Source organism: Meridianimarinicoccus roseus (genome assembly GCF_003172915.1).
In the GTDB taxonomy this organism is placed as follows: Bacteria; Pseudomonadota; Alphaproteobacteria; order Rhodobacterales; family Rhodobacteraceae; genus Meridianimarinicoccus; species Meridianimarinicoccus roseus.
In genome coordinates this window covers 54554-111645 of the sequence record NZ_QGKU01000060.1, presented here as the reverse complement: position 1 = coordinate 111645, position 57092 = coordinate 54554, and the positions used below count along the sequence as shown (strand labels likewise).

The 57092-nt window shown below is 65.4% G+C and carries 54 protein-coding genes (2 of these 54 running past the window's edge); 24 read left to right on the top strand and 30 right to left on the bottom strand.

Features of this window, described 5'->3' with window-relative positions:
* On the top strand, window positions 1-1468 hold the 3' portion of the coding sequence (locus DKT77_RS18695) for a serine/threonine protein kinase (RefSeq protein ID WP_109813169.1). Its footprint begins 680 nt before the window's first position; only the last 1468 of its 2148 coding nucleotides appear in the window; its start codon lies beyond the left edge, outside the window; it ends in the stop codon at window positions 1466-1468.
* 30 nt (window positions 1469-1498) lie between these two features.
* Here the strand turns inward: DKT77_RS18695 and DKT77_RS18690 are convergent, their stop codons facing one another.
* The 18 genes from DKT77_RS18690 to tssA form a co-directional block, all read right to left on the bottom strand.
* Complete coding sequence (locus DKT77_RS18690) at window positions 1499-2212, bottom strand: PP2C family protein-serine/threonine phosphatase (protein ID WP_109813168.1); 714 nt, start codon at window positions 2210-2212, stop codon at window positions 1499-1501.
* Window positions 2209-2901, bottom strand: a complete 693-nt coding sequence (gene tagF, locus DKT77_RS18685; protein WP_109813167.1) for a type VI secretion system-associated protein TagF — start codon at window positions 2899-2901, stop codon at window positions 2209-2211. Before tagF ends, DKT77_RS18690 begins: the two co-directional genes overlap by 4 nt.
* 2 nt (window positions 2902-2903) lie before the next feature.
* Window positions 2904-6494, bottom strand: coding sequence for a type VI secretion system membrane subunit TssM (tssM, locus tag DKT77_RS18680; protein WP_109813166.1), 3591 nt, complete (start codon window positions 6492-6494; stop codon window positions 2904-2906).
* Entirely contained in the window at window positions 6494-7912 is a 1419-nt protein-coding gene (gene icmH, locus DKT77_RS18675) for a type IVB secretion system protein IcmH/DotU (RefSeq protein WP_109813165.1), read from the bottom strand. The genes tssM and icmH overlap by 1 nt, the downstream gene beginning before the upstream one ends.
* A 19-nt stretch (window positions 7913-7931) precedes the next feature.
* Window positions 7932-9272: a type VI secretion system baseplate subunit TssK gene (tssK, locus tag DKT77_RS18670; RefSeq protein ID WP_109813164.1), complete on the bottom strand. Its 1341-nt coding sequence runs from the start codon at window positions 9270-9272 to the stop codon at window positions 7932-7934.
* Window positions 9273-9300: 28 nt separating this feature from the next.
* Window positions 9301-10788, bottom strand: a complete 1488-nt coding sequence (gene tagH, locus DKT77_RS18665; RefSeq protein ID WP_338016096.1) for a type VI secretion system-associated FHA domain protein TagH — start codon at window positions 10786-10788, stop codon at window positions 9301-9303.
* Entirely contained in the window at window positions 10785-11075 is a 291-nt protein-coding gene (locus DKT77_RS18660; RefSeq protein ID WP_109813163.1) for a PAAR domain-containing protein, read from the bottom strand. Before DKT77_RS18660 ends, tagH begins: the two co-directional genes overlap by 4 nt.
* Complete coding sequence (locus DKT77_RS18655) at window positions 11072-11689, bottom strand: DUF6931 family protein (protein WP_109813162.1); 618 nt, start codon at window positions 11687-11689, stop codon at window positions 11072-11074. The genes DKT77_RS18660 and DKT77_RS18655 overlap by 4 nt, the downstream gene beginning before the upstream one ends.
* Before the next feature lie 9 nt (window positions 11690-11698).
* A complete protein-coding gene (locus tag DKT77_RS18650; RefSeq protein WP_109813161.1) occupies window positions 11699-13897 on the bottom strand; it encodes a type VI secretion system Vgr family protein in 2199 nt (732 codons plus the stop codon).
* Window positions 13898-14006: 109 nt separating this feature from the next.
* On the bottom strand, window positions 14007-16712 hold the full coding sequence (tssH, locus tag DKT77_RS18645; RefSeq protein WP_109813160.1) for a type VI secretion system ATPase TssH: 2706 nt from the start codon (window positions 16710-16712) through the stop codon (window positions 14007-14009).
* Entirely contained in the window at window positions 16709-17782 is a 1074-nt protein-coding gene (gene tssG / locus DKT77_RS18640; protein ID WP_109813159.1) for a type VI secretion system baseplate subunit TssG, read from the bottom strand. The genes tssH and tssG overlap by 4 nt, the downstream gene beginning before the upstream one ends.
* Entirely contained in the window at window positions 17746-19620 is a 1875-nt protein-coding gene (tssF, locus tag DKT77_RS18635; protein ID WP_109813158.1) for a type VI secretion system baseplate subunit TssF, read from the bottom strand. The genes tssG and tssF overlap by 37 nt, the downstream gene beginning before the upstream one ends.
* Window positions 19621-19627: 7 nt before the next feature.
* Entirely contained in the window at window positions 19628-20125 is a 498-nt protein-coding gene (tssE, locus tag DKT77_RS18630; protein ID WP_109813157.1) for a type VI secretion system baseplate subunit TssE, read from the bottom strand.
* Entirely contained in the window at window positions 20118-20945 is an 828-nt protein-coding gene (locus tag DKT77_RS18625; protein WP_109813156.1) for a type VI secretion system accessory protein TagJ, read from the bottom strand. The genes tssE and DKT77_RS18625 overlap by 8 nt, the downstream gene beginning before the upstream one ends.
* A gap of 89 nt (window positions 20946-21034) precedes the next feature.
* Window positions 21035-21526, bottom strand: a complete 492-nt coding sequence (locus DKT77_RS18620) for an Hcp family type VI secretion system effector (RefSeq protein WP_109813155.1) — start codon at window positions 21524-21526, stop codon at window positions 21035-21037.
* Between the two features lie 84 nt (window positions 21527-21610).
* Entirely contained in the window at window positions 21611-23104 is a 1494-nt protein-coding gene (tssC, locus tag DKT77_RS18615; RefSeq protein WP_109813154.1) for a type VI secretion system contractile sheath large subunit, read from the bottom strand.
* 2 nt (window positions 23105-23106) lie between these two features.
* A complete protein-coding gene (gene tssB / locus DKT77_RS18610; protein ID WP_109813153.1) occupies window positions 23107-23622 on the bottom strand; it encodes a type VI secretion system contractile sheath small subunit in 516 nt (171 codons plus the stop codon).
* 72 nt (window positions 23623-23694) lie between these two features.
* Complete coding sequence (tssA, locus tag DKT77_RS18605; protein WP_238548014.1) at window positions 23695-24708, bottom strand: type VI secretion system protein TssA; 1014 nt, start codon at window positions 24706-24708, stop codon at window positions 23695-23697.
* Between the two features lie 378 nt (window positions 24709-25086).
* On the opposite strand from tssA, the gene DKT77_RS18600 reads away from it, so the two are divergent.
* From DKT77_RS18600 to DKT77_RS18555, 10 genes are all read left to right on the top strand, one after another.
* The gene (locus tag DKT77_RS18600) at window positions 25087-25362 is read left to right on the top strand and encodes a hypothetical protein (protein WP_109813151.1); all 276 of its coding nucleotides are present in this window, start codon (window positions 25087-25089) and stop codon (window positions 25360-25362) included.
* A gap of 357 nt (window positions 25363-25719) precedes the next feature.
* Window positions 25720-27342 carry a methyl-accepting chemotaxis protein gene (locus DKT77_RS18595; protein WP_109813150.1) on the top strand — a complete coding sequence of 541 codons (1623 nt, stop codon included), beginning with the start codon at window positions 25720-25722 and terminating at the stop codon, window positions 27340-27342.
* Window positions 27343-27466: 124 nt separating this feature from the next.
* Window positions 27467-27751, top strand: a complete 285-nt coding sequence (locus tag DKT77_RS18590; protein WP_109813149.1) for a hypothetical protein — start codon at window positions 27467-27469, stop codon at window positions 27749-27751.
* Between the two features lie 17 nt (window positions 27752-27768).
* The gene (locus DKT77_RS18585) at window positions 27769-28137 is read left to right on the top strand and encodes a response regulator (protein ID WP_109813148.1); all 369 of its coding nucleotides are present in this window, start codon (window positions 27769-27771) and stop codon (window positions 28135-28137) included.
* Window positions 28134-30200 carry a chemotaxis protein CheA gene (locus DKT77_RS18580; protein ID WP_109813147.1) on the top strand — a complete coding sequence of 689 codons (2067 nt, stop codon included), beginning with the start codon at window positions 28134-28136 and terminating at the stop codon, window positions 30198-30200. Before DKT77_RS18585 ends, DKT77_RS18580 begins: the two co-directional genes overlap by 4 nt.
* Window positions 30197-30700: a chemotaxis protein CheW gene (locus DKT77_RS18575; protein ID WP_109813146.1), complete on the top strand. Its 504-nt coding sequence runs from the start codon at window positions 30197-30199 to the stop codon at window positions 30698-30700. Before DKT77_RS18580 ends, DKT77_RS18575 begins: the two co-directional genes overlap by 4 nt.
* 45 nt (window positions 30701-30745) lie before the next feature.
* On the top strand, window positions 30746-31294 hold the full coding sequence (locus tag DKT77_RS18570) for a chemotaxis protein CheW (protein ID WP_109813145.1): 549 nt from the start codon (window positions 30746-30748) through the stop codon (window positions 31292-31294).
* Complete coding sequence (locus DKT77_RS18565) at window positions 31288-32115, top strand: CheR family methyltransferase (protein WP_109813144.1); 828 nt, start codon at window positions 31288-31290, stop codon at window positions 32113-32115. Before DKT77_RS18570 ends, DKT77_RS18565 begins: the two co-directional genes overlap by 7 nt.
* A gap of 4 nt (window positions 32116-32119) precedes the next feature.
* Window positions 32120-33265: a protein-glutamate methylesterase/protein-glutamine glutaminase gene (locus tag DKT77_RS18560; RefSeq protein WP_109813143.1), complete on the top strand. Its 1146-nt coding sequence runs from the start codon at window positions 32120-32122 to the stop codon at window positions 33263-33265.
* A 2-nt stretch (window positions 33266-33267) separates the two neighbouring features.
* Complete coding sequence (locus DKT77_RS18555; protein WP_109813142.1) at window positions 33268-35010, top strand: hypothetical protein; 1743 nt, start codon at window positions 33268-33270, stop codon at window positions 35008-35010.
* Between the two features lie 52 nt (window positions 35011-35062).
* Here DKT77_RS18555 and DKT77_RS18550 read toward each other — a convergent pair whose 3' ends face one another.
* Window positions 35063-35374, bottom strand: a complete 312-nt coding sequence (locus tag DKT77_RS18550; protein ID WP_109813141.1) for a helix-turn-helix domain-containing protein — start codon at window positions 35372-35374, stop codon at window positions 35063-35065.
* Complete coding sequence (locus tag DKT77_RS18545; RefSeq protein ID WP_109813140.1) at window positions 35371-35871, bottom strand: Lrp/AsnC family transcriptional regulator; 501 nt, start codon at window positions 35869-35871, stop codon at window positions 35371-35373. The genes DKT77_RS18550 and DKT77_RS18545 overlap by 4 nt, the downstream gene beginning before the upstream one ends.
* A gap of 136 nt (window positions 35872-36007) precedes the next feature.
* On the opposite strand from DKT77_RS18545, the gene DKT77_RS18540 reads away from it, so the two are divergent.
* From DKT77_RS18540 to arsJ, 7 genes are all read left to right on the top strand, one after another.
* Window positions 36008-36763, top strand: coding sequence for a YqcI/YcgG family protein (locus DKT77_RS18540; RefSeq protein ID WP_109813139.1), 756 nt, complete (start codon window positions 36008-36010; stop codon window positions 36761-36763).
* Window positions 36760-37122: a cupin domain-containing protein gene (locus DKT77_RS18535; RefSeq protein ID WP_238548013.1), complete on the top strand. Its 363-nt coding sequence runs from the start codon at window positions 36760-36762 to the stop codon at window positions 37120-37122. Before DKT77_RS18540 ends, DKT77_RS18535 begins: the two co-directional genes overlap by 4 nt.
* Complete coding sequence (locus DKT77_RS18530) at window positions 37115-38356, top strand: APC family permease (RefSeq protein ID WP_109813138.1); 1242 nt, start codon at window positions 37115-37117, stop codon at window positions 38354-38356. The genes DKT77_RS18535 and DKT77_RS18530 overlap by 8 nt, the downstream gene beginning before the upstream one ends.
* A gap of 70 nt (window positions 38357-38426) precedes the next feature.
* Window positions 38427-38702 (top strand): hypothetical protein, encoded by a 276-nt coding sequence (locus DKT77_RS18525; protein ID WP_109813137.1) that lies wholly within the window; start codon window positions 38427-38429, stop codon window positions 38700-38702.
* A gap of 121 nt (window positions 38703-38823) precedes the next feature.
* Window positions 38824-39675, top strand: a complete 852-nt coding sequence (locus DKT77_RS18520; RefSeq protein ID WP_109813136.1) for an arsenate reductase/protein-tyrosine-phosphatase family protein — start codon at window positions 38824-38826, stop codon at window positions 39673-39675.
* The gene (locus DKT77_RS18515) at window positions 39672-40670 is read left to right on the top strand and encodes an ArsJ-associated glyceraldehyde-3-phosphate dehydrogenase (protein ID WP_109813135.1); all 999 of its coding nucleotides are present in this window, start codon (window positions 39672-39674) and stop codon (window positions 40668-40670) included. The genes DKT77_RS18520 and DKT77_RS18515 overlap by 4 nt, the downstream gene beginning before the upstream one ends.
* Complete coding sequence (arsJ, locus tag DKT77_RS18510; protein ID WP_109813134.1) at window positions 40667-41938, top strand: organoarsenical effux MFS transporter ArsJ; 1272 nt, start codon at window positions 40667-40669, stop codon at window positions 41936-41938. Before DKT77_RS18515 ends, arsJ begins: the two co-directional genes overlap by 4 nt.
* 58 nt (window positions 41939-41996) lie before the next feature.
* Here the strand turns inward: arsJ and DKT77_RS18505 are convergent, their stop codons facing one another.
* From DKT77_RS18505 to DKT77_RS18480, 6 genes are all read right to left on the bottom strand, one after another.
* Complete coding sequence (locus DKT77_RS18505; RefSeq protein WP_109813133.1) at window positions 41997-42230, bottom strand: hypothetical protein; 234 nt, start codon at window positions 42228-42230, stop codon at window positions 41997-41999.
* A gap of 231 nt (window positions 42231-42461) precedes the next feature.
* On the bottom strand, window positions 42462-43259 hold the full coding sequence (locus tag DKT77_RS18500; RefSeq protein ID WP_109813132.1) for a transglutaminase-like domain-containing protein: 798 nt from the start codon (window positions 43257-43259) through the stop codon (window positions 42462-42464).
* Window positions 43260-43642: 383 nt separating this feature from the next.
* Window positions 43643-44467 (bottom strand): sulfite exporter TauE/SafE family protein, encoded by an 825-nt coding sequence (locus tag DKT77_RS18495; protein WP_238548012.1) that lies wholly within the window; start codon window positions 44465-44467, stop codon window positions 43643-43645.
* Between the two features lie 71 nt (window positions 44468-44538).
* A complete protein-coding gene (locus DKT77_RS18490) occupies window positions 44539-45429 on the bottom strand; it encodes an NAD(P)-dependent oxidoreductase (RefSeq protein ID WP_109813131.1) in 891 nt (296 codons plus the stop codon).
* Window position 45430: 1 nt separating this feature from the next.
* Window positions 45431-46060: an RraA family protein gene (locus DKT77_RS18485; protein ID WP_238548011.1), complete on the bottom strand. Its 630-nt coding sequence runs from the start codon at window positions 46058-46060 to the stop codon at window positions 45431-45433.
* Complete coding sequence (locus DKT77_RS18480; protein ID WP_109813129.1) at window positions 46057-46752, bottom strand: fumarylacetoacetate hydrolase family protein; 696 nt, start codon at window positions 46750-46752, stop codon at window positions 46057-46059. Before DKT77_RS18480 ends, DKT77_RS18485 begins: the two co-directional genes overlap by 4 nt.
* Window positions 46753-46967: 215 nt before the next feature.
* Between DKT77_RS18480 and DKT77_RS18475 the strand changes: the two genes are divergently transcribed.
* The 5 genes from DKT77_RS18475 to DKT77_RS18455 all read left to right on the top strand — a co-directional run bounded on the left by DKT77_RS18475 (window position 46968) and on the right by DKT77_RS18455 (window position 51400).
* Window positions 46968-47990 (top strand): ABC transporter substrate-binding protein, encoded by a 1023-nt coding sequence (locus DKT77_RS18475; protein ID WP_109813128.1) that lies wholly within the window; start codon window positions 46968-46970, stop codon window positions 47988-47990.
* Window positions 47987-48802: an ABC transporter ATP-binding protein gene (locus tag DKT77_RS18470; protein WP_109813197.1), complete on the top strand. Its 816-nt coding sequence runs from the start codon at window positions 47987-47989 to the stop codon at window positions 48800-48802. The genes DKT77_RS18475 and DKT77_RS18470 overlap by 4 nt, the downstream gene beginning before the upstream one ends.
* Window positions 48803-48816: 14 nt before the next feature.
* Window positions 48817-49683, top strand: coding sequence for an ABC transporter permease (locus DKT77_RS18465; RefSeq protein WP_109813196.1), 867 nt, complete (start codon window positions 48817-48819; stop codon window positions 49681-49683).
* Window positions 49670-50401 (top strand): GntR family transcriptional regulator, encoded by a 732-nt coding sequence (locus DKT77_RS18460; protein ID WP_238548010.1) that lies wholly within the window; start codon window positions 49670-49672, stop codon window positions 50399-50401. Before DKT77_RS18465 ends, DKT77_RS18460 begins: the two co-directional genes overlap by 14 nt.
* Window positions 50402-50551: 150 nt before the next feature.
* The gene (locus DKT77_RS18455) at window positions 50552-51400 is read left to right on the top strand and encodes a glycoside hydrolase family 25 protein (RefSeq protein ID WP_109813195.1); all 849 of its coding nucleotides are present in this window, start codon (window positions 50552-50554) and stop codon (window positions 51398-51400) included.
* Between the two features lie 10 nt (window positions 51401-51410).
* Here DKT77_RS18455 and DKT77_RS18450 read toward each other — a convergent pair whose 3' ends face one another.
* Complete coding sequence (locus tag DKT77_RS18450) at window positions 51411-53237, bottom strand: sensor histidine kinase (RefSeq protein ID WP_238548009.1); 1827 nt, start codon at window positions 53235-53237, stop codon at window positions 51411-51413.
* 13 nt (window positions 53238-53250) lie between these two features.
* A complete protein-coding gene (locus DKT77_RS21210; RefSeq protein ID WP_238548008.1) occupies window positions 53251-53487 on the bottom strand; it encodes a hypothetical protein in 237 nt (78 codons plus the stop codon).
* A 138-nt stretch (window positions 53488-53625) separates the two neighbouring features.
* Between DKT77_RS21210 and DKT77_RS18445 the strand changes: the two genes are divergently transcribed.
* Window positions 53626-54453 carry a response regulator gene (locus DKT77_RS18445; RefSeq protein ID WP_109813125.1) on the top strand — a complete coding sequence of 276 codons (828 nt, stop codon included), beginning with the start codon at window positions 53626-53628 and terminating at the stop codon, window positions 54451-54453.
* A gap of 363 nt (window positions 54454-54816) precedes the next feature.
* On the opposite strand, the gene DKT77_RS18440 is transcribed toward DKT77_RS18445, so the two are convergent.
* Window positions 54817-55857, bottom strand: coding sequence for a sodium:calcium antiporter (locus DKT77_RS18440; protein ID WP_109813124.1), 1041 nt, complete (start codon window positions 55855-55857; stop codon window positions 54817-54819).
* A gap of 43 nt (window positions 55858-55900) precedes the next feature.
* Window positions 55901-57092 carry the 3' portion of a phospholipase D-like domain-containing protein gene (locus tag DKT77_RS18435; RefSeq protein WP_238548007.1) on the bottom strand. 416 nt of this gene lie beyond the right edge of the window, so 1192 of the gene's 1608 nt are visible here — the last part of the coding sequence; the start codon falls outside the window, past its right edge; its stop codon occupies window positions 55901-55903.

Genomic DNA, 57092 nt, shown 5'->3' with positions numbered 1-57092 from the left:
GAAAGGCCTGCCGCTGGACACGTCGGGCGTGCCTGAACCGCTGAGGACCGTGATCGACCGCATGACAGTGCCCGACCCGGACCGCCGCCTGCAGGATGCCGATGCACTTCTGGTGCTGATCCGGGGTGGTGCCGCGCCCGGCGGGCAGGCTGATCTGGACGAGGCGACTGTGATCGCGCCGCGCGCGCCCTCGGACGCACCCCGCCCTTCTCCGACCGTGGCCTCCGCCGGGACCGATGCCGGAGCGGGTCGGTCCTCGCGGCGCGGCGGGATTTTCGCGGCACTTGGTGCTGCGGGGCTTTTGGCGGCTGCGGGCGGGGCCTATCTCGGCGGTGTGCTCGACCCGTTCCTTACTCCGGGCCTGCCTCTCGCTGAACCGTTCCGCATCGTGATGGAGCGGCCAGTCACCGGCGCGATCTACGGAAGGGGGCATGTCCCCTCCGAAGAGGCGGCGCAGACGCTCGGCCAGCAGATCCTCGCGATGGACGGGACCACCGATTTCACGCTGGCGCGCGGCAACATCGTGGATAACTGGGGTGTCGCGGTGACCGATATCCTCGAAGCAGTGGCAACATTGCCAGAATGGCGGATCGAGGTCGTGAACAACGATGTCCGGGTCGAGGGGCTGACTTTCGACAAGTCGGAACACGACACGATTGGCCGGTCGCTGGGGCTTGTCGCGTCGGTGTCGGGTATGGAAATGGATGCGGCGATCGAACTCGGTCCACGTATCCTTGTGCCGTCGGCGCTCGATCCGATCCTGAAGGCCTACCAGGATTGCGGCGACCTGCGGCTCGTGGACCCGCCCGCGCTTGGTTATTCCAATGCGGATCTGATCCGCGTGGAGGGGTGGCTGGCCTCGGAGGGCGCCAAGGCCGGGCTGGCCGACGCGATCGAACGCATCTCGGGCCACCGGGAAGTGGCGATTGACGCGCAGGTGCTGAACCAGACGCTGTGCCTGTTCGAGTCCGTGCTCCCGTCCGCGCCGCCGGGCGGTTTCGACATCCGCTTCATGGATGGGGAAACCGGTGCGGCGGTGCCAGACGGCATCTTCAGTGTCGGCCAAAACCCCGTGATCGACCTCGTGATCCCTGCCGGTGTGACGGACGGCTACCTGTTCGTGTCCGCGCTTGACGTGTCGGGAAAGGTGTTCCACCTGATGCCGAACGTGAACCGTCCCGGCAATGACGTGGCCGCGCTGCGCGACGGGCGCGACGGGCCAGTCACCATCCGGCTGGCTCATACACTGGCCGAGGCGGCCGACTCGGGTGGCAAGAAGCTGGCCTTCGTGGTGGACGAAACTGCGCTGGGGAAGACCCAGGTTCTGGTGATCCACGCCGACGAGCCGTTCCTCGACGGGATGCGCCCCACCACCGAGTCTGCCATGAGCTATGCAGAGGCGCTTGGCGCCCGCAGCGGGAAGGTCGGTTCGCTCGATACACGGCTGTTGACGACGACGCTGCCCTGACAGGGTCTTGCCCGTCGCACTGGGCAGGGCCTAGAGCACGTCCAAAACGATGATCGAGATGTTGTCTTTGCCGCCGCCATCGAGCGCGATCTGAAGCAGACGGTCGGTGACCGTCTCGATCGGCGCCGCCTTGAGCGTCTGGCGCAGCGTCTCGAAGCCTGCGTATTTGTTCAGCCCGTCCGAGCACAGCAGAAAGCGGTCGCCGGGACGGGTCTGACCGCGGATCTTCTCAAGTCCCGGCACCTCGCCCACGCCGACCGCGTGGGTGATCGCATTGGATTGCGGGTGCATCTCGGCCTCGTCCCAAGTCATGCGTCCGGCCTTCACGAATTCCGCAACGACGGAATGGTCCGATGTCAGCAGGTCGATCGCCCCGTCGCGGTAGAGATAGAGGCGACTGTCCCCCGCCCAGAACGCGACGAAATGGCCATCGGCCACCATGAGGGCGACAACGGCGGCGCCAATGGTGACGCCGCCCTGGCGTGCGGCCTCGTCGAGGATGGCGTCATGCGCGGTCTGGATCGCGTCGCGCAGGCTGCGCATCCGGTCGCCGGGCGACAGGTCCTGTGGCAGCGCGGCGACCCGTTCCACGATGGTCTGGCTGGCGAAGTCTCCCGCCGCGTGGCCACCCATGCCGTCCGCTACTACCCAGATGCCTTGGTCCGGGAGGGCGAGGATGCTGTCCTCGTTGATCTTGCGCACGCGCCCCACATGGGTCACCGCATTGTACCGGATGCCCGTCATGCATGGATCCTTTCGCTTCGCGGGACGCCGCGCCACGGCTCGGCCTGAAGGTCGAAAAGGCCCGCCACCTGCCCGGCGCCGGGAAGACCGTCGGTCAGCAGCAGCCGCGTGTCGCCGTCCAGCACTGCCGTCCAGACCGACGGTGTGCGGAAGCGGGCGGCGGCCTCGTGGGCAGCCAGTGCGTGACAGGGATCGCTGTCATCCTGCAGGGCGACAGCAAGAAAACCTAACCCTGCGGCGCAGTTGGGCGCGGCGGGCATAGGCGGCGGGCGCAGCGCGCGCACCTGTTCGGTCAGGCGCGCCGGTGTCATCGTATCTTCCAGCGCGTCCAGCGCGATATGCTCCAGCACGTCAAAGCAGCCGGCGGCGGCCATATGCGCCTGTACGGCGGACCGGCCTGCCGGCAGCAGCGTCGCCAGTGTCAGCGGAAACTGCCGCCCGACACGGTCCACCGACGGCATCAAGATGCCCTGCGCGCCGGTTGGCCCGGCCAGCCCGGCGGTCAGTGTGAAGCGCCAGATCGGCGCGGTGGTATAGCAGCCCCTCCAGCGCGGGCCGAGTGCGGCGCGCGCCTGCGTCAGGCTTTCCTGCACCCACCGGTCCCACGGCGCAATGAAGCTCTGCGGCATGTCGAACCTGAGAAAATCCCCCAGCGCGGGGATTTTCCCGAAGGCGCCGAACCCGGTCATCCCTAGAAGGTTTCGGGGCAGCTGAAGGCCGTCAGCGCCGGGAGGGCAAAGGGGTTGAGGACCGATCCGGCCTGCATCTGGAAGATCGCGATCCGCCCTCCGATGTTGAATATGATGCGCTTTCGGTCCGAAGCGCTGGTATCGCGGATTTCGGCCGCATCAAGCAACCGGAACAGGCCCCAAGGGCCATCGCGGTTCAGCGTGCTTTCCGATCCGGCGCGCGGCGGCAGGAACGTCACCCGCGCAAGCCCGACGGTGCCTGGCCAGGTCACGGCGGTCGGTCGCGGCTGGCCGTCGGTGTTCTGGAAGGCAATCGTCTGCCCGTCGATTTCCAGGATGATCGCCTCGGCTCCGGGATCGAGCGCTTCGGGAGTGATCTGGAACTGCACACCCGCCGCCGGGCCACCGGCAAAGAATGCATCGCGGATCTCGGCCGCGTACTGGAACTGTTGAAGCACCGACGCCGAGATACCAAGGTCGCCACCTCCCGCCGTTTTCCACGACCACGGCCGCGTGCGGATATCCACGTATTCGGCAAGGTTCTGGGTGAAGAACGAGTCGATCAGGCCGCCAGGTCCGAACAGGCGGGTAAAATCCGCCAGCGAGATGTCGGCGGCGGCGCGCCGGTCGAACGGATAGGCGTTGCCGGTTGCCTGGCTGCACATCGGCAAAACACCCGATTGCCATTGCGCGTTCAGCCCGGCGCGGGTGGTGTCGGCGGTGATGCCCGACGATCCCAGGGCGATCTGCTGCGCCCAGCGTTGCATCGGCCCCGGCAGGCGCGCGGCGTCCGCCTGAAACTGTGCCAGCGCCGAGACTTCGGTCGACGGTGTGCCCAGCCCGCCAGCGAAGTTCAGCTTGTTCAGTTCCTGGTAGACCAGCGTCAGCGACTGCATCATCAGGTCGAGTTGCGAAGGCTGGCCGTCCTGGCTTGCAACCAGTTCGTGCAGCCAGGCGAACCTGTCCTCCACGTATTCTCCGGGCTGATCGGGCACTTCGCCGCTTCCACCCCCGGCTGCGTTCATGGTGCGCAGCAGTTTGGTTGCGGCGGGGCTGAGCTTTGGTTTGATCTTCAGCGTCTTGGCGGCCAGCTTGCCGGCGGCTGCGGCCTGATCTCCGCTCACGCCGCCCTCGGCGGTTTCCTCTTCGGGCACGCGGGTCAACTGGGTTTCCTGCGACACCGCAGTCAGTATGTTGACGATCGGCGATGTCGGTCCCGACAACACGTTGGTGACCTCCACCGCGTGGCTCAGCGAGACCAAAGGGATGATGTCCAGTTCGGCCAGCAGCTTGTCGTATTGCGCGATGAAGTCGTTGTAATAAAGGTCAAGCACATCACGGCTGAGCGCGGCCAGCGCCGCGTCGGTCTGTTCGATGGCGTTCTGTTCGCCCAGCACCCAGGCATCGCGCTGGATGCGTTCGGCGACGCTCAGGGCTTCGGCAAGGAAGACGCCGTTGAAGCCGTCATAGGTGTAGATGCCGGGTATGCCCTCGTTCAGAGGCGCGTTGGTGGATCGAACGAAGGCGCGCGACAGCGACGGGCCGCCGACATCGGTCAGCCGGAACTGGGGCAGATCGGTCGCCGCGTTGCTGTTGATGATCCCGTTGTAGACCCGCTGCGCCTGCGGCATCCGCGCCAGCACGGTCTGCACCTGTGTGACGAGGTCGTTGTTCAATGTGATCTGGTCCATGGGCTGGCTAAGCATCGCGGCAAGATGGTCTGACAGCGCCGCCCGCAAGTCCGCCCTTTGCGGGCCTGGGTAGGCCAGCAGCCAGTCCACTTCCATCCACTGGGTGACAAGCTCGGCATTCATCGGTCCGATCAGCCCGAGCATGAGATAGACCTTGAGCGCCTCGTACAGCAGGTCCGGGTTGTTGATGTTGCTCTGCATCTGCTCTTCAAGGCGCAGCAGAAGCCGGGGCAGCAGGTATTCATTGAGCGCGGCCCGGTAGGCCTGTTCGGCCTGAGTGCCGATCACCTGCCCCTGATACAGCCCCCAGCCAAGTCCGGCGGGGGCGGGTACCGCGCCGTCCACCGGGTTCACCGGAAGGGCGCGCAGCAGGTCCAATGCGGGCACAATGGACGGAAGGTCCGTGTCGCCTACCGGGCTGGGCGGGATCAGCGCAGCGGCCTGTTCGTAGCGGGCGGTCTGGTCGGCCACGTTGGCAATCAACTGGGTGTTGCCCATGTAGCTTCGGGTCCAGGCGGTGCCCATTCCCGCCGCGATCAGCAGCGTGGCGGCGATCGCGCCCCGCTTGGCCCAGCGATAGCGCCGCTCGACGCGGTCGTCGGCCGAAACCAGCCCGGATTCGCGGAACACGACCCGGTCGAACAGATGCGTGAGGAAATAAGACCGGCCAGACCCGCTGCCCGACCCGATGGCCTGCCGCCCGATGCCGAAGGTGCGCGCCATGCCCATCATCAGCCGATCGATCGGAGAGCCCTCCTGCGTGCCGGAGGTAAAATAGACCCCGCGCAGTAGTGGCGCATGATCGAGGCGGCTTTCCTGGAAGAGTTCGGTCAGGAAGTCGTGTGCGACCTGCCTGACCGACGCGACCTGCGCCGGGAAACCCGCGATCAAGCTGCGTTTCTGCGCGTCGCTCTCGGCCTGCATGCGGTCCAGCGATTGCGCGTTCAGCCGGTCCAGCAGCGCGCCGTATTCCGTGTCGAACCCGGCCAGCGGTCCGCCACTGTCCTTGGCGGGCTTCAAGGGGAAGGTGAAGCCCCAGACCTGGCCGCGCGCTTCTTTGCCGAGTGGGTCGAAAAACTCGATGAAGCCGGCCAGAAGGTCGGCCTTGGTGAACAGCACATAGACCGGGAATCGCACGCCCAGCTTTTCTTGCAGTTCCGACAGGCGGCGGCGGATCGCTGCGGCGTGGTTGCGCTGTGTCTGTTCGTCCTGCATTGACAGGTCGGACAGGCTGATCGCCACGATCGCCCCGTTGATAGGCTGGCGCTTGCGGTACTTCTTGAGGATGCCGAGGAACCCGAGCCACGCGGCATTGTCCGCCTCGCTGTCACTTTCATGGGTGGTATAGCGCCCGGCAGTGTCGACCAGCACGGCATTGTCGGTAAACCACCAGTCGCAGTTGCGCGTGCCGCCGACCCCGCCCACGGCGGCCTTGCCCATGTCACCGGCCAGGGGGAACTGCAGACCGGAATTGACGATCGCCGTGGTCTTGCCCGCGCCGGGCGGACCGATGATGACGTACCAAGGCAGTTCGTACAGGTGCCCGCGCCCGGCCTTGGACTTGCGCAGAGTGACCATCGCAGCGCGCAGCTTGCCACGCATCTCGTCCAGTTCGGCCTTCAGGACGCCATCATCAGGCCCGGCGGTATCGGCGGCGGTGACGATCTCTTCGGTGAGGGCTGCGTCGCGCTTGCGACTGGTCAGCAGCAGGATCAGCACGATGATCAGCGCGACGATCCAAAGAATGCCCAGCCCGACCAGTCGGCCCGCTACGCTTTCCAGCGGGCGCGCATCGCCGATCCCGAGAAAGCCGCCAAGGAACCAGATGCACAGCGACAGCGACAGCGCTACGATCATGGTGATGCCGATGGAAGATCCCAGTGCCCTCAAGACCTTGCCCATCACTGCACATCCTTCCGCACGAGAACGATCTCGATCCGCCGGTTCGCGGCGCGCCCCTCTGCCGTGTCGTTCGACATCACGGGTTCCTTGTCGGCGCGTCCCTCGGCCTTCAGGCGCGACGGGTCGTCCAGTTTCCCGGCGAGGAAGCTCTTGACCGACTCAGCCCGTGCCAGCGACAGCGCCAGGTTGTTGGGAAACTTGGCCGACCGGATCGGCACGTTGTCCGAGTGGCCGGCCACGATCACCGGCCCGCCGGTTTCATTCAGCGCGTCGGCGACTCGCGACAGGGGTGTTTCGAACGCGGTTTGCAGCACGGCGGAGCCGGACCCGAACATGCCCGCGCCGGTCAGGCGAACAGTGATCGTGTTGGCGTTCTGGAAGACTTTCACGATGCCGTCGTTGATCTCGACGTTCAGGAAGCCGGCGACCTGCTTCAGCTGCGCTTCCTCGTCCACGGTGGGCACTGGCACGACGGGCGGCGCGCGGCGTTCCAGTTCGACGGCGCCGGGTCGGTCGAGCGCCGCCAGCCGGTCGGTCAGGTCCGCCGTGTTCGACGACAGCGCATATGAGAGACCCACAAAGCCGCTGCCCAACAGCACCGCCGCGATCGATACCGCCAGCCAGACGGGGCGCCAGGCCGACAGCGGCTTGTGCGGACGTTCCACCCCCTGCCAATGCGGCGAGAGGTCGGCTTCGACCGCGCCCCGCTGCGCTCGGATGATGCCCGCCAGCCCGGCGCGCACCTGCGCATGCCTGTCGCGCCCGCCCTGTTCGACGCGCAGCCGCCCCTCGAAGCCGAGTGAAAGGCACATGAACAGGAATTCGAGAAGGTCGATATTCGTGGCCGGGTCCTGCTCCAGCCGCGCCAGCAGGTCATAGAAACGGTCGCCGCCCACTGTCTCGCGGTGAAAGGTGCCGACCATGGACTGGGTCGACCAGCTGGACGCCTCGCCCCACGGCGTGTTCAGCACAACGTCGTCCAGCGTCGCGCAGATCGCATAACGGGCTACCTTTACCGACCGTTCGTCGATGCGGGCCTGCATGGCACGGCTTTCGAAGGCGCGGATCTCGCCGACGACCGACCGGCGCAGCGCGTCGGGGTCGGGATGCTGCGCGCGGTTGCGGATTCGGCTGACCAATGCGAACAGCGTCGCTGCCGCGGCGTTCAGCGGGTTCATGCCGGTCATGCCGCCGACGATCGCCGCCTCGGCAACGCCGCCGCCTGCGCCCGCTATGCCCGCCGTCTGTGCAGATCCGCCGCTTGGAGCTGGGGCCGCCGCAACCGCGCGCGGTGCGACGCCGGGGCCCACGGGAAGCGACGCCGGGGTCGCGACGCCGGGTCGCCGACCGCCGGGATTGGGCCGGATCACGGTCTTTTCGCCGTCCTCGGGTTCGGCAAACGGGTCTTCGTCGGACATGGACCTGCGCCCCTTTTCCTCAGCTTCTGCGGATAGCCCACAATTCCATGTTCAGGCCGGGATACTCGCCCGACACATGCACGGCTATCCCGCCCGATGTCGTCATCTTGCCCCAGTAGGGGCTGCTTGCATCCAATTCGAAATATACCACACCTGCGCTGTAGGGGATTTGGCGCGGCGCGACCGGTAGCGCGGTCACTCCGATGCCGGGCAGCGCGGAATTGACAAGCTGGCGGATCTCCTCCACCGGGCCGATCTTGGCCTGCCCCGCGAAATGCCGCCGCACCCGTTCCGCTGGTATGTCGGCGGACACCGCCAGAACGAAGCTCGCGGTGCCGATCAGCTTGCGGTCGGCCAGCCGTCCCGCCCAGATGCCAAACTTGCGCTCCTCGATTGGGATGGCGACCGCCGTCTGTTCCAGCACGGCCGACAGATAAGTGCGCAAATCGCGGATCACCGGCAGAAAGCACCCGGTCAAGTTGTGGTGCTGGTAGGCGGGATACTCGTTCGGCCGCTTTTCATGCGACAACAGGCTGGACAACTCGCCCGCCAGAGCCACGCAGTCCCGGAAAAGGGTGATGGGATGCGCGTTGTCCTGCTGCGACAGTTGCCGCAGCAAAGGCACGGTCCGGTTGATTGTCATCAGGAGCAGCAGGTCCTGGATTTCGGCTGTGCCCTTGGCCCCGGCCCCGGCGGTCAGTCGCCCCGACAGCGCTGTCATCCGGTGGACCAGCAGGCCGGTAAGTTCGTCAAGGAAGCTTCGCAGCGGTGCCGCCGCTCGCAGATCGAGGCAGGACGGGATGAACGCGCTGTCCAGAACGACTTCCTGGTCGGGGCGGACTTCGATGATCCGGGCGATCGGGATCGAGAGCCGGTCGGCAAGGTCGTCCACCTCCAGCGCGAATTGCAGGCGCAGCTTGCCCACAGCCAGCCGGGTTTCCTTGCCGCCGCGAGCCGTGGTGTCGCGGATGTCAATCTCGTCGGGCCTGAACCGCGCGGCCGATAGTTCCGTGCCGCTCATGTCCACGTCGAGTGCGCCCTGCCGCCGCTGCGGAACGGTGAGGTAGACGATGCAGTCCTTGACCCCGGCTGGCACGTCGAGCGCCGGGGGATGGTCGTCGAATCCCGGCACGCGGAACACCGCGCCGTCCGGCGTGAGACCGGAACAGGACCGCAGGTTGAACTGGCCGACCTTCAGCAGATCGGTGTCGATCTCGATTTCGGACATGCCCCAGGCATAGGGTGCGATGCGGGCGGCCAGCCCTGCGATCTGCGCCTCGTGGTACCTGTCGGCCTGCTGGAAGTGGTGCGGCTGAAGGAATAGGCCTTCGGTCCACAGCACCTTGCTTTCCCAAGACATTATTCGCCCTCGCTTCGCATCGTCTGTCTCACTTCAATCGTTCCAGCTGGGCCTGGTAAGCCCGGGCGAATTCGCGGCTGAACATCTCGTGGAATTCATTCTCGGCGCGGTCCGAAATCTCGGCATACATCTTTTCATAGACTTCCCAGTATCGTGCCTTGCGGCCCTTCAACAGCCCGCCAAGGCCCCCGCCGCTATGCATCTGCTTCTCCAGTTCCTCGGGCGACAACTGGCGCAGCACGTCCTTCAACGCGGCTTCCATTCCGGTCATCATGGCGATTTCGTGCGCCTTGATGTCCTGCAATGCCTGTTCCGCCGCCTCGATCGGATCGAGATAACCGGTGGTCGAAGGCTTGATCATCGCCTCCACTGCCTGTTCCGGGCTGATGGAAAATTTCAGCGGGTTGTTCCCGCCCGATCCGATCACCGTCTGCTGGATGCGGAATTCCGATTTGATCGAGGTCCGCGTCATCAGGACCTCGCGCAGCCCCTTGATCAGAATCCGCATGACATGGCCCATGCGCGACAGGGTCGGCACGAGGTCATCATCGGACAGTGCAAGGCCTTCCGCCCCGGCAGTCTTCAGGAAGGCGCGCGCCGCGGCTTCCTGACCCGCGCCGGGCGACGTTGCGGCCCGGGCGGCAGCGGTCTGGTCCGGATCAGGCGCATTTGCGGCGGCTTGCTGTGGCGGCGTCGCTTGCGGTGCGTCATGTTCGGACGGCGTCGCGGGTGCGGGTGGCGCCGTCGCGAATGGGTCATCGGCGAACGGATCCGCGGCAGGGCTATCCGCCGCGCCCTGCACCGCGTCCGGGCCCGTTGCGCCCGCGGGCGGGCTGAGCGGTTCGTCGCCCAGCAGATCGTCGGGATTCCAGTCTTCGGGAATGATCGACTGCGTGACCGGTGAGGGGCGGAAATGATCCTCCGCCGACGGGGCGTGATCCGGCTGGCTTGCGCCCGCGGCCGGGCCCGGCGGCGGCGCGTCCCCCAACAGATCGTCGTCATCCAGCGGCGGCAGCAGGCCGTCATCGTCAAAATCGTCACGCCGCGTAATGCTGGAGGGGCCGGTCACCGGCGCGCCGTCGCCCAGCAGATCGTCAAGAAAATCGCCCCCTGCCACATCGTCACCCAGCAGATCGTCGCTGCGCGCGTCCGGCCCGCCCTGCGCGGGCGAGATGGTTGGTGCCGCCGCCGCCTCGCGGATCTCGACCAGCAGTTCGTAGGAACCTATGGTCAGAACGTCGCCGTCGTTCAGCGGCGCGGGCACGTCGCCGATCGGCATCTTGGAATAATTCAGGAAAGTGCCGTTGGTGGACATATCGATGGCGACGACTGCGCCATGCGCCGTCTCGATCGCGCAATGCCGCTTGGATATCGCCTTCTGAGGGTCCGGAAGCACCATATCGTTTTCGGCCCCACGGCCGATGGTCAGCGATGCGCCGAACATCGCAACCGGGCGGCCGTCGCCGGGCACCGTGCCGGTGGACTGGAAATGGACTGTGACGCTCAGGGCTGTCATCCGCCCACCAGAACCGTCGGTGCCCCCAAAACGATCATGCCGCCATGGGCGCAATTGTCCAGCATCCGGGCCTGTGGCCGCGACCCGGTCAACACGGTGGCCGACCCCTTGACGATGCTGTCAGGCGGACCGACACAGACCGCCATGTTGCCCAGCGGCGCGGCGGGCAGCATGCACACGAGCACGGTCGGCACACCGGGCGGCAGGACCGGGCCGCCGACATGCGGCACCACGCCAGTGACCATGGGACAAACATGCATGTCGGTGATGCGGGCACAGGGCATCATGACGGCTCTCCTTCCTTCACGGCGGCATTGTCGCCGCCCAGCCGACCGTTCCCACCGCGCGCAATGTCCAGCGCCCGGTCGATCAGGCGGGTCTTGTGCGCATCGAAACTGTCCCCCTCAGCGGTGCTGAGCGACAGCAGCGCGACGCCGAAGATCGCCATGGCGGCAGCCCCGACCGGCGCATCGTAGGCCGCAAGATCGCCGGTGCCAAGCTTGCCGTCGCACATCGCCACCGCCGTTGCGCACAGGGTTGTGGTGTCGTCGAATTCGGCCAGCTCCAGGGCGGCTCGCGCCCGGTCGCGTGTCTCGTCGCCGGGCTTGAACACCCAGGCCTGCGCCGCGGCCAGAGGGGCGGGCGGCGCTTTCGGATCGGCCAGCGTGTCCTCTGCGGCAAGACAGCCCCACCACACCCGTTCGCGCGGCGGCAGCGCGGCGGCCAGCAGGCGCAGCATGTCGAGCCAGGCATCGGCGGCCTCCAGTTCCGCCAGAACCTGGTCCACCGGGGCGGAGGCAGGGGCGCTCAGCGCCGTGTCGAGCCGCATGTTGGCCAGCGCAAGCTGCCTCAGCGCGGGTTCCTTCGGGATCTTCTTCAGTCCGGCGAAACGTTCAGACATCTGTATCCCCTAGTTGATCATCGTCATGCTGCCCTTGAGGATCAGCAATTGCGACTGGATCTGTGTCATCGCCCCCTTGGCCTGCAGGATGCCGCTTGCCTCGATCTTGATCATCGGGCCCTTGATGGTCACCCCCATCGGATCGATCTTGATCGACGATCCGCCGCAGGTCAGCGTGATGCCCTGCATCGCCTTTTCGTCGATCTTGCCGAGTTTCACATCGACGGTGCGGTTGCCCAGCTTCAGCGTGGTCTTTTCATTGCCCATGTCGAGCGTGCGTTCCGCGTTTCCCATCTTGATCGCCTCCGACAGGTTGCCCTTGTCGATCGAAACTGTGACATTGCCCGTCTTGACGGTCTGAGAGACGTTGCCGGTATTGACGGTCTGAGAGACATTGCCGGTCTTGACCGTTTCGGTCACGTTGCCCGTCACGGTCAGGTCGGATTTGCCTTCGATCGTTTCTTTCTTGTCTTTCTTGATGTCGATCTTCTGGCTGCCTTCGGCGATCTTGAAGGTGTGATCCCCGGTATCGAGTGTTTCCGTAAGGTGACGATGTACCGTCACATCCATGTCGCCCTTGTCCTTGTGTTCCAGCCCGACGGTGATCTTCGCATCGTTCTTCACGATCTGTTGGTAGTCTCGTTCGGACTGGAAGCGCACCAGTTCGCTGTCCTTCTTGTCTTCGAACATCAACTCGTTGAAGCCGCCGCCGCCCTTGGAGGAATTCGTCTTGATGCCGGACTGTGTCATGTTTCCGGGCAACTCATAGGGCGGCATCGTATCCGCGTTGTACAGCATCCCGATGGCGATGGGCCGGTCGGGATTGCCCTCCTCGAAATGGATGACGACTTCCTGCCCGATGCGCGGGATCGCGATCATGCCCCAGTTCTTGCCGGTCCAGGGCATCATCGTACGCACGAAGCAGGACGACTTGTCGTCTTTCTTGCCCAGCCGGTCCCAGTGGAACTGAACCTTGATGCGGCCGTACTTGTCGGTGAAGATATCGTCCCCCGACGGGCCGACCACCCGGGCGGTGTGCACGCCCGAGATCTCGGGCCATGGGGTCTTCAGCGGGGCGCGGAACTGTTCGCTGGCCGGAATGGTGCGGAACGACACTTCGTATGGGTCCGGCCCCTTGGCCATCTGCGCCAGCACGCCGTGCAGTGGCCCGTTCGGTCTGACCGCGGGAAGGTCCGTTCCGGTCAGAACCAGCCGGTGCACCGCTTGCGTGACAAGGTGGCTGACGTCGTCGGCCTTGCGGGGATGTCCGTCGAGCGTAAACGTAAGTCCGACGCCGAGATTGGTGATGTTGCCCTGCCCTGACGCGGTCTTGTGGCGCACGGCCTCGGCCTGCATCCGGACCCGGGCGCGGTTGTTGCCAACGGCGGTATTGCGATAATGTCCCGGGTAGTCGTAGATCTCGCGGTCGTTCAGTTTGTGAACGCCGCTCGGCATATCCTTGACCGACTTCATGTCGGCAGTCGGGCGTGTGAAGTCATAGTCGGCCAGCGTGACCTTGCCGCTGACGGCCCGTTCCGCACTGGTCCAGTCGAAGATGTGCGGCTCCTGCCGGGTCACGTCGGAGCCGCGAGAGATGAACGGGATCTTCTCGGTGCCGGTCACGGTTTTATGTGCCCCGAGATCGTCCAAGAGGACCATTTTCTCGCGGTTGTCCTTCTCGGTGAAGAAGTAGTAGATCCCCTCCTCCTCCATCAGGCGGGACAGGAAATCGAAGTCCGTTTCGCGGTACTGCACAAGGTAATCGCGGGTTTCGTAGCTTCCGGTCAGAAGATCATCGAGGTCGCTGGAGAACCCGTAGTCGCCCAAGATCTGCCGGATGATGTCCGGAACGGTCTTGTCCTGGAAGACGCGGCACTCGCGGGTGCGGGTCAGGAACCAGAGCCACGGCCGGATCTCGGCGCAGAAATGGCCCGGTCCACGATCTGCGCCCAGGTATTCCACCGAAACGCAGGTGCCTGGAAAAACCCGCTTGGGGCCGGTCGGTGGATCCATCACAACGCGCATCTTCTTGCCCACGATGTCCTCGAGTTTCAGCGCCCTGTTGGAGCACACGAACTCGGCGGTGATGCAGGTCAGCTCGCTCAGCCCTTCGGCGACCGTCGCGCCGATCAGGGCAAGCCCCTCGTCCGGATAGCTGCCTTCCATCCGGATCGGGTATTTCATCGGGTCTATCTTGATGCCAGCCATGCCATTTCCCCGTTGTCCGGAACACCGGCCAAAGTGTAACCCGGCGCGGCGCGGTTCCCAAAGGATGTTCCCCCCACTTGCAGGCGGGGGGTAGCACCGCGCGCGCCGCTCAATTGAACTTGTAGACGAAGTCGTTGTCCGCGACGTCGATTTCCACGCGCGCCACGCTTTCGCCTTCCATCATCCGTTTCAGGAATTCGGCCGAGATGTCGGGCAGCATCGTGTTGGTGACGATAGCGTCGATCATCCGCCCGCCGGATTCCAGTTCCTGGCAGCGGGACACGATCGTGTCCACGACGCCTTGGGTGTAGCTGAAGGGCACCTTGTGCGCGCCTTCCACCCGTTTCTTGATCCGGTTCAGCTGCAACTTGGTGATCTCGCCAATCATGTCGGGCGACAGAGGGTAATAGGGGATCGTCACGAGGCGGCCCAACAGCGCGGCCGGGAAGATCTTCAGCAGTGGATCGCGCAGCGCCTTGGCGATGCCTTCGGGTTCTGGCATCAGTTCCGGGTCGGCGCACATATCCATGATCAGGTCCGAGCCCGCGTTCGAGGTCAGCAGGATCAGTGTGTTGCGGAAGTCGATCCGCCGCCCCTCGCCGTCCTCCATCACGCCCTTGTCGAAAACCTGGAAGAACAGCTCGTGCACATCCGGATGCGCCTTTTCCACTTCGTCCAGCAGCACCACCGAATAGGGCTTGCGTCGCACAGCCTCGGTCAGCACGCCGCCCTCGCCATAGCCGACATAGCCGGGAGGCGCGCCCTTAAGGCTGCTGACGGTATGCGCCTCCTGGTATTCGGACATATTGATGGTGATGACGTTTTGCTCGCCGCCGTATAGAACTTCGGCAAGCGCCAGCGCGGTCTCCGTCTTGCCGACCCCGGACGTGCCGGCCAGCATGAACACGCCTACGGGCTTGTCCGGGTTGTCGAGGCCGGCGCGGTTCGTCTGGATGCGCTTTGCGATCATCTTCATCGCGTGGTCCTGCCCGATCACGCGCTTTGCAAGATGGGTTTCAAGGTCCAGCACGGTTGCGATCTCGTCGCGCAGCATCCGACCAACGGGGATGCCGGTCCAGTCACCGATGACGCTGGCCACGGCCTGCGCATCAACGATGGGAAGAATCAGGGGATTTTCGCCTTGTAGCTCGGTCAGTTCGACATTTTTCGCCCGCAACTCGTCCAGCAGCGCGGCGGTGTCGACGCTCGCGTCGGCCCCGGCGGCCTCTGCAGCAAGGTCGGCATCCGTGCTGTCCACCGGCGCACCGGCCGCGCGCAGCTTGGCGCGCAGGTCGAGGATCGCCTGAACGACGGCCTTCTCGGCTTCCCAGCGGCTGTTCAGGCCTTCGAGCCGGGCCTCTTCCTCGGTCTTGAGGGCGGTGATCGTCTCGCGCCGAGCATTGACGTCGTAGCCTGCGCTTTCATCCCGTGCGATGATCTCCAGTTCGGTGGTCAGCGCGTCGATCCGCTTGCGGCTGTCGTCAACCTCGGCCGGGACGGCATGCTGGCTGATCGCCACGCGCGCGCAGGCGGTGTCCAGCACGCTGACCGACTTGTCGGGCAATTGACGCGCCGGGATGTAGCGCGCGCTGAGGCTGACAGCGGCCTCGATCCCCTCGTCCAGCACCTGCACCTTGTGGTGGTTCTCAAGCATCGACGCGATGCCGCGCATCATGCGGGTCGCCTTGGGCACGTCCGGTTCATCGACCTGTACGACCTGAAAGCGCCGGGTCAGCGCTGGATCCTTCTCGATGTGCTTCTTGAACTCGGCGAAAGTCGTCGCGCCGATAGTGCGCAGCGTGCCGCGCGCCAGCGCCGGTTTCAAAAGGTTGGCCGCATCGCCCGTGCCCGCGGCGCCCCCTGCGCCGACCAGTGTGTGCGTCTCGTCGATGAACATGACGATCGGCACGGTGCTGGCCTGAACCTCGTCGATGACGCTGCGCAGGCGGTTCTCGAATTCGCCCTTCATCGACGCGCCGGCCTGCAGAAGTCCGACATCGAGCGCCAGCAGACGCGCATCCTGCAACGCAGGCGGCACGTCGCCGCGCGCGATCCGCAGCGCGAAGCCTTCCACCACGGCGGTTTTGCCCACTCCGGCCTCGCCAGTCAGGATCGGGTTGTTCTGGCGTCGGCGCATCAGAACGTCGACGATCTGGCGGATTTCCTCGTCACGGCCGACGATCGGGTCGATCTTGCCGTCGCGCGCCTGTTGCGTAAGGTCGGTGCAGAACTGCTTCAGCGCCTCCTGCTTGCCTTGCTGGCCCGGCATCGCGTTCGATGCCTCGCCCGGCGACGCGCCGCCCCCGGTGCTGGACCCGTCCTGCGGACCAAGCCCGTCCTCGACCGATCCGTCGGTGATCGAATGAAAATTCTCGGCCAGGTCATCGACCTTGATCTTGCCGAATTCCGGGGAGATGCCCGTGAATATGTTCTTCAGGCTGGGCGTCTTGAGCATTCCCAGAACGAGATGCCCCGTGCGAACCTGGTTCGACGAATACAGCAGCGATCCGAACACCCAGGCCCGTTCCATCGCGTTCTCAAGATGTGCGGACAGGTCTGTGATCGTGCTGGCCCCACGCGGCAGCGCGTCGAGCGCCTTCGTCATGTCGGCGGCGATCCGCCCCGGATCGAGGTCGTAGTGGCGGATGATCTTGGCCACGTCGTTGTCCTGTCCCTGAAGGATCTGCGCCATCCAGTGCACGATTTCCACGTAAGGGTTGCCGCGCATTTTACAGAAAACCGTTGCGCCTTCGACGGCCTGATACCCTGTGCGGTTGAGTTTTCCGAACAGCGCGACGCGGCTGATTTCCGTCATTGTTCCATGCTCCCTGGTGGCCGTCCCGCACCGGGCGCGGCATATTCTGCTTCAAGATGATCCTGCTGGGTCAGGAACAGGTCGGCGGCATCGGTGCCCGACGGGCGCGTGCCCAGCCAGCTTGTCTGCCCGAGCCGCGTGTCTTCTCCCAGCACGGCGCGCGGCACGTCTGTGCCGCGCAGCACAAGGTTCACATCCCAGTCCAGCGCGTCGCCCACCGCGTTGCGGACCACGGCCGCGAGTCGCGCCAGCGACGGACCGCCCGGCAGCAGGCGGCGGTAATCTTCGCCCGAAAGCGGGCCGATACGGATGCGGAACTTGGCGCTGCGGGTCCGCACGTGCGAGCCCAGCACGGTGCCCCGGCCCAGGCCAGTGGGGCCGCCAAGGTGCCAGCGGTCACCCGGTTCCAGCTCCAGCCACGAGCCGACAAACTGCTCCAGCCGAACCGGCGCGGCAAAGAACCCTGACAGCATCGCGGCCAGTCCTTCGGCGGTGCGCGCACCCTGCGCCAGCCGCCCCGCGAAATGGCGCTTGGCAAGGTCGGGCATCGCGTCGCGATCCTGAAGTGCCTTTCCAAGATATCCCGACAGTGCCGCGATGCGCCGTTCCATGCCACCGCCGGACCCGCGGTCGAAGCTTGCAGTCGGCTGACCCGAGGCCCAGGCGCGGTAGAACAGGCTCATGTGCCGGTGGGTCAGCATGTTGGCGAAAGCGCCGAAGGTGGCGTCATGTGCGCTGCGCTGCCGTTCGCGTGCGTATTCCGTTAGGTGCGCGGGCAGTGGGCCGTGCGATCCAAACAGGCCGAAGAACAGGTTGGACAGGTGTCCCGGCTTGGCCCCGGCGGGCGGGGTGAACGCGCTGATCGTGGTGCGTTGGAAGGCCATCGTCGCTTCCTGGCCCAGCCGCACGGCATCTTCCCGCGGCAACCGCGATTCCCCAAGCCGGGGACGTTCCGCGAACTGCGCCTCCAATACGCGGAGGGCGAAGAAGATGTGATAGGTCCGGGGCGACTGACAGAAGCGCTGGTAATGCGTCAGATCATCCGTCCCAGACCCGCTTCCGGGCGCCATCTGGCGATTTCTCCACGTTGCTGGCTTTTCAGGACCGTTTCGGTGAAACTGTTGATGGTGACATGGAACCGCAGGTAGCGTTCCAGGACGGCGGCAAGCCCGTAGGCCCCCGATCCTTCGAAGAAATCCTCGTCACAATGGATGGTGATTTCGAGCCCGCGAACGGCGGTGGACAGGGCTTCGTCCTGCATCCAGCGTACGATCGGGCGGCTTGTCACGGCGGTGATCCCCTCAAGATGCCGCCGCACGACGCGGTCGCCTTCGGGCGCGTAAAGCCCGATCAGTTCACGCAGCGCTTCCGCTCCTGTGCCGCGCGCGGTGTCGGCGATGGACAGGTAGTTCAGGCTGAGATGGCTGATCAGTTTCCAGGCTGTCTCGCCCTGCGCCAGTGTCGGGCGGGGGCGCGTCGGCGCGACCGGCATGCGCACTTCGGCCACCGGGCCGCCGTCGGGCAGGTAGAACAGATCCTTGGTGCCGCCCGGCAGCAGGAGCGGCAGGTCACGGTTGGTCACGGTGGCGGTCACCGCCAACTGCGTAAGCGCGCCGGAATAGGGCGCCTGTTTCGGGTCCACAAGCGACAGGTACAGCTCTGACCCGAGATAGTTGGTGCGCGTGGCCTTCAGCCGCTCGCGCTGAGTGCGCTGCCGCATCCGCCGCCGCTGGGTGTAGTAGGCCTGCGCGCCACCACTGGCCGCGGTGAATTCGTCTGCCGAGTAGAACGCGCGGAACGGCTGATCCGGTGCGCCGTCGCTGCTGACCCCGGTCACGCTGAGCACCGAATGGATTTCGTAGTCCAGCGGCGCAGTGCGGTCCACGACCACATGATGTTCGTGATCCGCCACGCTCAGGTGCACGCGGTCGCAGCGCTTGTCGAACAGGTTGATGGCGGGCACGCAATGGAGCCGGAAAGCGCCCGGTGTGATGCCCGATTGAAGGTCCGGCGCGGGCTCGCGCAGCAGGATATAAAGGTCGATCTCGGGTCCGTCGCACCGCGCAAGCGCTGGCGCCAGCCCGCGCAGGTCCGCGAAATGGAACCGCTCGGGCATGGCGAAGTATTCCTGCAGCAGGCGGTAGCCGTCGAAGGACCGGCGCGGCGTGGGCAGCAGCGCCTCTTCGGGGGCATAGCCGCGCGGCGTGATGCCCCCCTGCAGCGGCAAGGTCCAGTCCGCGCGCCGGTCGGTGGAGCGCGCGACCACGCCGGTCGATCCGGCGCACAGCAACTCGTGCAATTGCCAGCCGCGGACGCTTTCGCCGCCAAGGAAGAGCGACAGCGTGTCAAGCGGCAGGTCGCCCAGCGGCTGCCCGCCGCTGCGGCGTAGGCGCAGCCGGATGCCGGCCCGCGCCTCCAGCGCGCCGACCACGCCCGCCGCGACCAGTTCGCCCCGGCTGTCGATAAACTCTGCCTCGGCGATTTCGAGCGGCCAGAGCACGGTGTCCTGAGCGGTGGTGAAGATGCATGCGGTCTGCGTGCCTTCCAGCAGCCTTGTGCGCAGTTGTGTGCCGCGCGGGATCGCATAGCCTCCCGCAAGCCCTGCATTATCCATGTCGGGTACCAGTTGCGCGACCATCATCGACGGTGTCGGCCCAAGGAAATGCGGGTAGATGATCTCCAGCAACTGGGAGGTCAGCGCGGGATACTGCAGTTCCAGTTCCAGCTGAACGCGGGCCGACAGGAAGGCGACACCCTCCAGCAGCCGTTCGACGTAGGGGTCAAGCACCTCGACCCCGTCCATCCCCAGCCGCGCCGCGATCTTAGGAAAGGCTTCGGCGAATTCCGCGCCCATTTCCCGCATGAAGGCGAGTTCGGTTTCGTAGTGTCGCAGAAGCCGGGTATCCATCGCGCCGTCAGGACCCTTCTTCGAGGCGCAACTCGCCGGTGGTCGTGTCCACTTCCGACCGAAGGTAAAGCTCGATCGGGTAGGGCTGGGCCCACATCTCAGCGGCGATGTCGAACACGATAGTCGTTCGGCGGCCCTCCTCGGCCTTGCGTTCCACGACTTCAACCGTGCCTTCGCGGATTCGCGGCTCGAACCGTTCGATGGCTGTCTGGATCGATTTGTGGATGCGCTGAGCGCGTTCTTCGGTCGAAAAGTCGCCCGCTACCTCGCGCACGCCGTAGTTCAAAACGGAATTGGCCGCATTGGGGAACCGGTCTGCGTCGATCTGGGTGTCCAGGTTGTTGGTGTTCAGAAGCCACGACAGATCGCGGCGGATGATGTCACGCAGGCGGTTCAGATCGATCACACGGGTGTCGCGCGCTTCTGTCCGGCTGTCCGGTGCTTGGTCGGTCAGGCGGTCCAGCAGCGCGGGCTGAAGGCGTTCGGTGATCGTCCGGTCAGCCATCCCCAGCCGTCTCTTCCAGTGCTGGTACCGGGTCCATCCTGACGCTGCGCATGTCCATCAGCGCGAGGTCGCCCTGGTCAGTGGCCAGCAACCGCTGGCCGGTGCCGATAAACGTGTCGGCTCCGGCATCGGCCCAGTGGGTCGCGCGCGACAGGCGCGTCGCCCCGTCCGGGTCGGTACCGGTCCCGGGATAGCGCGTGGGGATCAGGCCAACGCATTCGCCGCCATTGCGCAGCTTGACGGTGGCAGCCGTCCAGACAGCGTCTCGCAGGTCGGCCGGTTCCTCGATCTTGAGAAGGTCGATGGCGTTGAACGGCATCCAGAAGTACTTGCCGTTGACGATGATCTCAAGCACGGGACCGAGGCGCATGTCGGCATCGGCAATCCAGTCGAATCGCTGTCCATCCGCCTCACCGGGCGTGGTCGGTGCCATGTCGAAGGCCTTGTCGCGCAGTTCCGCAGCCACTTCTGGCTTGCCCGCCGCCAGCGCCTTGAGCGACTCGATCAGGATTGCCACCCATTGCTGCGGCTCGCCAAAAATCAGCGGTTCCTTTTCCCCGGCGAAGACCTTTTCGCGGAACACCTCGCAGACGATCGCCTCTCGGTAGGTCTGCGCCATCGGTACGGCCAGAGCGTCAAGCTCGGCCGAGAGCTTTAGTTGCGTGACGGCGCGCTTCCAGTCGCCTGTGACGCAGAGAAGCTGGAACAGGAAGATCCGCAGCGCCGCGTTGGACGGGTCCGCGCGGATTTTGTCCTGCAGCGCCTTGAGTGCGCCATCGACATCGTTGGCTTTCAGCAACTCGACTGGATCAACGGCCAATTGGGCTCTCCGTATTCGTGGCGACGTGCCTGGGGAAGGACGAGCCCGCCGCGACTTTGGCGGCGGGCCCGAAGGTCAGATGGTCGGGATCAGGCCGGAACGTTCTTGGCGATGTTCCACTTGAAGCTCGGCTTTTCGCCCTCTTCGCCCGTCTCGGTCTGTTCGATGTAGTCCACATGCACCTCGGCGAAATTCAGCGAGATGTTCTCGGTCAGCTTGTCCTCGCCACCCGAACCGCCGGTCGACACAGACGTGATCATGACCTTCTTCATGGTGATGGTCAGGTATTCCAGCGGGGTCTTGCCGGCCTTGCGCACGACGATCTTCGCGGACGGGAAGTGGTCGCCATTGGCACAGTAGAGCTGCAGGACGGGCGAGGACTTGTCGATCCACTTGGTGCAGGAGATGTCCTGGAAGTTCGCCTTGCCGGCGCCGCCGCCGCCGCCCACATGGAACGAGCCGGACTGGCTCATGCCCCACGACCATGCCAGCAGGTCGATGCCGCCTTCGCCGCTGTACTTGTCATCCTGGGTCTCGCCCGAGATTTCGCCTTCGATGATGAGGAACATGTCGAGTGCCATGTCGGTATCTCCTTTGTCAGTCAGTCATTGCATGAACGTTGGTGTGAGTTGCCGGGCGGCGGTCCTGGACCGCCCGGCCGTTGGTCAGGATTTTTCCGACGGAAGCTTCGAGACGAGCCTCAACGAAACCGACAGCCCTTCGAGCTGGTAATGCGGTTTTAGGTAGAACCTGGACTTGTAATAGCCCGGGTTCTCTGGGTCTTCCTCGATAACCACGTCAGCCGCAGCCAGGGGCTTGCGGGCCTTTTCAGCTTCCGAGGAATGCGCGGCCGAATAATCGACGTACTGGTCGATCCACTTCTTCAGCCAGCGTTGCATGTCATCCTTGCTCTTATAGCTACCGACCTTATCGCGCACCATGCACTTCAGATAGTGGGCAAAACGTGTAGTTGCGAAGAGATAGGGCAGGCGTGCTGCCAGATTCGCATTCGCAGTCGCGTCCGGGTCGTCGTATTCGGCAGGCTTGTGAAGTGACTGCGCGCCGATGAACGCCGCCATGTCGGTATTCTTGCGGTGAATTAGTGGCATGAGCCCCGATTTCGCCAGTTCCGCCTCGCGCCGATCCGAAATGCCGATTTCGGTCGGGCACTTCATGTCCACGCCACCATCGTCGGTCGGGAAGGTATGTGTGGGCAGGTTTGCCACCGTGCCGCCCGATTCGACGCCGCGGATCCGCGAACACCAGCCATATTCCTTGAACGACCGGTTGATGTTCGTGGCCATGCCATAGGCCGCGTTCACCCAGGTGAAATTCTCGGATTCTGCGTTGCCGGTATTTTCCTCAAAGGCGAATTCCTCGACCGGGTCGCCCTTCGCGCCATAGGGCTGACGGCCAAGGAAGCGCGGCATGGCAAGGCCAAGGTACTTGCTGTCCTCGCTGTCGCGCAGGCTGCGCCAGGCCGCGTATTCGGGCGTTTGCGTGATCTTGGTCAGATCGCGCGGATTGCTCAGTTCCTGCCAACTTTCGAAATTCATCAGCGACGGATCTGCGCCGGTGATGAAGGGTGCGTGGGCGGCCGCGGCGATCTTGGCCATCTCGCCCAGCAGTTCCACGTCGGGCGGACTATGGTTGAAATGGTAGTCCCCAACGAGGCAGCCATAAGGCTCGCCGCCGAACTGGCCGTATTCCTCTTCGTAGAGCTTCTTGAAGATCGGCGACTGGTCCCAGGCGGTCCCCTTGAACTTACGCAGCGTCTTGTGCAGGTCCTTCTTTGAGATGTTGAGAACCCGGATCTTCAGCATCTCGTCGGTTTCGGTGTTGTTCACCAAGTGATGCAGTCCGCGCCACGCACTTTCCATCTGCTGGAATTCGTCGTGGTGCAGGATCTCGTTGATCTGGTCACTGAGCTTCTTGTCAATTTCCGCGATGATCGCCGAGATCGAGTTCAGCACGTCGTCCGAGATCAGGCCGGTGTTTTCCAGCGCCTGGGCGGCAAGCGTCTTTACCGCGCCCTCGACAGCGCTTTTCGCCTCATCGGTGCGTGGGCGGAATTCCTTTTGCAGAAGACTGGCGAAGTCGGATTCCTGGACTTCCGTCTGCACCGCGCCTTCGGCGGACTGGGTTGCTTCGTCAGCCATGCTCAGGCCTCCTGCTTGTCGTCGTCATCGGACGGCGCCGGGGCGGCCGCCAGGGATTTCAGCAGTTCGGGATTGGCCAGCGCCTCGGTCAGCAGTTCCTCCGCGCCGGGCTTGCCGTCCATGTAGGTCATCAGGTTGGCCAGCTCGTTGCGGGCATCGAGCAGCTGGCGTAGCGGTTCGACCTTGCGCGCGATCGCCGCGGGCGAGAAGTCGTCCATGCTCTCGAAGGTGATGTCGACCGACATGTTGCCCTCGCCGGTCAGCGTGTTGGGCACGGCGAACGCGACGCGCGGCTTCATCGCCTTCATCCGGCTGTCGAAATTGTCCACGTCGATTTCAAGGAACTTGCGATCCGCGACGCCGGGCTGCGCCACTTCGGACTTGCCCGCGAGGTCCGACATCACGCCCATCACAAACGGCAACTGGACCTTCTTCTCGGCGCCGTAGAGTTCCACGTCGTATTCGATCTGCACGCGCGGTGCGCGGTTTCGCGCTATGAATTTCTGTGAGCTCGCCATTCCGTTCTCCCGTCTGTGTTTGTCGTTTCAGCTTTCGGGCGCCGTGCGGCACCCTCCCTGTAAGCCGTCCTGTCAGCCGTCCTCGATCCCGCTGATCATCTTCACGCTGTCCTGACCGCCCGGCGCCATGTCGGCGACGATGGTCATGAAATCTGCCCCGACAAGTCGCTTGGCGCGGGCCAGGATCATCGGCACGGGGCTCGAGGGTTCGTGTTCGCGGTAATAGGTTATGATCCGGTCAATGGCTTGCTCCACGTCCCTGGAGGACCGGATCTCGCCGGGGGCGCTGCGCGCGGCGGGCCGGGCATCGGCGGGCGCGCCGTCTTCGGTCTGTGGCACCTCGTCCTCCTCGGGCTCTGGTTCGCCGACGACTTCGGCCAGCCGGGCGGCGGCGCGGCGCAGCAGCTTGAGAAGCGGCGACAGGTCCGGTCCCTGCCCCGGGATCTGCGTGTCGAAAACGGCATCGATCGCCTCCACGTCGCTCAGGGCGGCGCGTACCTGCGCCAGCGTCGCGGACAACTGGTCGTCAGGGGTATCCTGGAAGGCGGCATTGATGCGCGCGGTGTCGGGCGGGTTCTCCATGTCGGGTGGGGCGGGAAGCTCCCCCTCCGCGATGGCGAGATCGTTCAGTGACAGCCGCCCGAAGGCCTGGCTGTGGGTCAGCGGCGCATGGCGCACGGCGCGCAGCACGGTGCCGGTTTCGGCCAGCCCAAGCACGGCGTTCACGCGCATCGTGGGATCGTTGTCGTCCTCGGCGTCCAGCTGCGGATGGCAGGTGTCCCAGAACTGTTCAAGGCAGCCGCGCATGAACATGGTGGCATCCGCAAGGCCGCCGAACCCTTCTACCCGCGTCGCGCCGTAGGCATAGAGCACCGCCGCGCGCAGATCGTGGCTATGTTCCAGAACAGCCTCGGCCCGTTCGACGATGCGCTTGGGGTCCGGTTCCTGCCCGGCGACCACGGTATCCCCCATCTGGCGCTCTTCCTCGGGACGGGCCGCCAGCAGCAGATCGGTAAAGACCTTCTCGTATTCAAGGTCCTCACCGCTGGGGGCGTCGTCACCGTGGCTTACAAGGCTCAGAGGCACGTGTCGTCTCCTCGGACAGATCCAATCTGCGGCCAAGCCTTCCATCGGCCCCGTCGCAGACACAATTCCAGCAAACCCGACTTTAATCGCATACCAGCGTCTTTTTTGTCGCCGCGTCAACATCGTAGATCGCAGAGAGGCGCGAATCTGTTCTGTATCCGGGCGCACGCTTGATATCGCTAAATGCGACCGGCCAGCGATTATTCCATGTTTGCATGGTGTCATGCGTCACCGTGCGGGTGCAGCATCGCCCTTGGCCCGCAAGGGTCCAGCCGCGGCTTGTTCCGCGCGTCGCCTTGGGGCAGAGTTGAGACTGGGCGGCCGGGCTGCCCGCCCCTGCCCGCCCGTCGCGGGCCAGCAACCCGACCGGGAGCCGTCATGAAATACCTCAGCCTCGCCGCAATCCTGCTTGTCGTCGCCTGCACCTCGCAGCAGGCCATAAATGCGCAATACGCGGGCGCCCCGCTGACCAATGTGATCTCGGATCTTGGCCCGCCGGACGAAGCCAACGCGCTTAGCGGCGGACAGACCGAATACATCTGGCGCGACGCCGCCACCGAGGACGGGATCAACCCCTGCTTCAAGCGCATCCTCACCGACGGCGGCGGCACGGTGCTGAACGCCAGCCATTCGGACGGCCGCGGCCCCTGCTGAACCGGCGCCTCGGCGCGCCGAAGTCCATCCCGAAAGCCATCATCCGGCGCCGCGCGGTGCCCGCCGGGGTAGTGGATGCATGCCCGCGACACCCCCCCATACCTTTGTCAGGCCGGACCTTCCTAAGTCTGGCGGGCTTCTCTTTCGTTTCCAAAGGTAAACTTGTTCCCGCCAAAGGCGTTTAACGGATCACAGCGCGCCCTGCAGCGCGCCGATCAACCGGGAGCAAGCCCCATGAAAAACACCGATCATACCGGCGCCAAAGGCGCGACGGACCGCGCACCGGTTTTTCGGTCCCGTGGCCGTGCATCCCAGTCCCATCTCCCCACAAGCCCCCGCCAGAGCTGAGGAACCCCAATGAGATTCACGATCAAGACCAGACTGATACTCACCTTCGCCGCCGTATTCTTGCTGTGCGGTGCCGCACTGAGCCTCGCGTTGATCGAACTCACCAACGTGAACCGCGAGTTCAACCGCGTGGTGACGGTGCAGGCTGAACGTGCGGTGACGCTGAACGAAGCGTTTCGCGCGCAACTGGATGCGCGCCTTACTCAAGGCGAGATCCTGATCGGGCTACCGGGCGGCGACGAAAATCGTATTCCCGATCTGATCGCGGATCGCCGCGAAACCACGGCGAAATTCATCGGCATGGTCGAGGATCTGAAGCAGGGCGCGACACCTGAAGTCGTTGGCCAGCTTGAGGCCTTCGCCGAGATCCAGAAAGAGGTCGCCACTCTCTATGACGAGATCACCGGTTTCGAGCTTGCCGGCGACGGCGACTCGGCCAACACGCTGTTCCACGGCGCGGCCCACGACCTGGTGCATAGCGGCGAGGAGATTTTCGCCAAGATCGAGAAGGCCGTCACGGACGGGATGGCTGCCGAGGTCGCCGCTGCCGATGCACACATGAAGCGGACGGCCCTGCTTCTTGGCGCCCTCTCGATCGCCGCGGTCGTTGTCGGTGTTCTGTCGGCGTGGTTCATCATCCGGTCGATCAGCCGGGGCCTGAATCGTGCCGCCCGTGTCGCCCGGCGTGTCGCTGACGGTGATCTGCGCGAGATGACGAATGTGACCGGCAATGACGAGATCTCGGACCTGCTGCGCACGCAGAACAGCATGGTTGTGAAATTGCGCGACATCGTGGAAAACGTGTCCGCCGCATCGCGCAACGTGGCAGCGGGCGCGAATCAGATGGCCTCGACTTCGGGCGCGCTTTCGGACGGCGCTGCGATGCAGGCAAGCTCGACGGAACAGGTCTCCGCGTCCGTGGAGGAAATGGCGGCGAACATCAATTCCACCTCGGAGAACGCCACGGCTACGGAAGAGATCGCCAACAAAGCCGCCAAGGACGCGCTGCAATCGGGTGACGCGGTGCGCGAAGCGGTCGAAGCGATGAAGACTATCGGCGAACGCATCCTGGTTCTGCAGGAGATCGCCCGCCAGACCGATCTTCTGGCGCTGAACGCGGCGGTCGAGGCGGCCCGGGCGGGTGAACACGGTCGCGGCTTCGCTGTGGTCGCGTCCGAAGTGCGCAAGCTGGCCGAGAACAGCCAGAAGGCGGCGGCGGAAATCTCGGGCTTGTCCAGCCGCACCGTCAGCTCTGCCACGAAAGCGGGTCAGATGCTGGAGGTGCTGGTTCCGAACATCGAACGGACTGCCAGCCTCGTCGGGAACATCTCGGCCTCGGCACGGGAATTGGCGATCGGATCGACGCAGATCAACGAGGCGATCCAGCAGCTTGACGTGGTCACCCAGGAGAACACCAGCGCCTCCGAGGAAATGTCGAGCGCGGCCACCGAACTGTCCAGTCAGGCCGCGCAACTGGCCGAGGCCGTCGCCTTCTTCAAGGTCGAGGAACTGTCCCTCGGTGAACTCGTCGTGCCTTTGTCGAGCCTGCCCGAGACCGCGCCGGCCCCGCTCCGGGATGCAAAAGCCGACATGATGGACGAGGACGACGTGGTCGATTTCAAGGCCGCCTGACTTGCCCGGCCGGGCGCCGCGCGGGGCCCGGCCGGTAGTTCGTTCCAATCTTCCTGACGCGTGCGCGGAGCGGTTTCGCCCGCCGCGCCGCGTCGCAAACCGACGCAACCCGAGGCAGACGATCGTGGCACAAAAGACATTCAGCTTCGACGGCGCGAGCACGCTGTCGGATATTTCCAACCTCAGGGACGCGCTGCAGGCCGGGACATCCGGGGTTCCGCAGCTGGACCTGTCCGATGCGGTTCCGCAGGTCGTGGTCTTCGCGCTCGCGCAGCTTTTGATCGCGGCGCAACAGTGCGGAAAGCTGACCGCGGCAGATATCGAGGCCGCTTCGGCTGCCACCCCGCAACTTGGCGCGATGTTTGCCCTGACCGGACTGACCGGGACGGCGCAATCCGCCGCTGCTTGAACTGGAGGCAAACGCTCATGACCAAATCCGTACTCATCATCGATGACAGCCCGTCCGTCCGCCGCATGGTGTCGATGACGCTGGAAGGCGCGGGCTATGACGTGACCCAGGCCGAGGACGGTGCGCAAGGACTGGCCACTGCGAAATCGCGTCGCTTCGACATGGTCATCACCGACCAGAACATGCCGAACATGACCGGGATCGAGTTCATCAAGGCGTATCGCGGGGATCCGTCCAGCAGCGGCGTTCCGATCCTGTTCCTGTCCACCGAAAGCGAAGGCAGCCTGAAGGACGAGGCCCGCGCGGCCGGAGCGCTTGGCTGGATCCCGAAACCGTTCGAGCAGACCAAGTTGCTTGCCGTAGCCAAGAAGGTGCTGGGCGCATGATCGACGCAGAAACCCAGGAAGTCTTCCGCCAGGAGACGGAGGCGCTGATCGAAAGCCTGCAGGCCGGGCTTCTGGCGTTGAACGACCGGCCCGAGGACATCGGCCTCGTCAGCCAGGTGTTCCGCGACCTGCACACGCTGAAAGGCACTGGCGCGATGTTCGGCTATACGCGGCTGGCCGAATTCATCCACGATTTCGAGGCGGCTTTCGACGCGGTCCGCTCAGGCGAAGCGAACGTGTCGCCGCAACTGATCTCGGTGTCGCTGCAGGCCTACGACCTGATCGTCGCGCTGCTGGAAGGCGAAGACCCGGAACAGTCACTGGATGCCGCGCTGAAACATGCTCTTGCTGAGGCGACGGGTAAGGTTCCTGCGGCGGCAGATGGCGCGGATGTGGCCGGGGCGTGCGACCCGAACGGTGCGGCAACGCCCGCTGCCGACGGATGGCGGCTGACCATATCGCTGCCCGAAGACCTGATGGAAATCGGCGGCAACCCGGTCGCCCTTTTGGAAGAGGTGATCGAGATTGGCGGCGCGCAGACCGTGCTGCGCGCCGATGTCAGCCGCCTGCCCGCGCTTGACGCGTTCGACCCTGCCCGGCTCTATACCGGGTGGACGATAGAGCTTCCCGCCGCCGCGCCGGAGGCGGACATTCGCGATGTCTTCATGTTCCACGAAGACCGCATGACCCTGTCGCTGGAACCCGTGGCTGGCAACGCGGCGCCCGGCGCGGCGGCAGAGGCATCGCCGGAGCTCGCCCCCGAGGTGTCGACCGCCGTCGTTGCGGCCCCCAAGGCAGCGGTTGCCGTCGCAGAGGCGCAAACGCCTGCGCAGGGGCCGACCAAGGCTTCTGCGGGCGGCAAGCGCGCCGCCGCGACAGCCGCCGCAAGCAGTCAGATGCGGGTGTCCTCGGAACGGCTTGACGACATCATGGACCGCGTCGGCGAGTTGGTCATCGCGGAATCGCGTCTGGCCGATCTCGCATCCAAACTGAACCTGCCCGAACTTGACGAGGTGGTAGAGGGAATTCAACGCCTTGCGCTTGGCCTGCGAGACACGACGATGGCGATCCGCCTGTCGCCTGTTTCCGGGATTACCGGGCGCTTCCGCCGCCTCGCCCACGACCTGGCCTCCAAGACCGGCAAGGCGTTCGACTTGGTGATCGAGGGGGAAGAGACGGAACTGGACAAATCGGTGATCGACAAGTTGTCGGACCCGCTGGTGCATATTCTGCGCAACGCGGTCGATCATGGGTTGGAACCCACTGCGGAGCGGGTGGCCGCAGGCAAGCCCGAACGCGGCACCGTGCGGCTGGTGGCGCGTTATTCAGGCGCGGATGTGCTGATCAGCGTGACCGACGACGGTCGCGGCCTCGATCCGGACTTCATCCGCCGCCGCGCCATAGAACGCGGCGTGATCGCCCAGGACCAGGTGCTCAAGCGTCACGAGGTGTTCGCGTTGCTCCTGGCGCCCGGTTTCTCGACCGCCGAGACGGTGACAGACCTGTCCGGGCGGGGTGTAGGGACTGACGTGGTCAAGACGACGGTGGAATCCCTGCGCGGCAGCATCGACATAGATTCCGTACTGGGCCAGGGGACGACCTTCACGCTGCGTCTGCCGCTGACGCTTGCGATCATGGAAGGCCTGTTGTTCCAGGTAGGCAGCGAACGCTACACCGTGCCGCTGGCGGCAGTGGAGGGCATCGTCGAGCAGCCGGAGGCCCTCCGCGGAGGCACGGCGACGTCCACCGTGGTGGAACTGCGCGAGCGTCTGGTTTCGATCTTGCGTTTGCGGCAAGTCTTCCGCGTCGAAGGTGAGGAGCCGGCTTTCCCTAAGGTCGTTCTGGTGCGAGCCGGTGATGCGCAGGTCGGGCTGGTCGTGGACGAGATCATCGGATCTTTCCAGACCGTGATAAAACACCTGTCGCCGCTGCACAGCCGCCTCGACATCTTTTCGGGTGCGACGATCCTTGGGAACGGCAATGTCGCGCTGATCCTCGACGTCGCGCAACTGGTCAGGTCCCAGAACATCACAACCCCGTCGCAAAGGGAGCGCGCCGCATGAACGCGATGACCGCCGCCTTCACGTCCAACAGCAAGGACGGCCTCGTCACCTTTGAGATGGGCGGTGAGGTGATCGCCGTCAGCACCCGTGTCCTGCGCGAGGTGATCGAACCGCCGCGCATTACACCGGTGCCGCTGGCCGACATCCATTCGCCCGGACTGATGAACAACCGGGGCGTGGTGCTGCCGGTGGCCGACCTGCGCCCGCTTTTCGGGATGGAACCGAAGCCGTTCGACAGCGACACCCGGATCATGGTGATGCAACTCGATCTGGACGCTGGTCCGCTGACCGTCGGCGTGATCGCGGAAATGGTCCACGCCGTGATCACACTCGATGCCGAAACGGTGCAGTCGGTGCCGGAACTCGGTTCCCGCTGGCCCGCCTATTCGGTCACCGGCATTGGCCGCTGGAATGGCCGCTTCGTGCACGTTGTCGACGTGGAGCGGCTGTTCGAAACGCATCTCGGCCTCGGGTCGGGGCATGACGGCGACGAAGCATGATCGCGGCGTGCGCAACAGCTCGCCTGTCAGGACAGGAGAAAACAAGTGCTTGACGAAAAGATCCAGACAGAGGACCGGACCGGCCTGACCTATCTGACCTGCGGGCTGGAGGATGACCGCGTCGGCCTGCCGGTCACGCGCATCAAGGAAATCCTCGATGCCCGGCCGATCCGTGCCCTTCCTCATACACCGCCGTTCCTTCTGGGATACGTGGATGTTCGGGGCGAAAGCATCCTCGTGGCCGACCTGCGCAAGCTGCTGGGCCGCCCCTTCCGCCCGGACGCTGCGGACACCCGCATTGTGGTGCTGCTGATCCGGTCCGGCGACGGTGAGAAGGCGGTCGGCCTGCGCACCGACTGCGTGTACGAGGTGGCGACCCTCGACAACGACCGGATCATGTCCTTCGCCGATCTTGGACTTCTGAACTGGGACAGCCGAATGGTGCGCGGTATCGGAAAGCGAAACGGTGAGGACATCACGCTGCTCAATCTGGACGGTTTGATGAACTCCGCCGTGCTGGCCGATTATCATGAGGAGCTTCCGGGAAGCGGCGCGGCCACGGCGCCAAGCGGTGCGTCGGAGGCCGCATGGTGATATCCACCACGCAGGCCGACGACCTTTATGAAAGGTTCGGCAGGCTCATCACTAAGAGCAGCGGTATTCAACTGGATGCGTCCAAGCGAAACCTTATCGATACGCGGCTGCGAAAGCGCGCCACGGAATTGAAGCTGCCCGATGCGCAAACCTACCTGACATGGGTCGTGGACACTAATCGCGTGTCCGAGGAACTGCCGCGGATGATCGACCTGATCACCACGAACAAGACCGATTTCTTCCGGGAAAGCGCGCATTTCGATCTGCTGGTGAACGAGGTTCTGCCAAGGCACCCGCGCAACCGTGTATTCAGGTTCTGGAGCGCGGCCAGTTCCTCCGGCGAGGAGGCGTATACCGCCGCCATGCTGCTGGCTGAGCATAAACGTCGAAATCCGAAGTTCGACTTCACGGTTCTCGGCACCGACATTTCTCCGTCGGTGGTCACGAAGGCGCGCCAGGCCGTCTATGACCGCGAACTCATTTCGGATGTGCCCGAACCGTTGCGGAGCCTTTACTTTCAGCTTGGTACGTCGAGCACGGGGCGCGAACTGGCCCGAGTGACCGCAGAATTGCGCCGCATGGTGCAGTTCGCTGTTCTCAATCTCGTTGAGGACAACTTCGCGGTGGACCGCGACTGCGACGTAGCCTTCCTGCGCAACGTGCTGATCTACTTCGCGCCGGAAATCCAGATGCGGGTTGTGTCCAACGTTACGGACCACCTGCGCCCCGGCGGCTACCTGTTCGTCGGGCATTCCGAGACGATGAACATCCGTGACCCGCGGCTTAAGCCCGTGGCGGTTGCGGTCTACCAGAAAGGATAAGGCCATGACCGCGCCGACAAGCGATGACGGGGCGATCCGCGTGATGATCGTGGAAGATTCGGCAACCGCCCGGATCATCCTGCGTAAGATCGTGGACCGCGAGCCGGGGATGTGCGTGGTGGACACGGCAGGCGACCCCTTCGAGGCGGCGGAGAAGATGCGCGTTCAGATGCCGGACGTGATGCTGCTGGACATCGAGATGCCGCGCATGGACGGGTTGACTTTCCTGCGCCGGATCATGGCGCAGAACCCGTTGCCGGTTGTGATCTGTTCCAATCACACGCCCGCCGGATCGTCGGCATCGCTCAAGGCGCTCGAGATCGGCGCGGTCGAGGCGCTGTCGAAATCGGTCCTTTCCCAGCAGAACGGCGACGAGGGGCAGGCCCAGGTCCGGCACGCGATCCGTGCAGCGGCGCAGGCGCGGATCAGCCGCGCGGCCAAGCCCGCTCCCCGTCCTCGGCGCGAGATCATGCCGCTGGACGTTCATGGCAAGCTGTCGCCCGACGTGGTTCTGGCGCCGCGCGCGGCCGGCTCGATCATGCTGCGCCGCGGCGCACCGATCGTGGGTCTTGGCGCGTCCACCGGCGGTACTGTCGCGCTGGCCGAGGTGCTTCAGGCCCTGCCCGCCGACGCTCCGCCGATCGCGGTTGTCCAGCACATGCCCGAAAAGTTCACCGAGGCGTTCGCCAAGCGGCTTGACAGCGTATGCCGGATGCACGTCAAGGAGGCGGCCGATGGCGACCGGCTGGAACGCGGCCAAGTGCTGGTGGCACCGGGCAATCGGCACCTGATCGTGGAACGGCTGGGCCGCGGCTATGTCGCGCGGCTGTCTGAGGGGCCGCCGGTCAGCCGTCACCGCCCGTCGGTGGACGTGCTGTTCCGTTCTCTGTCCATCGCTGCGGGGCCCAATGCGCTTGGCGTGATCATGACCGGTATGGGCGAGGACGGCGCCCAATGCCTGCTGGAAATGCAGCAGGCCGGTGCCACGACGCTCGCCCAGGACGAGGCGAGTTGTGTGGTTTACGGGATGCCGCGCGTGGCCGTTGCTCGCGGAGGCGTGGACCGCACGGTGCCGCTGCACGGCATCGCGGAGCAGATCCTGAAATTCGACGCCGCCGCCATCGGCTTGGCTGCAAGACAGGGAGCGTAACAGTGAAGGACATGGCCATTTCCGAGGTTCCGCGCCCGAACCTGGACCCTTTCCGGCGGATAGAGACCGACATCACCGCGGTGCTGGACCTGCTTGCCTACGCGTTCGAGCACACCAAGGACCTCCGCACTGGCGTCGCCGCGCTGGAGGAACAACTTCAGCCCGAGAAGCTTGCGAGCATCGCGCGCCGCCAGCAGATCGTCTCGCGCTTTATCGAAGAAGTGGACACAACCAATACGCTGACCGTCAATATGGTGCGCGACTTGCGGTCCCAGAGCGTGACGATGGTGCGTACCTTGCGCGAGCTGTCGCAGACGATCCAATCGTCCAACATCGTGTCGCTGAACGCCCGGATCATCGCGCAGGCTCACTCGCGACAGCCGCAGGGGGAACATCTCGTGCGGCTGGCACAGAACATCTCGGACATTTCCGAAGCGGCCTCGACCGAGGCGAAGGCCATGGTCGACGTCATCGACGGCATCACTTCGCTGATCGACCAGATGGGCCAGGCTGCCGAGGCGCGCGCGCTGGCGATGCTGCGGACCCTGCGCCCCCGGGCGGAGGCGATGGAAGCGGCGCTTGGCGCACTCGAGACGGGGATGGATGCGGCGCGCGAGGCGTCGGCGTGGTTGAACACGTTCATCGACTCGGCTCGGACCGAGATCTCGGCGATCATCTCTGCCTTGCAGATCGGCGACCGAAGCCGTCAGCGGGCCGAACATGTGGATCTGATACTCGCCCGCGCGCGGGGCTGCGTGCCCGGCTCGCCCGAGGCGGCGGCGCTATCGCGCCTCGGCGTTGCCCAGCTTGCCCAGACCGTCGAGGCGGTTCTGGCCGACGCACAGGTTGCGCAGGACATGATGGGTGCATTCAACGGCCGGATGCCCGATTTCCTTCAGCAATGCGACGCGATATCGAAGGCCTTCGGCGCTGGCATTCCTGACGGACCCGGCCCCGTGGCGCCGGCCGATCTTGCATCAATGGACGCGCTCAAGGAGACGGCGCGCGACGCCCGCGTCGCCCTGCTGGATATGGACACGCAGCTTCAGTCCCATTCGCGCAACCTGTCCGACAGCGCCTTCCACATGAGCCTTGCGTCGCTCAACACGATCGTCACCTGCGCCCGCAGCTTCCGAAAAGCGCAGGACATGATCGTCGTGTCGCAGCAGATCAACGAGGTCATCTCGGAAATTCCCAAAAGCTTCGACGTGTTCGTTGCGAGCATGGACACCACCAAGCGGAACCTGCAGCAATGGGATGAGTTGGACGCACGTCAGGCCGATTGGAATCTGTCCGACCTCGGCGAGGGCGACGGGACGCTGCGCACGACGCGCGGCGTGCTTGCGGACCTGCTGCCGGAACTGGCAGTGCGGCCTCGGCGCATCGTGCAGGCCATCGGCGACGGTACCGAGCGGTTCGGAGCAATGGTGCGGCAGGTGGCCAAGATCGGTACGGACAATCCGGATAACGGGGCGCATGACGTGTTCCGCCTCGGCCCCGACGACAGCGCCTTCGCGGCGACGCTGACCGAGATCCGCGCAACTTACACGATGCAGGAGGAACGCGATCTGCATGACCGCATGTTCCAAATGGTACAGGCGGTGCCGGGTCCGGGTGACCTGGCTGACGTTTCGGATGATGCGGCTGGCAGCGGCACCGTCCGGCCTGCATCGCAAGAAGCGCCCGGAACCGCGCCCGAGAGCCCGTCTGCCGTTGCGGATGAACTGGACGACATCTTCTTCTGATCTTCCGTTCCCGTGTGTCCGGCACCGGTTCATCCCGGTGCCGGACGCGGGATTAGGTGTCTTCGCTGACCGAGCGGAAATGCGCGCGCTGGGTTATCGCGCCAAGTGCGGCGGCATCGGTGCGGAACACCGCGCGCTGCACATCGGCCACAAGTGCCGAGGGATCCACCCCCAGGGTGCCGGCCAACTGGAACAGGCGGCTGATCGACACCCGGTTCTGGCCCAGTTCGTACTTCTGGATCTGCTGGAATGTCACGCCCGCCGCACGACCAAGATCCGCCTGTGACAGACCGGCGGCCTTGCGGTAGCGGCGGATCGCCTCCCCTGTCAGCTTGTCAATTCGTTTCGTCAGTAAATCGGTCAAACGGGCTCCCCTTTTCTTGTTATAAGGTATTCCTCGGGCGCGCGTTCCTCGATCCCTGATATACGTTCGCACCAAGTCTTCAAAACAAGCGTCGTTGTCAGCGACGCAACTTCCGGATGCCGTGCCAACCGGTCGCGCAGATCCTCGATCATGCTCTGGTCGGCCGCCTCGACCAGAACCCGCATGTCGGTAGATCCCGATGTCGACCAGGCCGAGACAAGCTCGCTCCAGTTGGAGATTGACGAAAACACCATGCCGCAGACGTTGCGGCGCAACCGGACATCGAACATCGCGCGCACGCCAGACGGGCGCGATTCACCCGGCGCGTCGATATCGACGGTGAAGCGGCGGATCACCTTTTCGCGGACTAGCCTGTCGACGTGGTGCCGGACCGTGGGCCGCGACAAACCGATGATCGAGGCGATCTCGGTGATGCTCCTGCGTCCATCTTCGCGCAGCAACTCGAGGATCATCTTGTCAGTCGAGGTTAGTCGCATTGAAAACTCCACCTGCCTGAATACCCTTTTTAGTAGAAGTTTTTGCCAAAACGAAGACAAATCTTCGATTTGAAAGCTGCTTTCTTACCAAAGTTAAAGGACGATTACCGAAACGAACCCCCTCAGAGGTAGTCGCATGACCCATTTTCTATCGCGGCGCGCAGTCGCGGAGCAGCACCCCGAGGCGAGCTGGCAGCGGATCGTCTTCTCTGAATTCGAATCGACACTGACCAGTTCGACGCGGCCTTTCCCTTGCGTGTTCGGTGAGACAGGACTGCGTAAGGACCAGTTAAGGTTCGCTTTTCCCGATCCGATGACGCCTGATAGCCTGGCGCCGATCCTCGAAGACTATGTGGCGAACGCGCGCGACTTCGGGCGCATGACGTCGCTTGTGGTTTTCGGGCGGCCGGGCCCGGTGCAGGCGTTGGCCGACTACCGCGCACGGTTCTGGTCGCTTCTTGACGGTTTGGAAAGGCTGGACACCGCGCCGCGCCCGGTGGAAGTGCCGCGCGCGCTCGATACACCGATGTGGGAATTTTGTTTCGGTGGCGAGCCGATCTTTGTGGTCTGCAACACGCCGGCCCACGTGCTGCGTCAAAGCCGCCGGTCCACGTCGTTCATGGTGACGTTCCAGCCCCGCTGGGTGTTTGAGGGGATCATGGACACCGACACGCCCGCCTCTCGGCGCGCGCTGGACCAGGTGCGCCGCCGCCTGCAGGCGTTCGACGCAATCCCGCCCGCGCCCCAGCTTGGCCACTACGGCGCCCCCGATAACCGTGAGTTCGAACAGTATTTCCTTGGCGACACCAACGATGCCCCCGCCTGCCCGTTTCACCGGCTTGGGCGCGCCACCGATGACGACACAACCCACAAGAAAGGAAAAGTGGCATGATGCACGCGCTCGATATGACCCGCGATCAGATGGATCGGGATTTCCGCATTTTTTCGACAGAAGTGGACACAACCAACCTGCGTCCGTTGCTGATGCGGCTGTTGCCCGATCAGGGCGCCGTTGAGGTGCAGCGCGACGTGGCCGGCAAGGAGCATGCCTGGCATCGGCACAACACCGACGAGACGCTTGTAATCCTGGAAGGCAGCGTGCGCTTCTACTGGGATCAGGGCGAGAAGATCTGTGGTCCGGGCACGGTGATCTCGCTGCCCGCGGGCATGATGCACGGGTCTGTCGCGCTGGACGGTGGCGCGGTTTACCTGATCGCCTTCCATTCCGTGAACTTGCCCCAGCATGGCTGAGCTTCCGCGCACCCTGACGGTCTGGCGCGGCACGGCGATGATGCTGAACATCGTGCTGGGCGCCGGATTGCTGACCCTGCCGGGGCTGGCGGCGCAGGCTGCAGGGGCATCGGCACCGCTGATCTGGGCGCTGTGTGCGGTGGCGGCGCTGCCGCTGCTCGCGGTGTTCGCGCTGCTGGGCCGCCGCTGGCCCGGGGCGGGTGGACTGGCGACGATCCTGTCCAAGGGGTTCGGCCAGTTCGGCTATACATCGGGCACTTTGCTGTTTCTTGGCGCTGTGCTGTTCGGCCTGCCCGCCATCGCGCTGACGGGCGGCCACTACATCGCTGCCGCGATCGGCGGTCCCGCGGCGCTTTATGCGGCCGCGCTTATCGCCGCCGCAGCACTGGTGAACGTGATTTCAGCCGAGATTGCGGGCCGGATCAACGCCGTTCTGGCGTCGCTTCTGCTGGTCGCGCTGCTGGCGGTGCTGGTAATCGGTTGGTCCGTCACGGCCCCGCGCCTGCCTGGCGCCGAAGCCGTGATGGCAGATCTGCCGCCCCGCCACCTGCTTGGGACGACGGTAATGATGGTTTTCTTCGCCTTCACCGGCTGGGAGGTCGCGGCCCATCTGGGCGGTGATTTCCGCAACCCGCGCCGTGACATGCCTCTTGCAATGGGTCTGTCCTTCGCGATCGTCGTGCTGCTGTACGGCGGGCTGGCGTTGGTCGTGCAGGGCATCGACACCGCCGCCCGGCCTGAGGCGCCTTTCGCGCTGCTGTTCGGCACGGTGTTCGGCCCATCCGGCATCTGGATCGTCTCGGGACTTTCGGTCACGCTGATCTTCGCCAATCTCGCAGCGGCCGTCTGGGCGGTTTCGCGCATGGTCTTTGCCGCTGCAAGTGACGGTGTGTTGCCCAGCATGCTGACAGCGCAGCGGCGCGGCATGCCCTACCTTGCCGTTTCCGCGACGGTGACGGCGCTTCTGGCGGTGACCTGCGCCACCTGGCTCGGCGCGGTCGACCTTGGCGATCTCCTGGCGATGGCGGGGCAGAACTTCCTGCTGCTTTATGCCGGTGTCGCGGCGGTGCTGATCCGGCGGCCGCGCAATACGGGCGAGTGGCTTTTGGGCTGGCTGTGCGTGGCCATCGCGGCGGCCATGATGGCGCTGCGCGGGGCCGAGGGCATGATCTACCCGATGCTTCTTCTGGCCACAGCCGGGATCCTTGCCAATCAGCGTTGTGCCCACGCATGACCGTCCTCCTTCGCCCGGCGCCCCGCGTGCCGGGCCTTCCAATCGCGTTTCAACCCGGGGAGCAGAGCCCATGACCGACCAACCGACCGCCGTCGATCTGACCGATCTGATGCAGTCCCTTGACCCCGCCCGACAACATCTTGCGCGCCAGTTCATCGTGCAGATTCTGCAGTGTCATGATCCTGATGTGGTGGGCACTTTCCTTGAATGGCGACGCGACCCGTGTATCGACAGCTTGTTGGTGATCGCCGCTTCGCTGGAGCCCGATTACCGCGACCAGCTTCTCTTCGCGGCGGAGGACCTGTTCTCGGAACAGGAGATCGGAAAGCCCAAGGCCAGCGCCTGACGGCGAGCATTTCGTTGGAAAGAGGCGGCGCTATCCGCCCCGGCGACGTGCCGGAGGCGGATGGTGCGCGCGGCCTTGGATCAACCTTGCCCTGCATTCAAATTTCGTATATTCATGAAATATGGAAAAACAGATTCCCCATCGTCTTGCGACGCTTGGCCATCCGCAGCGGCTGGCCATCTTCCGGCTGCTGATGCGCCGCTATCCCGACCGTCTTCCCGCCGGTGAAATCGCCGCCGTGCTGGGGCTGAAGGCGAGCACGCTGTCGGCCTATCTGGCGGCGCTTCTGCAGGCAGGGTTGGTGCGCCAGGCGCGGGTGGGAACCTCTCTTCTCTATGACATAGACCTCGATCAGGTGCGCGGCACCTTCGACTTCCTTCTGCGCGACTGTTGCCGGGGCCGCCCGGAAATCTGCTTGCCCACTCCCTTATTCCCCGACTCAGGAACCCGCGACATGGCCGACAAGAAACTCAAGGTCCTCTTCATCTGCACCGGCAACTCCGCCCGGTCGATCTTTGCCGAATCCATCCTTCGCAAGGTGGGGGGTGGCCGTTTCGAAGCCTATTCCGCAGGCACAAAGCCCTATTCGGAACTCAACCCTTTCGCACTGGAAGTGCTGGAACAGAAGGGGCATGACATCTCCGTCCTGCGGTCCAAGAATGTGGCCGAATTTCAGGGCGCAGACGCCCCGCGGTTCGACTTCGTATTCACGGTATGCAACCAGGCCGCGAACGAGGAATGCCCGCCGTGGCAAGGCCAGCCGGTCAGTGCCCATTGGGGCATGCCCGACCCGGTGAAGGTCGACGGCACGGACGCCGAAAAGAACCTTGCCTTCCATCAGGCCTACGGCGCGCTCTACAATCGCATCCGCGCTTTCACCGCACTTCCGCTCGAGGCGCTGGACGCGGTATCGCTGCAGCGTGCGGTGGATGCGCTTGGCGCGGCAGACGCCAGCCGCGACGTGCTTGCATGACCGTTTATGCGCTGAACGGGTTGGGACGGATCGGCAAGCTGGCGCTCCGCCCGCTGCTGGACCGCGGCGCCGACATCGCCTGGATCAATGACGCGGTCGGCGATCCGGCGATGCACGCGCATCTTCTGGAATTCGACACCGTGCATGGCCGCTGGGCGGCGGATTTCGCGGCCGATGACGCGGCCGTGACCGTGGACGGCACGCGCCTGTCCTTCGTGGGCGCGCGCGCGATCGAGGACCTGCCGCTCAACGGGGTCGATGTGGTCATCGACTGCACCGGCAAGTTCAAGACGGCCGCGGCGCTGGAACCCTATTTCGCTGCCGGTGTGAAAAAGGTCGTCGTTTCCGCCCCGGTCAAGGACGGCGGCGCTGCGAACATCGTCTACGGCGTGAACGACGCGATCTACGATCCGGCCGAACACCAGATCGTCACGGCGGCGAGCTGCACCACCAACTGCCTTGCGCCGGTGGTGAAGGTCATCCACGAGGCGCTTGGCATCCGGCACGGATCGATCACCACGATCCACGACGTGACCAACACACAGACCATCGTGGACCGGCCTGCCAAGGACCTGCGCCGCGCGCGATCCGCGCTGAACGCGCTGATCCCTACGACCACGGGCAGCGCGACGGCAATCACCCTGATCTACCCCGAACTGACGGGACGACTGAACGGCCATGCGGTGCGCGTGCCTCTGCTGAACGCCTCGCTGACAGATTGCGTGTTCGAGGTGGAGCGCGCGACCACCGCAGAAGAGGTCAACGCGATGTTCAAGGCCGCCGCCGATGGGCCGCTTGCGGGCATCCTCGGCTACGAGGAACGGCCGCTGGTTTCGACCGACTACACCAACGACACGCGCTCGTCGATCATCGACGCGCCTTCGACGATGGTTGTCAATGGCACTCAGGTGAAGATCTACGCGTGGTACGACAACGAGATGGGCTACGCTCACCGGTTGATAGACGTGGCTTTGATGGTCGGGGCTTCACTGTGACTGACCGGCCCGAAGGACTGTCGGCCTATATCGCCGTGACGGCTGCCTACTGGGCCTTCATGCTGACCGATGGCGCGCTGCGAATGCTGGTGCTGCTGCATTTCCACACGCTTGGCTTCTCACCGGTGCAACTGGCCTACCTCTTCGTGCTCTACGAGGTGGCCGGTATTGTTACCAACCTTTCGGCGGGCTGGATCGCAGTACGCTTCGGGCTGACGGCGACGCTCTATGCCGGGCTGGGGCTGCAGGTCTTGGCACTGGTGGCACTGGCGCAGCTCGATCCCGGCTGGGCCGTGGCGACCTCGGTCGTGTTCGTCATGCTGGTGCAGGGAGCAAGCGGTGTGGCCAAGGACCTTGCCAAGATGTCCTCCAAAAGCGCGGTCAAGCTGCTGGCCCCGAAGGACGGTGGCGGCCTCTTTCGCTGGGTCGCGGTGCTGACCGGGTCGAAGAATGCCGTGAAGGGCCTTGGCTTCCTGCTGGGGGCGGCGCTGCTGGCGACGCTGGGCTTCTCGGCCTCGGCGCTGGCGCTGGCGGCGGTGCTGGGGATCATCCTGATGGCGGTCGCGGTATTCATGCCGTCGGGGCTGCCGCGCGGACGCAAGGGCACCAAATTCACCGAGGTGTTCTCGCGATCGCGCAACATCAACTGGCTATCGGCGGCGCGGGTATTTCTGTTCGGGGCACGTGACGTGTGGTTCGTGGTCGGCATCCCGATCTATTTCTACGCGGTGCTGTCCGATGGAAGCGAGGCGGGGAACCGCGCCGCCTTCTTTATGATCGGCACGTTCATGGCGGTCTGGATCATCCTTTATGGTGCGGTCCAGGCCTCCGCGCCCCGGCTGCTTGGCGCCGCCCGCCGCAGCGAGGCTGAACTGATCCCCGCCGCACGCCGCTGGGCGCTTTGGCTGTTCGTGGTCCCGGCGGGTCTGGCGATTGCGGCGGCACTGTCGCCGGTCCCTGCCCCTTGGCTGACGGCAACGCTTGTGGTTGGCCTGTTGCTGTTCGGCGGCCTCTTCGCGGTGAACTCGGCGCTGCATTCCTATCTCGTGCTGGCCTTCAGCCGGGACGAGCGGGTGACGATGGATGTGGGGTTCTATTACATGGCCAACGCGGCTGGGCGTCTTGTGGGCACGCTCTTGTCGGGCTTGACATACCAGACCGGCGGACTTGCGCTTTGCCTTGGAACGGCCGCGGTCATGATTGCGTTAAGTGCTCTGGCGGCGGGGCGCCTGAAACCGGCGCCCCAGCCCGAAGGCGTACTGACCTAAGGGGCTGACGTCTTGCGCACGGACCCTTTGGGACAGCGCAGTTGGCGGACTGTCCGGGTCAGACGCGCTGCGCCGGGGCCTGTGCCAGCAGGGCGGCGGTCATAACGACAGCGACGGTCAGGAACCCCCCCGCCAGCCAGGCTGCGGCAATCGCCTGCACGATGCCGAATCCCAGCGACTTGAGCGCGGATGCGAGGAAGACGGTCAGGACCACGTCAGCCGCAATAAAGCTCATCAGGGTGATGCCGCCACTGCGCAACGGTTCCTGAGTCTGGGCCTGTTCCTGATACATGTGTGATCCGCCGCTTTGATGAGGGTCTGTTATCGCGTTCTGCTGAGAAACCTTATCGCATGGCGGAGCGGCGCTGTCGGGTTCCCGATGGTATAGCAGGGGGTGTCTTTTATGTGGGGAATCCGCCGTTCGGCCCGGTATGCCCATCGTTCGGCCTCGCGTCGCCGACCAATGCCGGTTGGTGCCCGCCGCCCGAAGGGGGTGCGCGGCGTAAGGGAAAGTGTAGCGGCGTCATCCGAAGGCCGCCCCCGTGTTCCCGCGCGAGACCAGTACCGATTGGGCCACGAACTGGGCGTTCTGGACGGTTTCCATGAAGGCGACATCGCAGGCATCGCGCCCGGCAGTGATGACGACGGTGTCGTCGGGCCGACTCATACCGGTGGCATCGACAAGGTGCCAGTCGCCCTCCAGCCAGACTTGCGCAACGGCATGGAAATCCGGCGGCACCACATCTGGAGCATAGACCGAAGCATAGCGCGCAGGTATATTCGCGGCGCGGGCCAGCGCGCAGACCATGTGGGCATAGTCGCGGCATACGCCCTCGCGGGTGGCGAAGGTGTCAAGCACGGTCGTCGCGGAGCTGGACGCGTCGGGCACATAGGTCATCTCCTGTCCCACCCAGTCCCGAATGGCGGCGATTTTGGTGCCGCCGGACAGCGCCCCGAAACGCCGGGCGACGAAGACGCCGAACATGTCGGACTGGCAGTAGCGCGACGGCCGCAGAAACGGCAGCGCTTCGGCCGGCAGATCGTGCACCGGGTGTTCGCGCAACGGCTCCAGCGCGGTGGCAGGGCGTGTTACATCGACCGTCGCGGCATAGCCAAGCTGCATCATGGGGCCGTCGAGCCCAATGTGGATGCGGCGGCCGATACCCGCCTCGCCGGGGATATGGCGCGGCCACGCGCCGCCGCAATCCAGTCTGTCGGACAGCACGGACTGGCCCGCTGTCTGGGCGGCTTCGATGGCAAGCAGCACCGACCTGCCAAGGTCGAGCCGGTAGGACATCGTCACGTCGATATGGATCAGCATGGGCCTCTTGTCCTCGATTTGCGCACCCGGCCACCTTCGCCGTCCGGGCGCGCCGCGACCACCCCTTGCGGGCGAAAAATCCGCCTTGCGGTTTTGATGTCAGGCCGCGCGCACCGCGCTGCCCTATCGGCAGGCGGTTTGCTGGATGGAAGCCAGCTTCGCCCGCGAGCCCGCGCCGGGGGACGCCTGGATCGCGCCGCCAAGCCGCGTTGCGGCCGCTTGCCTTTTGCAATGACGTGGGACCCGCGGGCGGCTTTGGGGGTGAATCTGCCGCCCGGTGTCGCCGGGATGCCGACGGCCGAATGCTCCGCCTTGTCAGGGGCAGGTCATCGCGCGGCCGCGCTTTGACCCGTCTTGCCTGCCTCAATAGGCACTGCCGGTTGTCAGAACAGCGCCACGATGAACCGCGCACTGACGCACAGCAGGAACAGACCGAACAACCGTGTCAGCACTTCCTTGGGCAGGCTGTGCGCAAGACTTGCGCCGAACCGCGTGGTCAGCAGCGTCGTGGGCAGGGTAACCGCCAGTGTCAGGAAGGAGACGTAACCGATGGCGTCGAAGGGCAGGCCCGGCTTGCCCCAGCCCGCCGCCATGTAGCCGAGTGCGCCGGGAACGGCGATCAGCACGCCAACGCCCGCCGAGGTGGACACCGCCTCGCGCATTGACCGGCCGTGCAGGGTCAGGAACAGGTTGGAAATGGCGCCGCCGCCGATCCCCATCAGCGCCGACAGAAGCCCTATCAACGCGCCGCTTGCTGCGGTCACCGCGCGCCCCGGCATCGTGTCACGCAGGCGCCAGTTGCCGCCGACCAGCATCTTGACCGCGTTAGTCGTCGCCACAGCCACGAAGACGATCTGGAAAAGAGCCGGGTCGGCATAGCGCGCGATGGCGCTGCCGGTCAGCACGCCAACCAGCACCGGCACTGCCCAGGTCCGCAGTAGAGCCATGTCCACCGTGCCGCGGCGCGCATGGGCGCGGGCCGACACCACCGAGGTCGGAACGATGATTGCCAGCGACGTGCCCACCGCAAGCGGCATCGCTACATCCAGCGGTACGTTGCTCAGGCGGAACACCTCGTAGAAGACGGGCACGCTGATCGCGCCTCCGCCCACGCCGAACAGGCCGGCGAGAATGCCGATCATCGCTCCCGCCACCAGCAACGCGCCGGCCATGGCCGCAAGTGTCTGCGGATCGAAACTGTCAGGCACACGGCCCCCTTTCCCGCGGGCGCCGGTCGCGGTCCCGCCGTGATCGTTCGGTGTCGTCGCGGCGCGGGGGCCTAGCGGCCGTCGCGCACGAACCGCGCGACGCTGGCGCCGTCGAAGCGGCCAAGCCCCTTGTCCTGCGCGGCGTTGTATGTTTCCAGCGCGGCAAGTGCCAGTGGCAGATCGCGTCCCCGCCGCGCCGCCCACTTGATCGCCAGCGCAAGGTCCTTGCGCAGCCCGTCGATGTCGAAGGTGCCCGGCTGGTCGGTCCCGTCCAGCGTATCGGACACCACCTGCATCCGGTTCTTCAGCACGTTCGGACCGGCCGAGGAGTCGGCCATCAGCCCGGCAATGCTTGCTCCCGGCAGATCACTGTCGCCCAGCATGGTCAGCGCCTCGCCCATCGTGGCCCAGTACATCGCCAGCGGCAGGTTCACCGCCAGTTTCATCGCTGCGCCCGCTCCGACCGGGCCGACATGCTCGACCCGCTTGCAAAGGTGGCCCAGCACGGGTTCGGCCCGATCCCAGGCGTCGGGCGCGCCGCCCGCAAATCCGAGAAGCGCGCCCTTCAAGGCCGGTCCGACGGTGCCGCCGACCGGGCAGTCCACGAAAGCCGCGCCACGCGCGCCCAGATGCTCGGCCAGCCGGATCTGTTCGTCGGGCAGGATCGTGCTCATCTCGATCACCAGCTTGCCGCCGAGCGGCTGCGCGGCAAGACCGTCAGTCCCGGCGCAGACGTCCCACAGCGCGGCGAAATCCGTAAGCGAGGTCAGGATCACGTCGCTCTCCGCGCACAGTGCCGCAAGGTCCGGGGCGATACGCGCGCCCGCTTCCGCTGCTGCTGCCGCACGGTCCGGTGTGCGGTTCCAGACGGTTACAGGGAAGGACTGCCCAGCCAGCCGCGTGGCGAAGGCCGTGCCCATGCGTCCGGTGCCGATGATCCCGATGCGGGTGTCCTGTGCCATGTCAGTCCCTTTCCTCAAGTCCCATGATCCGCAAGGTCGTCTCGCCAGCCCGCAGGCGGCGCATCATCTCTTCTTCCTTGGCCTGCCGTGCTTCGGCGGCGCTCAGCACCGCGCCCAGCCCGTCCGGTGACAGGGCCAGAACCGCGTCGTCATCGGCCACGACCAGGTCGCCCGGCGCAACGGTCGTGCCCGCCAGCGTGATCGGAACGCCCAGTTCGCCCGGGTCCGCCTTGGTCGTGCCGCGGATCGCGGCGCCGCGCGCAACGACCCCGAACCCGGAGTCGCGTAGCCGCGCAAGGTCTCGCACCGCACCGTTGGTGACCAGACCCGCACAACCCCGCATCTGGCAGGCCAGTGCCATGATTTCTCCGAACGGGCCGCTCTCAAGGCTGTTGGCGTAGTCCACCACCAATACCTCCCCTGGCGCAAGCCGCGCGATGGCCCGGTGCAGCGCAAGATTGTCCCCAGGCGCGCACCGGACTGTCGCCGCCGGTCCGGCGAAGGCCCTGCCCGGCTGCACCGGGTGCAGGCCGGGGCCAAAAAGCCGCGCTTGCGGCGCGACTTCTCCGATCGTCGCGGTGCCGAGCGCGGCCAGCCGTGACGGCAGGTCCGGCTCGGCCACTGCGGTCACGCCGCCGGCCCGCCGATGGTGACGCGCAGCGGGGACAGCCCGTCGCATGTCACCTCGATCACGTCGCCGGTCGTCACGGCCCCGACCCCGGCGGGCGTGCCGGTCATGATGATGTCCCCGGCCTTCAATTCGTGCTGCTGCGAGATCTTGGCGATGATCTCGCGCGTGGTCCAGATCATAAGATTCACGTTGGCATCCTGCCGCACGTCGCCGTTCACCGACAGCCTGAGCACTGCGTCAGTGATGTGTCCGCACGTCGTAACCGGGGTGATCTCGCCGATCGGGCAGGACTTGTCGAACGCCTTGGTCACTTCCCAGGGCAGACCCTTTTCCAGGACGCCCGGCTGGTGGTCCCGCCGCGTCATGTCGAGCCCCAGCCCGTATCCGTAGATATGCTCCTCGGCCTCGGCTTCGGAAATGTTGTAGCCGCCGGATTTCAGCGCGACGACCAATTCGCCCTCGTAGTGCAAGTTCTGGGTGAATACCGGATACGGGATCTCGCCGCCGCCGGACACCACGGCGTCCTTCGGCTTCATGAAGATCACCGGCGGATCGCGTTCGTCGGCGTTCATTTCGTGGATATGAGCGACATAGTTCTTGCCGATGCAGTAGATCCGGCGCACCGGAAAGGTGGCGTCCGTGCCGGTCACGGCCAGTTCCGCCGCTTCGGGCGCTTCGATGACTGTGGTCATGGTTCTCTCCCTGTCTTGCGAAAATATATATATCGGTCACAAGCGTCGCTGGCGAGAGCCAAAAAAGCGCAATAAAATCAATCAAAAAAGTAATTTCTTAAGCCCCAGCCTATTTGCAACGTATATATTACGTGATTTTTCGGACGAATCATATACGATGATTGCGTTGCATCAATGCGTCCGGGAAGCGGACCGGGGTAACAGGGAGGAAGACCATGACACCAAGCCTTGCAGGAACACTGCGCGCCGTGGCGCTGGGGAGCGTTTTCGCGGCGGTAGGAGCGGCTACGGCCCTCGCGCAGACCAACATTACCGTTGCGGTGCCAAACCCGTCCGCGATCACCTGGGCCCCGATGTGGGCCGCGATCGGCGAAGGGTATTTCGAGGACGAGGGCCTGATCCTCGATGTGCAGGCGGTGGACGGTTCCTCCTCCGTTCTGCAGGCGATGTCCGCTGGCCAGGCCGAGATCGGCGCCCCGGGACCTGGCCCGGTGCTTGGTGCCCGTTCGCGCGGGCTGGACGTGAAGTTCATCTACAACCTTTATCCGAAAAGCGTGTTCGGCCTGCTGGTGCCCGCCGAGTCGGACATCACCGAACCGGGTGATCTTGCCGGTACCGTCGTCGGGGTCGGTACCGCCGATGGGGCCGAGGTGTCCTTCGCCGAAGCGATCCTGAACGGCGCAGGGCTGTCGCGGCCGGACGACTTCACATTCCTGCCGGTGGGCGATGGCGGCACGGCGGCGGTCGCTTTCCTGCGAGAAGAGGTGGCGGGCTATGCCGGGGCGGTCAGCGATGCCGCGATCCTCGCATCGCGCGGTATCGAACTGCGCGAGATCACGCCCGAAGAATATCTCGGCTTCTTCGGCAACGGCTATGCCGTACTGGAAAGCTACATGTCCGAGAACCCGGAGGTAGTGGAAGGCTTCGGCCGCGCTCTGGTGCGGGGCATGGAGTTCATGCTTGATCCCGCGAACAAGGAAACCGCGCTCGATCACATGGCTGCGGGCAACCCGACCGAGGGCGAGGATCGCGATTTCGCCTCAGCGCTGTTCGACGCGGCGGCGGAGCGGATGACCCCGACCGACGCCTACATGTCTCAGGGCTTCGGCTTCCAGCCGCCGGAACACTGGGAGGCGATCCACCAGAGTCTTGTGGACGGTGGCGCGCTGGAAGCCCCTATCGAGGACCTGCAGGCGGTCTACACGAACGAGTTCATCCCGATGTGGAACGGCCAGTGACCGACCAGTCGTTGCATGATACAGCAACCGCGAAACCGGCCGTGGAACGGCCGGTTTTCCAGATTTCCCGTCTTTCGAAGATCTACCAGCGCAACCGCTTCACTGCACTGTCGGACGTGAACCTGACCCTGCGCAAGGGCGAATTCGCCTCGGTGATCGGGTCGTCCGGCTGCGGCAAGTCCACTTTGCTGAAGATCATGGCTGGTCTGATGCCGCCCAGTTCGGGCCGTGTCGTGCTGGACGGCCGCCCTGTAATGGGACCGCGCGAAGACATCGGGATGATGTTCCAGCAGGCCACGCTTCTGCCCTGGAAGACCGCGCTGGAAAACATCGTGCTGCCTATCGAGATCCGGGAGGGCAAGGCGGCAGCGCGGCGCTACCGCGACCGCGCGCAGGACCTGCTGGACCTTGTCGGACTGGCACGGGCCGCGGATGTTTACCCGTCCGAATTGTCGGGCGGGATGGCGCAGCGCGTGTCGATCTGCCGAATGCTGATCTCGGACCCGTCGGTGCTGCTGCTGGATGAACCGTTTTCGGCATTGGACGAGTTGACCCGCGATTTCATGAACATGGAACTGCAGCGCATCTGCATGGAACGCCGCGCAACCGCGTTCCTCGTGACCCATTCCATCCCTGAAGCTGTGATCCTGTCGGACAAGATCTATGTCATGCAGTCCAACCCTGGACACGTAGCCGAGGTGATCGACATCGACCTGCCGCGCCCCCGCACGCTGGAGATGATCAACACCGCCAAGTTCGGCGCCATTGTCGGGCATATCCGCGGCAAGCTGGAAAAGGAGGCGAAGGCATGAGCACGCAGGCGAAGATGCAGACCCGCGCGGCCAGCGCGGACGGATTTCAGGACGACGGGGCCGACACAGTCTGGATCGAACAGGACCCCTTCATCGACCGAATCCCGCGCTGGGTGGCCATGCTGGGCCTTTTCGTGGCCATCGTCGGGCTGTGGCAGGTGGTGACCGCGCTCGACATCGTGTCGCCGATCGTGCTGCCCTCGCCCGCTGAAACCTGGGCGGACATTCTGTTCGTTGGCAACAACCTTCTGACCGGCGGGCACATGCTTGACGCGCTGATCACCACAAGCCTGACGGTGCTCTATGGGTTCGCCATCGCGGTCGCGCTCGGGTTTTCGCTTGGTGTCCTGGTGGGCGAGACGAAGTTCGGTGAGCGCGCGGTGATGCCTTATCTCGTGGCGATCGACACGATGCCCAAGGTCGCCTTTGCGCCGTTGTTCATTGCGTGGCTTGGCTTCGGGATCTCGTCGAAGGTGGCTCTTGCGGCGTTCATCGCCACATTCCCAGTGGTCGTGTCCACGGCGGCCGGACTCTATGCAGTGTCGGAGAACGAACGCTTCCTGTTCAAGTCTATGGGCGCGAGCCGCCTTCAGACGCTGGTGAGGCTGAAGCTGCCGATCGGGCTGCCCTACTTTTTTACCGGCTTGAAGATCGCCAGCGTGGGCGTCATGGCGGGCGCGATCACGGGCGAATTTCTGGGCGGCGGTGAAGGCTTCGGCGCACTGATCCGGATTTCGGCCTCGCAGCTCAATACACCGCGCGTGTTCTCGCTGATCATCTACCTGAGTTTCCTCGGGCTGGCGCTTTACTTGACCGTGGTATGGCTGCAGGCAAGGCTGATCTTCTGGAACAAGACGGACAAGATCGGTGGCATCGCGTGACATGACAGGCCGCGCGCAAGCGGCGGCAACCACCCCCATCCTGTCGGAACAGGCGCGCGACATGATCCGACGCGACATCATTGGCGCGGCGCTTCTGCCGGGGGACAAGCTGCAGCTTGAATCGATCTCCGAGCGGTACGGGATCGGCGTGAACCCGGTCCGCGAGGCGTTGAACCAGCTTGTGTCGGAAGGCTGGGTGGACCGTCGCAGCCAACGCGGGTTCTTTGTGAAGGGCATGTCACTGGCGGACCTCGAAAGCCTCGTGAAGACCCGCATCTGGCTCGAAACGAAGGCGCTGTCGGAATCCATGCTGCATGCCACCGAGGCCTGGGAGGAGGCGCTGGTCTTGTCCTATCACCGGCTCGCCCGGACCCAGCGTCTGATCGAGCGCGAGGGCGAGGAGACCCTCAACACCGACTGGGAGGACCGGCACACGGCGTTTCACATGAGCCTGCTCAGCGAATGCGGATCGCCGTGGCTGCTGGAATTCTGCGCGACGATGATGGACCAGTCGGTGCGCTACCGGAACCTGTCGGTCAATTTCAACCGCGCGCGCCGGGGCGATGCCATCGCCGAACACGAACAGATACTCAACGCGGTGCTTGACCGCGACCCCGCCGCGGCGACCGGCCTGCTGGAGCGGCACTACGCAGAGACGCTGGAGGGCCTGAAAGCCTTCCTGGCTGCCGACAAGGCCGGTGAGGCGTTCGGAATATAGCAAGCCTGCCACAACTTGCGCTGCAGGGGCGCGGATCTGCGCGCCGCTTCCGATTTCCTGTTGCCGGGGCGCAAAACTTCTTCACACTGGAGTGAATGCACCGGGCGGGGCCTGTCGCCCGACCCGACGATGCCAGGAGCCATGCCCGCGATGCGCCCCACTCCTCTTGTTGCCCTTCTAGCCATCCTCGCACTGCTTTCGGCCTGTGGTTCGGGCCGGGAGGAGACCGATATAGCCCGTCTTCAGCCCGGCATAGAGGCGGGCATTGACGCAGGGGGAGAACTGGCGCTGCTGCCGCCGGGGCGCGACGGCTTCGCTTTCGGAGATGCTGCACCGCACCCGTGGGAGGGCCGGACCCCGGCAGACTATGCGGTGCACGGCATCGACGTGTCGCGCTGGCAGGGCCATATCGATTGGTCGGTGGCCCGGCAGGCCGGGATCGCGTTCGCCTTCATCAAGGCGACCGAAGGCGGCGATCATCTTGACCCGAAATTTGCCATGCACTGGGACGAAGCGGGCCGCGCCGGGATGCCGCGCGGCGCATATCACTTCTACTATTTCTGCCGCAGCGCCGAGGAACAGGCCCGCTGGTTCATTCGCAACGTGCCACGCGGCGGGTCCATGCCGCATGTGCTGGACCTTGAATGGAACCATCATTCGCGGACCTGTCCCTATCGCCCTGCCCCTGAGAAGATCCGTTCCGAAGCCGCCCGTTTTCTCGACATCCTGACGCGGCACTACGGGCAGCGCCCGGTGATCTACACGACGGTCGATTTCTATCGCGACACCGGCATCGGCACGCTGCCGGGAACGGAATTCTGGCTGCGGTCCGTCGCGGGCCATCCCGAAGACGTCTATCCCGGCGCCGACTGGACATTCTGGCAGTATACCGGTACCGGCTTGGTGCCGGGGATCGAGGGCAAGGTGGACATCAACGTTTTTCGCGGCAATCGCGGGCAATGGGCCCAGTGGCAGGCCATCCGGACCGCGGGGCGGTGAGCGCGGGGCGCTAGTCCGCCATGCCGTCTCGGACCGTGGCGTGCGGCGCGCACACCGGGTCCAGAACGAGGGATTTCACGAAAAGCAATTCGGCCACCTGCAGCGGTCCGTCCCGGCCGACGCGCCATTTCCCGTGGACCTGCCGCGCGAAAGCCTCGATCAGGCGGCGACTCGATCTGGCTGCCGCGTCATCGCCAGCTGCGCCGTCTGACCCGCCGCGGGGCCCCGCATCGGCGGCGGGGCTTTCGACGCGTATGCACACGGCCGTTCCGTTGGTCACCGCGGTTTCCGACAGAACGAGCCTTACCTGTCCCCGTCCGCGCGCCTGCGAAGGCACAATACCAAGCGCGGTTGTCAGCGCTTCCACGGCGAACAGCGTCGCGGGCATGCTGTCATCTGCGGTCAGCCGGACGGGCGCAAGCCCGACGGTATCTATTGGCGACACGGCGTCATCGTTCGCTTCCGTGTCCAGCCCCTGCCCGGCTTCGGTCATCATCTCTGCCAAGTCGCGAAGCAGCCGATCGAACGCGACCGAATCCATGCGCCGCGCTTCATAGAGATGCCGGTGCACCACGCCCAGCCCGCCGATGCGGCAGCTGATCCGGGCCAGCGCCGCTTCGGTTTCAGCGTTTTGCGCGCTACGGGCCTGCAGGTTGATCATCGACGAGATCACTTGAAGGTTGTTCTTCACCCGGTGATGTACTTCGCGCAGCAGCGCGTCGCGCTCGTGCAGCGCGTCCATCAGTGCGCGTTCGTCCGAGACCGACTGTCCCGCCATGTCGGCGAAGGCTTCCTCGATGCGGGACAACTCGCTCGGCATGCCGGTGCGCGGTTGCGGCACGCCAAGTTCCCGGTGCCGACCGAACAGTGTGATCCGCGCGCTCAGCGTGCGGACCGGACCGATCAGCGAAGTCTCGATCACCGCGAGCACCAGGAACAGGCTGGCCAGCCACATCAGCACCGGGTAGGCGGCCGGCGACAGGAACACCCCCCGCGCCGCAGCCTCGTTCAACGGTCGCGCGCCGACGGCATAGGCGACGCCCTCGATGATCGGCTCGACCGCGTAGTCTCGGGAGCGCCCGCGCTGGTCCTGCGCGCTGAAAGACGGGGCCGCGTCGTCCGCGGCCTGCTCCGGCACGAAGCCGTCCGGCAGCATGTCCGTCGCCTGCCCGGTCGGCAGGTTGCTGCCCAGTACGGCCCCGCGCGAGTCGACAACCGCCAATTCGATGTCGGCTGCGGTGACATGCGCTGGCAAGTTGAGGTCGCGCGCGCCCAGCGACACCACAACGTAGCCGCGCATTCCGCCGTCCGGGCCAAGCACCGGGTGAAAGACGCTGATGACCGGCTGTCGGGACACGCGCCCTTCGACACGGGCGCTGGCGAAGACGGTCGGGTTTTCCATTCTTTCGCGGAACCGCGGCGCAGAGGAAAAATCATAGGCGTCCGTGACCGAACTGCATGTCATCAGGCCTTCTGTCGGCAGAAACCCGGCGAAGGTGAACAGCCCGTCGCCGCCGGTCACGATTCCCTCGGCGGTGCGGCGGCAGGCGACCGGATCGCCGGCCAGCACCGGCAGCGTCGCGGCGAAGGCGCGCGCCGCCCCGAGCGCCCGCCCTGCCGAAGCGGATTCATACCGGGCCAGTTCGGCCGTGATGGCCCGCAAGTTCAGCGCCTGCGCGCGGTCCAGTTCGTTCTCGACACGGCGGGTCTGTTCGACGGCGATCACGCCAAGCGGGATCAGCGCGAGCGACAGAAGCATCGCCACCCGTGCCCCAAGGCTGCGTCGCAGACGCTGCCAAAGGTTCCGCGGCAAGTCGGCCCGGTCGGGGGTTGTCATCGCCGGTGGGCCATCAGCGATGTGGGTCCGCGCGGTCGGAACGTCCGGCACTGGCCGGGCGCGTGCCCTGCGCGCGGTTTGCTTCGGGCTGAAACCCGGTCGCGCGGCGTTCATGCGCGGGCGGGGGACGGCCGGGGCCGGGGGCATCGCGCAGCAGATCAACGAGGCGGCCAAGCCTGCGCGGAAGTCCGCGCTCCAAATCGTCGTGGAACAGCCTGCGAAGGTTGTCGTCGATCTGGCGTTCAATCACGGGGTGTCGGCTGTCTTGTCTCACACGTCTGTCTCCCAAGGCCATTGACCCGCACCGGGAACAAAACAGTCTCTGGGGGCGTTTGTTCCTGAAATCGACATGCCGAAGCGCGGCCAGTATCGCAGGAAGGATACCGTGATGTGCGCCAATGACACCGAACCGTCGCTGTCGGAGCAGGTCGGCACCGCCCTGCCCTATCTGCGGCGCTATGCGCGGGCGCTGACAGGCTCACAGGCCAGCGGCGATCACTACGCCGCTGCGACGCTGGAGGCGATCCTGGATGACCGCGACGCCTTCGGGACGAGCGAGGGCGGCCCGCGGGTCGCGTTGTTCGCCATGTTCCACGGCATCTGGGACAGCGCGGGCGGTGCGTTGCACCTGCCGCACAACACGTCGGTGGATGCCCCGCGTGCCCGCGCGCTGCGCCACCTTGCACGGCTGACACCACGTACCCGCGAGGCGCTGCTGCTGCAGACGGTAGAGGGCTTCACGCTGGACGAGGTCGCGCAGATCCTGCGTATCTCGGGCGATGAGGCGGCCGAGCTTGTGGCGATCGCCCGGGCCGAGATGCACGATATGGTGCGCGGCCGGGTTCTGGTGATCGAGGACGAGCCGATCATCGCCATGGAGATCGAAGCGATCGTGACCGAGATGGGGCATGAGGTCACCGGCATAGCCACCACCCGCGACGAGGCGGTCGCGCTGGGGCGCGCGATACCGCCTGACGTGATCCTCGCCGATATCCAGCTTGCCGACAAAAGCTCAGGCGTGGACGCGGTAAACGATCTGGGCGACGAGCGGCCGGGCACGCCGGTGGTGTTCATCACAGCGTTCCCGGAACGTTTGCTGACCGGGCAGCCAAATGAACCGGCCTTTCTCATCGCCAAGCCCTTCCGTCCGCCGCAGGTCGTCTCGGCGCTGAGCCAGGCGATGTTCTTCGCCTCGTCCGCGCCGCTGCGCGTATGACGCGGGCGGGTTGCCGGAAAGAGGCCGCGGCCGCCGCTGTCGTTCTGGCACTTCTGGGCCCATTGCTGGCCGCCGGACCGGCAATTGCCACCTGCGCGGATCCGTCCACCACGCGCGGGGTGTGCGCCGTTTCGTTGCCTTCGCAGGGACAGACCCCGTCCGCCCCTTTTCCCCCGCCTGGCATCGGTCGGGCCGAGGGAGGCGGCGGGGCGCTTCTGCCGGAGCCCGTTCCCGGCATCGCGTCCGTCCCGCCCCGCGCGGCGGACGGCGGCGCATCGGTCGGCCCGGTGCCTCGCCCCGTGCCGTCGCTGCCTGCGGGCCGCGACGGCTGACCTGCGCGCCCTGCCCGCGGTCGCCTTGCCCTCAGCCCGGGTCCGGCAGCGTTGCCTGCAACACAACCGCCCCGACATAGACGGCCAGTACCGCAAGGCTTTCAAGCCCGATCCCGGCGGGCCCGTGCCGCTGCCGGAACAGTTGCCCGATCACGAGGATCACGGTCAAAAGTAGCCCGATCACGAGCCAGAAAACGTCCTGCTGCCCGACCGCGTGGTAGATCGACCCGTCCCGGTAACCCGCGTCGGACAGCGTCAGGAACAGCGTGTCGAAGGTGTTGCCGCCGATGATCCCGCCGATCGCCAATTGCAGCGCCCCCTGCCGGATGGCCACCAGCGTGGTGACCAGTTCCGGCAGCGAGGTGATGACCGCCGTGACCAGCGCCCCGGCGACCGAGGCCGACAGCCCGAACCGATCGATCGCCACGCCGGTCGTCTTGGCGATGCCCCAGCCGGCCAGGCCCATTACTAGCATCAGCGCTCCGAAGCGCGACACTAGCGCGGGCGTGCTGCGCCCGTCCGGTGCGGCGTCCTCGGCGGTGTCGGGCCGGGTCGCGTCGGTGCGCACCGGCATCCACATCGGTGCCTGCCGCACCTCGTGCGAGGCGCGCAGCCCGACAATGTAGACTAGGACGATCACCACTGAAACCGGGTGCATCCCGGCAACCGTCACCGGCGGCGCGGTCAGAGCCAGCAGCGGCAGGGTCAGCAGCAGCATCAGCACGGTGCCCTGGAAGACGTTGGCAAGATCCGCCGCCGCATGTTCGAGATTCGCCTTTCGGTAGATCAGATCCGCCAGCGCAAGAAACGCGGTCTGTGCCGCGATCCCGCCGATCCCGTTGGAAAACGCCAGAGAGGCGCGCCCGTCCAGCGCCGCGGTCAGCGACACCACCGTGCCCGACAGCGAGGTCGCTGCGCCCAGAAGCACCCCGCCGACCAACGCCTCGCCCAGCCCGGTGCGGTCGGCTAGGCGGTCGGCGAGGCCCGTCATGGCGGTGCCCCCTGCCACGACGGCGCAGGCACAGAGGACGAACAGGCCGAGAAGAGCGGGTGTTGACAAGGTTTCGATCATGGCGGGGCAACGCGGTGTCCGCGCTCCGGGTTCCTGCGGCGCGCTAGACCATCTCGTGCGGCATCAGCGGCAGCGGCCTTCCGAAGCGACGGGTCCGTGTTTCGGGGAAAGGCAACAGAAAGCCACGCCTGTGCCCAGGTGCCGTGCGGCTGTTGGTTTCGGCAAGCGCCTGCCAGGCGCGTGGCGCGCGATCCGGTTCGAAGAACGCTGTCGCCGCGTCCTCGGGCAACCAGTGCGCCATCAAGCGGCGGCGTAGTGCGCCCACCTGCGCGGGGTCTTCTAACGCGACCCCGGCCTCAGTGTCCCAGCGGTGAGAGCGGGCGTTGAGATTGGCCGACGACACGATGGCGCAAGTATCGTCGAACACCGACACCTTGGCATGGACATAGACGATGGGCGCGCCGCACAGGACCGCCCGGCTGCCATCGGGCGCGACGCCGCGCGGCTGTGCCGGGGCGATGACCGTCAGGCGCGGCCCGAAGGCGCGGCGCAAAACCCCGAGGCAGCGGGCCTGAAGATGTTCGCCGAAGCGGATGGCGAACCCGGTGTCGCCCGAAAAGGCCGCGTCCTCGGGTGCGGCGGGCAGCACGAGGATCATGCCCAGCCTCGGCGCCGCGCGGGCGCGCGCGGCCAGCACTCGGGCTAGACGCAGATCGCGCAGGAACTGCGTTTCGAGATAGATCAGTCTGTCTGCGCCGCGCGCACCCTGGACGGTGCGCGCGAAGATGTCGGTCAGGAGCGGGCGCGGCCCGAGCGCCAGCGCGCCAAGGCCGTTTCGCCGCGCCGACAGCGTGCGCAGCAGCCCCGGCCGTGCGGCGGGCGGGGTCCGGCCCGCGACTTCGGACCGGAAGGCTGCAAGATGGGCCTCAGCCGCCGCTGCGACAGCGCCGGTCAGGCCGATCTGCACGTCGTGCCAAGTGCGTTTGGCGGCCTTGTCGTGTTCCGGACTGTCCAGTCGCCGCCTGTCAAGGTCGAGCCCGCCGATCGACGCGCGCCGCCCGTCGGCGACCGCGATCTTCTGATGGTGGCTGCAGGGGTGCAGCATCGGCAGCGCGCCGGGCCGTGGCTGCGGAGGAACGCTGCGCGGCCCGGTTTCTTCGCCACGCGCGCGCAGATACGGCGCAAGACCGGGCATGTCGGCCAGTAGCGCAGCGCAGGTTTCAGGCCCTTGCGCGGCGCATCGGCGCGCAATCGCGGCCAGCCGGTGCCGCGCCAGCGGTGCGAACAGCAGTCGG

What these genes read in the sequence shown, in the direction of transcription:
- DKT77_RS18575 (WP_109813146.1), top strand. Translation starts at nt 30,197, where the DNA reads ATGAACGCGATGACCGCCGCCTTCACGTCCAACAGCAAGGACGGCCTC.
- DKT77_RS18580 (WP_109813147.1), top strand. Translation starts at nt 28,134, where the DNA reads ATGATCGACGCAGAAACCCAGGAAGTCTTCCGCCAGGAGACGGAGGCG.
- DKT77_RS18545 (WP_109813140.1), bottom strand. Translation starts at nt 35,871, where the DNA reads ATGCGACTAACCTCGACTGACAAGATGATCCTCGAGTTGCTGCGCGAA.
- DKT77_RS18560 (WP_109813143.1), top strand. Translation starts at nt 32,120, where the DNA reads ATGACCGCGCCGACAAGCGATGACGGGGCGATCCGCGTGATGATCGTG.
- tssF (WP_109813158.1), bottom strand. Translation starts at nt 19,620, where the DNA reads ATGGATACCCGGCTTCTGCGACACTACGAAACCGAACTCGCCTTCATG.
- DKT77_RS18660 (WP_109813163.1), bottom strand. Translation starts at nt 11,075, where the DNA reads ATGATGCCCTGTGCCCGCATCACCGACATGCATGTTTGTCCCATGGTC.
- DKT77_RS18595 (WP_109813150.1), top strand. Translation starts at nt 25,720, where the DNA reads ATGAGATTCACGATCAAGACCAGACTGATACTCACCTTCGCCGCCGTA.
- DKT77_RS18525 (WP_109813137.1), top strand. Translation starts at nt 38,427, where the DNA reads ATGACCGACCAACCGACCGCCGTCGATCTGACCGATCTGATGCAGTCC.
- DKT77_RS18600 (WP_109813151.1), top strand. Translation starts at nt 25,087, where the DNA reads ATGAAATACCTCAGCCTCGCCGCAATCCTGCTTGTCGTCGCCTGCACC.
- DKT77_RS18540 (WP_109813139.1), top strand. Translation starts at nt 36,008, where the DNA reads ATGACCCATTTTCTATCGCGGCGCGCAGTCGCGGAGCAGCACCCCGAG.
- tagH (WP_338016096.1), bottom strand. Translation starts at nt 10,788, where the DNA reads ATGACAGCCCTGAGCGTCACAGTCCATTTCCAGTCCACCGGCACGGTG.
- DKT77_RS18505 (WP_109813133.1), bottom strand. Translation starts at nt 42,230, where the DNA reads ATGTATCAGGAACAGGCCCAGACTCAGGAACCGTTGCGCAGTGGCGGC.
- DKT77_RS18455 (WP_109813195.1), top strand. Translation starts at nt 50,552, where the DNA reads ATGCGCCCCACTCCTCTTGTTGCCCTTCTAGCCATCCTCGCACTGCTT.
- DKT77_RS18500 (WP_109813132.1), bottom strand. Translation starts at nt 43,259, where the DNA reads ATGCTGATCCATATCGACGTGACGATGTCCTACCGGCTCGACCTTGGC.
- tssG (WP_109813159.1), bottom strand. Translation starts at nt 17,782, where the DNA reads ATGGCGCCCGGAAGCGGGTCTGGGACGGATGATCTGACGCATTACCAG.
- DKT77_RS18480 (WP_109813129.1), bottom strand. Translation starts at nt 46,752, where the DNA reads ATGACCACAGTCATCGAAGCGCCCGAAGCGGCGGAACTGGCCGTGACC.
- DKT77_RS18440 (WP_109813124.1), bottom strand. Translation starts at nt 55,857, where the DNA reads ATGATCGAAACCTTGTCAACACCCGCTCTTCTCGGCCTGTTCGTCCTC.
- tssB (WP_109813153.1), bottom strand. Translation starts at nt 23,622, where the DNA reads ATGGCGAGCTCACAGAAATTCATAGCGCGAAACCGCGCACCGCGCGTG.
- DKT77_RS18565 (WP_109813144.1), top strand. Translation starts at nt 31,288, where the DNA reads ATGGTGATATCCACCACGCAGGCCGACGACCTTTATGAAAGGTTCGGC.
- DKT77_RS18490 (WP_109813131.1), bottom strand. Translation starts at nt 45,429, where the DNA reads ATGGCACAGGACACCCGCATCGGGATCATCGGCACCGGACGCATGGGC.
- DKT77_RS18650 (WP_109813161.1), bottom strand. Translation starts at nt 13,897, where the DNA reads ATGGCTGGCATCAAGATAGACCCGATGAAATACCCGATCCGGATGGAA.
- DKT77_RS18585 (WP_109813148.1), top strand. Translation starts at nt 27,769, where the DNA reads ATGACCAAATCCGTACTCATCATCGATGACAGCCCGTCCGTCCGCCGC.
- DKT77_RS18515 (WP_109813135.1), top strand. Translation starts at nt 39,672, where the DNA reads ATGACCGTTTATGCGCTGAACGGGTTGGGACGGATCGGCAAGCTGGCG.
- icmH (WP_109813165.1), bottom strand. Translation starts at nt 7,912, where the DNA reads ATGTCCGACGAAGACCCGTTTGCCGAACCCGAGGACGGCGAAAAGACC.
- tssC (WP_109813154.1), bottom strand. Translation starts at nt 23,104, where the DNA reads ATGGCTGACGAAGCAACCCAGTCCGCCGAAGGCGCGGTGCAGACGGAA.
- DKT77_RS18465 (WP_109813196.1), top strand. Translation starts at nt 48,817, where the DNA reads ATGCAGACCCGCGCGGCCAGCGCGGACGGATTTCAGGACGACGGGGCC.
- DKT77_RS18520 (WP_109813136.1), top strand. Translation starts at nt 38,824, where the DNA reads ATGGAAAAACAGATTCCCCATCGTCTTGCGACGCTTGGCCATCCGCAG.
- DKT77_RS18445 (WP_109813125.1), top strand. Translation starts at nt 53,626, where the DNA reads ATGTGCGCCAATGACACCGAACCGTCGCTGTCGGAGCAGGTCGGCACC.
- tssK (WP_109813164.1), bottom strand. Translation starts at nt 9,272, where the DNA reads ATGTCTTGGGAAAGCAAGGTGCTGTGGACCGAAGGCCTATTCCTTCAG.
- tagF (WP_109813167.1), bottom strand. Translation starts at nt 2,901, where the DNA reads ATGACCGGGTTCGGCGCCTTCGGGAAAATCCCCGCGCTGGGGGATTTT.
- DKT77_RS18655 (WP_109813162.1), bottom strand. Translation starts at nt 11,689, where the DNA reads ATGTCTGAACGTTTCGCCGGACTGAAGAAGATCCCGAAGGAACCCGCG.
- DKT77_RS18690 (WP_109813168.1), bottom strand. Translation starts at nt 2,212, where the DNA reads ATGACGGGCATCCGGTACAATGCGGTGACCCATGTGGGGCGCGTGCGC.
- DKT77_RS18535 (WP_238548013.1), top strand. Translation starts at nt 36,760, where the DNA reads ATGATGCACGCGCTCGATATGACCCGCGATCAGATGGATCGGGATTTC.
- tssE (WP_109813157.1), bottom strand. Translation starts at nt 20,125, where the DNA reads ATGGCTGACCGGACGATCACCGAACGCCTTCAGCCCGCGCTGCTGGAC.
- DKT77_RS18620 (WP_109813155.1), bottom strand. Translation starts at nt 21,526, where the DNA reads ATGGCACTCGACATGTTCCTCATCATCGAAGGCGAAATCTCGGGCGAG.
- DKT77_RS18450 (WP_238548009.1), bottom strand. Translation starts at nt 53,237, where the DNA reads ATGACAACCCCCGACCGGGCCGACTTGCCGCGGAACCTTTGGCAGCGT.
- DKT77_RS18530 (WP_109813138.1), top strand. Translation starts at nt 37,115, where the DNA reads ATGGCTGAGCTTCCGCGCACCCTGACGGTCTGGCGCGGCACGGCGATG.
- tssH (WP_109813160.1), bottom strand. Translation starts at nt 16,712, where the DNA reads ATGACGGAAATCAGCCGCGTCGCGCTGTTCGGAAAACTCAACCGCACA.
- tssM (WP_109813166.1), bottom strand. Translation starts at nt 6,494, where the DNA reads ATGGGCAAGGTCTTGAGGGCACTGGGATCTTCCATCGGCATCACCATG.
- DKT77_RS18475 (WP_109813128.1), top strand. Translation starts at nt 46,968, where the DNA reads ATGACACCAAGCCTTGCAGGAACACTGCGCGCCGTGGCGCTGGGGAGC.